At 55.9% G+C, this 57671-nt stretch carries 46 protein-coding genes (1 of these 46 only partly in view); 19 read left to right on the top strand and 27 right to left on the bottom strand.

Annotated features, from left to right (window positions below):
• From VQ830_RS06255 to VQ830_RS06230, 6 genes are all read right to left on the bottom strand, one after another.
• Nucleotides 1-166, bottom strand: partial view of an MFS transporter gene (locus tag VQ830_RS06255; protein ID WP_337267224.1) — the start only. 1058 nt of this gene lie to the left of the window's left edge; the window shows 166 of its 1224 coding nt (coding positions 1-166); its start codon is at nucleotides 164-166; its stop codon lies beyond the left edge, outside the window.
• 62 nt (nucleotides 167-228) lie between these two features.
• A complete protein-coding gene (locus tag VQ830_RS06250; protein WP_337267223.1) occupies nucleotides 229-1665 on the bottom strand; it encodes a M81 family metallopeptidase in 1437 nt (478 codons plus the stop codon).
• Nucleotides 1666-1674: 9 nt separating this feature from the next.
• The gene (locus VQ830_RS06245; RefSeq protein WP_337267222.1) at nucleotides 1675-3594 is read right to left on the bottom strand and encodes a beta-N-acetylhexosaminidase; all 1920 of its coding nucleotides are present in this window, start codon (nucleotides 3592-3594) and stop codon (nucleotides 1675-1677) included.
• Between the two features lie 18 nt (nucleotides 3595-3612).
• Nucleotides 3613-4389 (bottom strand): SDR family oxidoreductase, encoded by a 777-nt coding sequence (locus VQ830_RS06240; protein WP_337267221.1) that lies wholly within the window; start codon nucleotides 4387-4389, stop codon nucleotides 3613-3615.
• A 22-nt stretch (nucleotides 4390-4411) separates the two neighbouring features.
• A complete protein-coding gene (locus tag VQ830_RS06235) occupies nucleotides 4412-5275 on the bottom strand; it encodes a MurR/RpiR family transcriptional regulator (RefSeq protein ID WP_337267220.1) in 864 nt (287 codons plus the stop codon).
• A 16-nt stretch (nucleotides 5276-5291) separates the two neighbouring features.
• On the bottom strand, nucleotides 5292-5681 hold the full coding sequence (locus VQ830_RS06230; RefSeq protein WP_337267219.1) for a RidA family protein: 390 nt from the start codon (nucleotides 5679-5681) through the stop codon (nucleotides 5292-5294).
• A 115-nt stretch (nucleotides 5682-5796) separates the two neighbouring features.
• Here VQ830_RS06230 and VQ830_RS06225 point away from each other — a divergent pair, with 115 nt between their 5' ends.
• Genes VQ830_RS06225 through VQ830_RS06215 form a run of 3 tightly spaced genes read left to right on the top strand, consistent with a single transcriptional unit; the run spans nucleotide 5797 to nucleotide 8875 of the window.
• Entirely contained in the window at nucleotides 5797-6285 is a 489-nt protein-coding gene (locus VQ830_RS06225; RefSeq protein WP_337267218.1) for a hypothetical protein, read from the top strand.
• A gap of 12 nt (nucleotides 6286-6297) precedes the next feature.
• The gene (locus VQ830_RS06220) at nucleotides 6298-7773 is read left to right on the top strand and encodes a M81 family metallopeptidase (RefSeq protein ID WP_337267217.1); all 1476 of its coding nucleotides are present in this window, start codon (nucleotides 6298-6300) and stop codon (nucleotides 7771-7773) included.
• Nucleotides 7766-8875: a D-TA family PLP-dependent enzyme gene (locus VQ830_RS06215; protein WP_337267216.1), complete on the top strand. Its 1110-nt coding sequence runs from the start codon at nucleotides 7766-7768 to the stop codon at nucleotides 8873-8875. The genes VQ830_RS06220 and VQ830_RS06215 overlap by 8 nt, the downstream gene beginning before the upstream one ends.
• Before the next feature lie 132 nt (nucleotides 8876-9007).
• Here VQ830_RS06215 and VQ830_RS06210 read toward each other — a convergent pair whose 3' ends face one another.
• The 7 genes from VQ830_RS06210 to glgX all read right to left on the bottom strand — a co-directional run bounded on the left by VQ830_RS06210 (nucleotide 9008) and on the right by glgX (nucleotide 17815).
• Nucleotides 9008-10141 carry an ABC transporter ATP-binding protein gene (locus VQ830_RS06210; RefSeq protein ID WP_337267215.1) on the bottom strand — a complete coding sequence of 378 codons (1134 nt, stop codon included), beginning with the start codon at nucleotides 10139-10141 and terminating at the stop codon, nucleotides 9008-9010.
• Nucleotides 10142-10203: 62 nt separating this feature from the next.
• On the bottom strand, nucleotides 10204-11433 hold the full coding sequence (locus tag VQ830_RS06205) for an ABC transporter substrate-binding protein (RefSeq protein WP_337267214.1): 1230 nt from the start codon (nucleotides 11431-11433) through the stop codon (nucleotides 10204-10206).
• Nucleotides 11434-11475: 42 nt separating this feature from the next.
• Entirely contained in the window at nucleotides 11476-12333 is an 858-nt protein-coding gene (locus VQ830_RS06200) for a carbohydrate ABC transporter permease (RefSeq protein ID WP_337267213.1), read from the bottom strand.
• Nucleotides 12330-13214, bottom strand: coding sequence for a carbohydrate ABC transporter permease (locus VQ830_RS06195; RefSeq protein ID WP_337267212.1), 885 nt, complete (start codon nucleotides 13212-13214; stop codon nucleotides 12330-12332). The genes VQ830_RS06200 and VQ830_RS06195 overlap by 4 nt, the downstream gene beginning before the upstream one ends.
• 12 nt (nucleotides 13215-13226) lie before the next feature.
• Nucleotides 13227-14384: a Gfo/Idh/MocA family protein gene (locus VQ830_RS06190; RefSeq protein WP_337267211.1), complete on the bottom strand. Its 1158-nt coding sequence runs from the start codon at nucleotides 14382-14384 to the stop codon at nucleotides 13227-13229.
• Nucleotides 14385-14609: 225 nt separating this feature from the next.
• Entirely contained in the window at nucleotides 14610-15641 is a 1032-nt protein-coding gene (locus VQ830_RS06185; RefSeq protein WP_337267400.1) for a DNA topoisomerase IB, read from the bottom strand.
• Between the two features lie 17 nt (nucleotides 15642-15658).
• A complete protein-coding gene (glgX, locus tag VQ830_RS06180) occupies nucleotides 15659-17815 on the bottom strand; it encodes a glycogen debranching protein GlgX (protein ID WP_337267210.1) in 2157 nt (718 codons plus the stop codon).
• Between the two features lie 532 nt (nucleotides 17816-18347).
• Between glgX and VQ830_RS06175 the strand changes: the two genes are divergently transcribed.
• The 7 genes from VQ830_RS06175 (at nucleotide 18348) to VQ830_RS06145 (ending at nucleotide 25237) form a co-directional block, all read left to right on the top strand.
• A complete protein-coding gene (locus VQ830_RS06175) occupies nucleotides 18348-19958 on the top strand; it encodes an ABC transporter substrate-binding protein (protein WP_337267209.1) in 1611 nt (536 codons plus the stop codon).
• Nucleotides 19959-19997: 39 nt separating this feature from the next.
• A complete protein-coding gene (locus VQ830_RS06170; protein WP_337267208.1) occupies nucleotides 19998-20987 on the top strand; it encodes an ABC transporter permease in 990 nt (329 codons plus the stop codon).
• Nucleotides 20984-21814 (top strand): ABC transporter permease, encoded by an 831-nt coding sequence (locus VQ830_RS06165; RefSeq protein ID WP_337267207.1) that lies wholly within the window; start codon nucleotides 20984-20986, stop codon nucleotides 21812-21814. The genes VQ830_RS06170 and VQ830_RS06165 overlap by 4 nt, the downstream gene beginning before the upstream one ends.
• The gene (locus VQ830_RS06160; protein ID WP_337267206.1) at nucleotides 21811-22602 is read left to right on the top strand and encodes an ATP-binding cassette domain-containing protein; all 792 of its coding nucleotides are present in this window, start codon (nucleotides 21811-21813) and stop codon (nucleotides 22600-22602) included. Before VQ830_RS06165 ends, VQ830_RS06160 begins: the two co-directional genes overlap by 4 nt.
• Nucleotides 22602-23399 carry an ABC transporter ATP-binding protein gene (locus VQ830_RS06155; RefSeq protein WP_337267205.1) on the top strand — a complete coding sequence of 266 codons (798 nt, stop codon included), beginning with the start codon at nucleotides 22602-22604 and terminating at the stop codon, nucleotides 23397-23399. Before VQ830_RS06160 ends, VQ830_RS06155 begins: the two co-directional genes overlap by 1 nt.
• The gene (locus VQ830_RS06150) at nucleotides 23396-24496 is read left to right on the top strand and encodes a pyridoxal-phosphate-dependent aminotransferase family protein (protein ID WP_337267204.1); all 1101 of its coding nucleotides are present in this window, start codon (nucleotides 23396-23398) and stop codon (nucleotides 24494-24496) included. Before VQ830_RS06155 ends, VQ830_RS06150 begins: the two co-directional genes overlap by 4 nt.
• Nucleotides 24497-24634: 138 nt before the next feature.
• Nucleotides 24635-25237, top strand: coding sequence for a HupE/UreJ family protein (locus VQ830_RS06145; protein ID WP_337267203.1), 603 nt, complete (start codon nucleotides 24635-24637; stop codon nucleotides 25235-25237).
• A gap of 227 nt (nucleotides 25238-25464) precedes the next feature.
• Here the strand turns inward: VQ830_RS06145 and VQ830_RS06140 are convergent, their stop codons facing one another.
• Complete coding sequence (locus VQ830_RS06140) at nucleotides 25465-26247, bottom strand: SDR family NAD(P)-dependent oxidoreductase (protein WP_337267202.1); 783 nt, start codon at nucleotides 26245-26247, stop codon at nucleotides 25465-25467.
• A 128-nt stretch (nucleotides 26248-26375) separates the two neighbouring features.
• On the opposite strand from VQ830_RS06140, the gene uxuA reads away from it, so the two are divergent.
• Nucleotides 26376-27563 carry a mannonate dehydratase gene (uxuA, locus tag VQ830_RS06135; protein ID WP_337267201.1) on the top strand — a complete coding sequence of 396 codons (1188 nt, stop codon included), beginning with the start codon at nucleotides 26376-26378 and terminating at the stop codon, nucleotides 27561-27563.
• A 46-nt stretch (nucleotides 27564-27609) separates the two neighbouring features.
• Here uxuA and cobM read toward each other — a convergent pair whose 3' ends face one another.
• A complete protein-coding gene (cobM, locus tag VQ830_RS06130; RefSeq protein ID WP_337267200.1) occupies nucleotides 27610-28368 on the bottom strand; it encodes a precorrin-4 C(11)-methyltransferase in 759 nt (252 codons plus the stop codon).
• Entirely contained in the window at nucleotides 28365-29606 is a 1242-nt protein-coding gene (gene cbiE / locus VQ830_RS06125; protein ID WP_337267199.1) for a precorrin-6y C5,15-methyltransferase (decarboxylating) subunit CbiE, read from the bottom strand. The genes cobM and cbiE overlap by 4 nt, the downstream gene beginning before the upstream one ends.
• Here cbiE and VQ830_RS06120 point away from each other — a divergent pair.
• Entirely contained in the window at nucleotides 29605-30411 is an 807-nt protein-coding gene (locus VQ830_RS06120) for a cobalt-precorrin-6A reductase (protein WP_337267198.1), read from the top strand. The two genes, cbiE and VQ830_RS06120, sit on opposite strands and share 2 nt — an antisense overlap.
• Here the strand turns inward: VQ830_RS06120 and VQ830_RS06115 are convergent.
• From VQ830_RS06115 to cobG, 4 genes are read right to left on the bottom strand one after another with little or no spacing between them, the layout of a single operon-like run.
• Nucleotides 30372-31139, bottom strand: coding sequence for a precorrin-3B C(17)-methyltransferase (locus tag VQ830_RS06115; RefSeq protein WP_337267197.1), 768 nt, complete (start codon nucleotides 31137-31139; stop codon nucleotides 30372-30374). The two genes, VQ830_RS06120 and VQ830_RS06115, sit on opposite strands and share 40 nt — an antisense overlap.
• Nucleotides 31136-31861: a precorrin-2 C(20)-methyltransferase gene (locus VQ830_RS06110; protein ID WP_337267196.1), complete on the bottom strand. Its 726-nt coding sequence runs from the start codon at nucleotides 31859-31861 to the stop codon at nucleotides 31136-31138. The genes VQ830_RS06115 and VQ830_RS06110 overlap by 4 nt, the downstream gene beginning before the upstream one ends.
• Nucleotides 31858-32490 carry a precorrin-8X methylmutase gene (locus VQ830_RS06105; RefSeq protein WP_337267195.1) on the bottom strand — a complete coding sequence of 211 codons (633 nt, stop codon included), beginning with the start codon at nucleotides 32488-32490 and terminating at the stop codon, nucleotides 31858-31860. Before VQ830_RS06105 ends, VQ830_RS06110 begins: the two co-directional genes overlap by 4 nt.
• A 2-nt stretch (nucleotides 32491-32492) precedes the next feature.
• On the bottom strand, nucleotides 32493-33830 hold the full coding sequence (gene cobG / locus VQ830_RS06100; protein WP_337267194.1) for a precorrin-3B synthase: 1338 nt from the start codon (nucleotides 33828-33830) through the stop codon (nucleotides 32493-32495).
• A gap of 180 nt (nucleotides 33831-34010) precedes the next feature.
• Between cobG and VQ830_RS06095 the strand changes: the two genes are divergently transcribed.
• The 5 genes from VQ830_RS06095 to VQ830_RS06075 all read left to right on the top strand — a co-directional run bounded on the left by VQ830_RS06095 (nucleotide 34011) and on the right by VQ830_RS06075 (nucleotide 39048).
• Nucleotides 34011-36515, top strand: a complete 2505-nt coding sequence (locus tag VQ830_RS06095) for a heavy metal translocating P-type ATPase (protein ID WP_337267193.1) — start codon at nucleotides 34011-34013, stop codon at nucleotides 36513-36515.
• Nucleotides 36516-36543: 28 nt separating this feature from the next.
• Nucleotides 36544-36936, top strand: coding sequence for a Cu(I)-responsive transcriptional regulator (gene cueR / locus VQ830_RS06090; RefSeq protein ID WP_337267192.1), 393 nt, complete (start codon nucleotides 36544-36546; stop codon nucleotides 36934-36936).
• Nucleotides 36937-37017: 81 nt separating this feature from the next.
• Nucleotides 37018-37557 (top strand): sigma-70 family RNA polymerase sigma factor, encoded by a 540-nt coding sequence (locus VQ830_RS06085; protein WP_337267191.1) that lies wholly within the window; start codon nucleotides 37018-37020, stop codon nucleotides 37555-37557.
• Nucleotides 37544-38311, top strand: a complete 768-nt coding sequence (locus tag VQ830_RS06080; protein WP_337267190.1) for an anti-sigma factor family protein — start codon at nucleotides 37544-37546, stop codon at nucleotides 38309-38311. The genes VQ830_RS06085 and VQ830_RS06080 overlap by 14 nt, the downstream gene beginning before the upstream one ends.
• 20 nt (nucleotides 38312-38331) lie before the next feature.
• Entirely contained in the window at nucleotides 38332-39048 is a 717-nt protein-coding gene (locus tag VQ830_RS06075; protein WP_337267189.1) for a Bax inhibitor-1/YccA family protein, read from the top strand.
• Between the two features lie 175 nt (nucleotides 39049-39223).
• Here the strand turns inward: VQ830_RS06075 and VQ830_RS06070 are convergent, their stop codons facing one another.
• Nucleotides 39224-40342 carry an RHE_PE00001 family protein gene (locus VQ830_RS06070; RefSeq protein ID WP_337267188.1) on the bottom strand — a complete coding sequence of 373 codons (1119 nt, stop codon included), beginning with the start codon at nucleotides 40340-40342 and terminating at the stop codon, nucleotides 39224-39226.
• Nucleotides 40343-40606: 264 nt separating this feature from the next.
• Here VQ830_RS06070 and cobF point away from each other — a divergent pair, with 264 nt between their 5' ends.
• Nucleotides 40607-41368, top strand: coding sequence for a precorrin-6A synthase (deacetylating) (gene cobF / locus VQ830_RS06065; protein ID WP_337267187.1), 762 nt, complete (start codon nucleotides 40607-40609; stop codon nucleotides 41366-41368).
• 129 nt (nucleotides 41369-41497) lie between these two features.
• On the opposite strand, the gene treY is transcribed toward cobF, so the two are convergent.
• The 3 genes from treY to VQ830_RS06050 all read right to left on the bottom strand — a co-directional run bounded on the left by treY (nucleotide 41498) and on the right by VQ830_RS06050 (nucleotide 51744).
• Nucleotides 41498-44002, bottom strand: a complete 2505-nt coding sequence (gene treY, locus VQ830_RS06060) for a malto-oligosyltrehalose synthase (protein WP_337267186.1) — start codon at nucleotides 44000-44002, stop codon at nucleotides 41498-41500.
• A 174-nt stretch (nucleotides 44003-44176) separates the two neighbouring features.
• Complete coding sequence (gene pbpC / locus VQ830_RS06055) at nucleotides 44177-46258, bottom strand: penicillin-binding protein 1C (RefSeq protein WP_438617347.1); 2082 nt, start codon at nucleotides 46256-46258, stop codon at nucleotides 44177-44179.
• Nucleotides 46255-51744: an MG2 domain-containing protein gene (locus tag VQ830_RS06050; protein ID WP_337267185.1), complete on the bottom strand. Its 5490-nt coding sequence runs from the start codon at nucleotides 51742-51744 to the stop codon at nucleotides 46255-46257. Before VQ830_RS06050 ends, pbpC begins: the two co-directional genes overlap by 4 nt.
• 342 nt (nucleotides 51745-52086) lie before the next feature.
• Between VQ830_RS06050 and VQ830_RS06045 the strand changes: the two genes are divergently transcribed.
• Entirely contained in the window at nucleotides 52087-52527 is a 441-nt protein-coding gene (locus tag VQ830_RS06045; RefSeq protein WP_337267184.1) for a response regulator, read from the top strand.
• Nucleotides 52528-52536: 9 nt separating this feature from the next.
• Here the strand turns inward: VQ830_RS06045 and VQ830_RS06040 are convergent, their stop codons facing one another.
• The 3 genes from VQ830_RS06040 to VQ830_RS06030 form a co-directional block, all read right to left on the bottom strand.
• Nucleotides 52537-53820, bottom strand: coding sequence for a glycerate kinase type-2 family protein (locus VQ830_RS06040; protein ID WP_337267183.1), 1284 nt, complete (start codon nucleotides 53818-53820; stop codon nucleotides 52537-52539).
• Between the two features lie 79 nt (nucleotides 53821-53899).
• Nucleotides 53900-55792: an ABC transporter ATP-binding protein gene (locus tag VQ830_RS06035; RefSeq protein WP_337267182.1), complete on the bottom strand. Its 1893-nt coding sequence runs from the start codon at nucleotides 55790-55792 to the stop codon at nucleotides 53900-53902.
• Nucleotides 55793-55850: 58 nt separating this feature from the next.
• Entirely contained in the window at nucleotides 55851-57668 is a 1818-nt protein-coding gene (locus VQ830_RS06030; RefSeq protein WP_337267398.1) for an ABC transporter ATP-binding protein, read from the bottom strand.
• Between the last annotated feature and the right edge of the window lie 3 nt (nucleotides 57669-57671).

Genomic DNA, 57671 nt, shown 5'->3' with positions numbered 1-57671 from the left:
AGAATATCAAAGTCGAATAAAGGACATTGCTGAGGCCAATCTCCTTGATCCCGATGATCGAGGCATAAGGTCCCGTCGAAGCGCCGGCAAAGCCGAAAATCAAGATCGCAACCATGCTCACGCGGATGGTCGGATTGGAGAAAACGTCAGGTATGAAGCGGCGCATCTGAAGTCTATCTTAGGAGGAAGGGCAAGACAGGCCGCACGAAGGTCCCGATGAGCGCGCGGTTATTCTTTCCAACGCGCCGAATAGTGGACATGCGGACGGAAGTCAAAGTTCCTGTCGAATGGGAACATCGGACGTTGCCTACGATTGCAGTCGAGCCCGGCGATATGTTGATTGACTACCCCTTCTGTCAGGGCCATCAAGTTCGGATTTGCGATCGGGGCAAGTTCTGGCGAAAGATATCCTGACTTGACGACCAGCAAGCGAACAGCCTTCGGATCGAGCCCGAGGCGCGTAAAGTCAGCTATATTGTGGTAGGGCCGGCGTTTGGCAGCCAGAACCACGGTGACGCCAGAAATGCTAACCACAGCCTGTCGATCGGATGAAGGACCGGGATCGTCAAGCCGTTGAACCAGCGCCTCTACCGAAACCGGCGTGCTTGACGGATCGAGGCTGCCGCCGATGGTTAATGCAACATGGCATCCTTCGCCGGCGGCAAAACATGCCTCGACTGAAGGCCGATCTGTGATACCTGCGATGAGAGCGTCCGTGAAGCCTCTCTTTAAGAGAGCGCGCAAGACGTCGGCGCGATCGCCTACCCCGCCACCGGTCGGATTGTCCGCGGAGTCCGCCAAAATAATAGGAGCGGTCGTGGTTTTCTCGGCAAGATCGAGCATCTCTGCCAATGGGCCTGTTACCGGTCCAAACTCGAAGTCTTCACGTGCATTCCAATAGGCAAGCGCCAGTTCCTCTGCCACATGGTACGCTGCATCACGGTTCGTGGCTGTAACGACAGCGCATGCTGTAGCGCGGGGCTCATCTGCCCATACGTAGCCGACCATCATGTTGGCGTCGAGAACGCCTTCTCGTTTGTCGATGTCAGGGAGCTTCAGGTAAATTGACTTGGCAGGCTCATCTTCGGTGGATGTGCATTCGCCTGGAAGAAGAACGGGAATGGGTGCCCACGCTATCCCCGGGGTGAGCCCGGATCTTATAGCATCCACAAGCATCGACCAGGCGCGGATCATTGTTTCGCGTGTGTCGATATGCGGCGCCGTGCGGTATCCCGCAAAGATGTCGAGCGCATCGATAATGGGTTGGCTGACATTGCCATGCAGGTCATAGCTCGCAGCAACGGGGCAGTCGGCCCCAACGACGTCTCGCGCTGCGGCGATCCAGTCACCTTCGGCGTCATCCATGCCATCAACATTCATCGCGCCATGCATGGCGAGATAAAGACCATCGATTGGCAGCGCCGCACGCAATCGGTCTAGAAACTCCGATTTGAAACCTTCATAGGCTTCGCGCGAAACTGGACCGCCAGGCACAGCCCGCGCGTGAAGCAGCGGAACATGCTCAAGGTCGGCTCCGTTCAGGAAGCTGAAGTAGTCGGAAGTAAGCAATTCGTCGCCACGCAGGACGCGGAAGTCCTCCCGCGTCATCAGAACGGGGGAGTAGGTGCTGCATTCCGTATGGATACCGCCAACTGCGATGCGCATGCGCAAACCTCAAAGTCTCGGATTAAGTGGCTCGATTGCCGCAAAGCGAAGCCAGTTTTTATTGCCTTTTGGCGTCCACGCCGCTTCGGCGATCGCACCCAGCCTTGGGAAAACCAGCCGGTTGAAGTAGCCGCGCGAAAGGAAGTGCTCTGACCAGATGCAGGCTTGGATGCCCTTCATCTTGCTTTTCAGCTCCTCCGGAAATTCGCCTTCTGCCTCATACTGATAGGTATGTTCCGGCGGAACTGTTCCAGCCCAGCTTGCACCCGGCTCCTGAAACGCTTCTGCCTGCACCATGTCGAGATAATAGGCCTGACCGGGGGTCATGACCACGTCATAACCTTCGCGAGCAAGTTCGATACCGACCTCCGGCTTTTCCCATGCCATCAACAAGGTTGAGCTAGGTTCGACGCCGCCGCCATGCGCGACCTCGTTCCAGCCTGCGAGCTTCTTGCCTCGCTCCGTCAGCATGGATTTGATCTTCTTCATGAAATAGGACTGCAGACCAAACGTGCCTGAAATGCCTTCCTTCTTCATCAGTTCCTTTGCGAGAGGTGAAGCGAGCCAAGAGCCGTCGGCAACTTCATCGCCACCGATGTGGATGTAGGATGAAGGAAAGAGGTCCACCATTTCATCGAACACCTTGCCAAGGAAATCGTAGGTTAGCTCGATAGCGGGGTTCAGTGCGTTGTTTGGGAACCCCTGGACAGAGCGATAGCTTTCCGGCGCCTCTTGTCCATCGACAAGAGTAGGGAGAGCAGCCAAAGCTGCTGTCGAATGTCCCGGAATATCGACTTCCGGCACGACCTCAATGTGAAGATGGTCCGCATGCGCGATAAGCATCTTTACATCTATTTGCGTATAGAAACCGCCAACCGGCTCTGCACTGTTGCCGAGTTGAGGCAGCAAGGGCTCATCCGGCCCGCGCAGCACGCCTGTCGTCGTCAATTCGGGATAGGCTTTGATTTCGAGACGCCAAGCCTCATCATCCGTCAAGTGCCAATGAAAGATATTGAGCTTCAACCACGCCATGATGTCCAGGAGCCTTGCAACATCCGGGACGGGGTAAAACTGTCGGGAAACGTCGAGGTGGCAACCGCGCCAGCCATATCGCGGCCGATCGGCGATATGGCCCGATACTGGGAAACGGAACTGCTCGGGACGCCGACGTGCGCCGTTGAGCAATTGCGCAAGAGAAACAAGCGCATAGAACCGACCGGCCGGATCGCCATAGGTCAGCTTGATTTCTTCTTGAGTGAAATCCAGTCGGTATGACTCTTTTCCCAAGCCGCTATCGGCCGCAAAGACAATCGGCCGGCCCTGCGGAGAGGGCATCAGCGAGAAGGGAACATGATCGGCCTCAAAGAGCCGGCGAAAGAGAGAAAGGACGGTAGAAACGGCCTTGAGATCGTCTTGCGAGGAAGAGGCCTGGGGAAACAGAACAACCGGGAAGTGCGCGCTGGCCGTCAAGGCGAGATCGGCGGGCCAAGGTTGCAGAGCAAAGGGTTGGTCCACCTTGCCTTCCGGCATCAGACGCGGCGGCGGTTCGCTGGTGGCCCCTTCCAGCAGCAAATCTGAAACAGAAACCGCGTGATGCTTCCCGTCGGATGTCGTGATGTAAGCCGATTTTGCCCCATCGGTGCAGTGACGTGCCGTGCGGTGAAGGCCCGACACCGTAAACGTCCAGCTCCCGCCAGGCGCGATCGCAAGGTTCTGGGGCGGTGCGAATTCGTGAAAATTAGCGTTACGCCGTAAAAAGACGGCGTTTTCCACTGCCTCTTGATCGATGACGCGTGTCAGCGAGGTGTAGATCAATCGGAAGCCAGAGAGCTGTTCTTCCCCGAGATTGAAAAGCGTAAAGCTGAAGCTGCCGTTTTGGCCGCCTTGCGGTTGCCAGCTGCTTTCGAGGCGATAGTTGGGCGCGTTCATGTTGATCTTCCCTTCGCTTCAATAATGCTCGGATTGTGAGAACGTCCGCGCCAACTCCGCCTGTCCGGCCGTCAAGCCGCAATCAACCGGGAGACAAACACCCGTTATCCCGTTTGCAAGAGAACTCGCCAGAAAGCCGACCGCTTCTGCAACATCCTCGGGTTTAACGACGCGCTGAAGCGGATACCAGCGTCTGGCTTCCTCGAACACATTTGGGTTAGCTGCCGCGCGTGCTTCCCAGGCCTGGGTGCGGACAGTTCCTGGTGCGACCGCATTGGAGCGTATTCCGTATTTTCCATACTCAACGGCAATCAACCTCGTCAGATGGAGAAGCCCGGCTTTTGCGGCGCTATAAGCTGGGTGGCCGAAAACCTGCATGCCGTTCACAGAGGCAATGTTGATGACGGAGCCGCTTGTCTTCTTGAGCATATCTTCAACAGCGCGAAAACACAGAAAGGCTGCCTCGAGATTAAGTGCATTGTCCTGCCGCCAGATCTCGGGTGTCGTGTCCTGCAAGCTTACCGCACGGGCAGCGCCCGCATTGTTGACCAGCGTACGGACATTTCCCAAACGTGAAGTCTGAGCTGCCATCTCAGCGACTTCAGCTTCTTTGGTGACATCGCAGGCAACGGCCACAAATCTGTCCGCATCCTCAAACGTCTTCGCAGCCTTCTCGGCTGCTGCCGGATCAATGTCGACCAGAAGGACAGTGTCATGATCACTGGCAAGCCGGCGAACGATTGCCCGACCGATATCGCCCGCTGCACCCGTCACGATTGCGATGTTTTTGCTCATGCCTCTACCCTCACTATCTGCTTCAATCACCGAGCAGTTGACGGTCGTCGCCATCGCGATGGGCGACCAACTGTTTTTTGATTTGTCTCAACGTTACGGTTGCCTGCGGCTGGATTGCGTAGGCAACGAGCGCTGCCAATATATCGAGCGCCGTGATGTAAGCGACACGGGTCGGTGTCGGCCGGAAGATGTTGCTTCCTTCCGGTATATCGATGCCGATGACGATATCGGCTGCCTGCGCCACCGGACTTCCGTTCTGGGTAAGGGCAATCGTCTTGATATTCTCTTCGCGCGCCAGAGAGAAGCTCTTTGCCAATTCCATGTTCCGGCCGGAAAAGGAGGATCCGATGATGACGTCACCTTGTTTGGCGGCGGCTGTCAGCATCAATTGCATGCCGTGATCATTGCTTGCAGTTACTCTCAACCCGAGACGGAACAAGCGATTTTGAATTTCGTTCGCGATCATCGATGAGTTGCCGCCCGATCCGAAGGCGTAAATCATGTCCGCTTTGGCGAGAGCGGCAGCTGCCTGCTCCACTGCCTCCAGGTTGAGAGAGCGATGGAGCCTGAACAGTGCCTCTTGCGCAGTGCTGACAATATCTTGCGCCACATCGCTGGCATTCGTACTTTTTGGCTCCGGTTTGAGATAGCGCAAGCCGACATAGGCAGTTCTTGCTAGCTTTATCTTGAAATCAGAAAAACTGTCGCAGTTCAGGCGGCGGCAAAAACGTGTCACGGTGGGCGGTGAAACTTCCGCGCGATCTGCAAGCTCCGTGATCGACGCATTCACGGCAAATTCGAAATCATTGACGATAAGATCAGCGATGCGGGCCTCCGACTGGGAAAGCCGCTCTTTTTCTTCTTGCAGCGCCGAGAAGAGATCCATCGCCCGAATACGCTCCTTAGCGATCTTTCGGCTTATAGGCCACGCAATCAATTTCCACCTTGCAGTCGACCATCATCGAGGCCTGGACACAGGCGCGTGCCGGCGGATGTTCGCCGAAGTAGCTCTGATAAATGCCGTTGAAGGTCCAGAAGTCGCGCGGATCATCGAGCCAGACGCCACAGCGCACAACATGCTCCAGACCGTAGCCGGCCTCCTGCAAGATTGCGATGACGTTCTGGATCGTCTTGTGCGTTTGCGGGATAATTCCGCCTTCTATGATCTCGCCATTTTCCATGGCCACCTGTCCCGAGACATAAAGCCAACCGTCGGCCTCGACAGCCCGTGCAAAGGGGAGCGGCTTTCCGCCGGCGCCGGTTTGGACTGTTCCGTAACGGGTAATGGACATGGATGCCTCTGCAAATTATTTTCGTGATACGTTGACAGGTGACCATATCCGGCGGATTTTGGCTAGTCGAAATCCACGTTTATGAAAAGAATTTCAATAGAGGGCGCCAATCTGCATGAGAGACCCATTTCTTAATCCGTTTCCTAGCTCGGACGCGGCGCGACATTCCATTTGGGAAATGCTGGTTGAACGCGACATCAGCGCGTTCTTGGCTGCGGATTGGAGCTTGGTCGCCGACGATTTCGTTGAAGAAGCCTTTATTGGCATCGATGGACGCAAGGAAACCAGCCCGGACAAATGGCGCCTGACCTTCCCGACACTTGCCGCTTACCGGGACGAATGGCTGCGACAGGCGCATGAGTTCGCAGGCGAGCAATTTGCGGAAGATCCGCGAGCAGCGATCTTCAAAACAACGACACTCGAAGATATCGAGATCAACGGCGACACCGCCCTGGCCCGCAAGAAGTTCGATGGCAGTCTCACGAAGGCTGATGGCAGTGTCGATCGCCTGAAGTGGCAGACACTCTATTATTGTCGACTGCACCAGGGACGCTGGAAGATCAGTGGCTTCACCGGCTATTTGCCGAATCCCATGGGCGATTGAAAGGGACGAGCCTTGCGCGTTTTTACCGCTGTCCTGGCGACAGAAACCAATACATTTTCGCCGATCTGCATCGACCGTCGTGGCTTTGAGGCGTCACTTTACGCGCCGCCGGGGCAACATCCGGAAACGCCGACGCTTTGCTCCGCACCGCTCACGGTCGGGCGACGCATCTGCGCCCAAAAGGGATGGGAGTTGATAGAAGGCACTGCGGCCTGGGCAGATCCTGCCGGTCTCGTAAGCCGTGCCGCCTATGAGGGCCTTCGCGACGAGATCCTCGATCAGTTGAACTCGGCTCTTCCAGTTGACGCCGTCGTCCTCGGGTTGCACGGAGCAATGGTTGCTTCAGGTTACGAGGATCCCGAGGGCGATATTCTTTCGCGGGTCCGCGAGATCGTGGGCCCCGATATTCTCGTTTGTGCAGAACTCGATCCGCATAGCCATTTGACGAAAAGACGTGCCGCCGCCACCGATTTTTTTGTTTATTTCAAGGAATTTCCGCATACCGATTTTGTTGATCGAGCCGAAGATCTCTGGCAAATCGCGGTCGCAAGACTGGAAGGCAAAGCAAAGCCTGTGATGTCGATCTTTGATTGCCAGATGATCGACGTCTTTCCGACCTCCCGCGAGCCCATGCGCAGCTTCGTCGACAAGATCATGCAGATAGAGAAGAGTGATCCTGACGTTCTTTCGATTTCGGTCGTTCACGGTTTTATGGCCGGCGATGTACCCGAAATGGGCACCAAAGTGGTTGTTGTCACCAACGACAAGGCCTCCAAGGGTGACGAGTTGGCGCGCAGTCTGGGCCTAGAGCTTTATGCAAAACGCGGCACGTTCATGGTTCCGCAGATTGACGAAAGGCAAGCCATCAAAGAGGCGCTGGCAGAGGAAAAAGGACCCGTCGTTATCGCCGACGTTTGGGATAATCCAGGCGGCGGCACGGCTGGTGATAGCACCGTGCTGCTTCAGGAAATCATGCGCCAACAGATCACCAATGTGGCCTTCGGCACTATCTGGGATCCGATCGCGGTTCAGATCTGTATGGCAGCAGGCGAGGGCGCCACTATTCCATTGCGCTTTGGCGCGAAGTCTGCGCCGGGAACAGGCACTCCAGTCGATGCCACAGTGACCGTTGTGAAGCTCGTGAGAGACGCGCAAATGCGGTTCGGCGAGAGTTTCGCACCCTTTGGCGATGCCGCCTATGTTCGCTTTAATGGGATCGATGTGATCCTCAATTCAACTCGGGCGCAGAGTTTCGACCCAAGTCTCTTTTCGGTCATGGGGATCGATCCGCAATCCAAGCGGGTGCTTGTCATTAAGTCCACGAACCATTTCTTCGCATCCTTTTCCAAGATCGCGACGAAAATCATTTACTGTTCTGCTGGAACGCCCTACCCAAATAACCCGGCTGTGACGCCGTACAAGCGCGCTTCCAAGACAATTTGGCCAATGGTCGTCGATCCCCTCGGAACAGGACACAACAATGCCTGATACAACAGAAAATCCTTTTTTCGTAATTGTTCGCGCGGGTGACAGACTGGAAGACCTTTCAACACCTCGCCCGGTCATCGATGAGGATCGGCTCGCTTCAAACATAAGGCGTGTCCAATCCTATATGGATCAGCATGGCTTGAGCTTTCGCCCTCACATTAAGACCCATAAGATACCGGCCGTGGCTGCGCAGCAGCGGGATGCGGGCGCTAAGGGGATCAATTGCCAGAAGATCACCGAGGCAGAGGTCTTCGCCGCTGCCGGGTTTGATGACATACTGATTACGTTTAATATCTTAGGCCATGAGAAACTCGAACGTCTTTCCGCGCTGAATGACCAGATCACTTCTCTGAAAGTGGTCGCTGATAATAGCGTGACGGTCGACGGTCTGTCTGCTTGGTTCGCTGACCGCAAGCCTCTCAATGTGCTGGTCGAATGTGATACCGGAGCCGGCCGCTGCGGCGTGCAGACGCCTGCTGCAGCAGTGGAATTAGCCGTCGCGATCAGCAAGGCTCCTGGCCTGACTTTTGGAGGCTTGCTCACCTATCCAAAGCCTCACGCGGCAGAGCAAGTTCAGAGCTTCCTTACCGAAGCGCTTGAGGGGCTTGAAGAGCGCTCGATCGCCTGTCCCATTGTCAGCAACGGCGGCACGCCAAGTCTTTTTGATGCGCATCTCGTGACTGCAGCGACCGAGCATCGCGCCGGTACTTATGTCTATAACGATCGATCGATGGTTCGCGCCGGACATTGTACTGACGAGGACTGCGCAATGTATATCCTGGCAACGGTGGTCTCGCGGCCAACTGCCGATCGTGCCGTTGTCGATGCAGGCTCAAAGGCGCTGACATCCGACCTTCTCGGTTTCTCCGATTATGGCCAGGTGATCGATTATCCCGGCGCTTCGATCACGGGCCTCTCAGAGGAGCACGGTGTAATCGATCTATCGAACTGCAGTGAGCGAAGGCCGCAGATCGGAGAGAAAATCCGGATCGTCCCAAATCATACCTGCGTCGTATCCAACCTCTTCGATACGATGGTCTTTCATCGCGGTGGCATCGTCACGCGCGTGGAAGCAGTCGCGGCGCGGGGGCTTGTCTGGTAACCAGCATGCTGTTCTTCTGCGTGAAAACGCAAAGACCACGCAAGCTTTCTTGATGAAACATCAGCTTGAAAATCGACATCGCTTTTCAAGCTGATGTCGTTCAAGGCAACGCCTTTTCTCGTGGAGCGGAAATCAGGCCGCCGTCGCACCGATCGGCGGCGCGCCCATATTGGCGAGGTCTATTTGCCGTTCAAGCGCCGTGCCGTCAGTGTCGAACAGATGGCAATCTATCGCCTGTATGCCGGCTTCTACGAGTTGATCGACCTTGATGCGTGCATCCCCGGGAAGCAGCGCGCAGAAGTTTTCCGTTTCACCGTCGATCTGCGCATAAGCCACGGTTTGAGCGCCCAGACGTTCGATCACGGTCGGCTTGATCGGAATGGTGAGTTCACCGCGGCCGAACTGGATATGCTCCGGCCTAATACCAAGCGTCAGCTTGCTGCCCGCTTCGATGTTCCTGGGTTCCACAGGCACGGTGATGTGCGTGCCCTTATAATCTACCTCGACGCCTGCACTGCTCGCCTCTACGACCGTGACGGGCAGAAAATTCATTTTCGGATTGCCGATGAAGCCAGCCACAAAGATGTTGGCTGGTTTGTGGTAAAGTTCGAGCGGCTGGCCCGTTTGAGAAATGTGGCCGCCGTTCAAGACAACGATGCGATCTGCCATGGTCATGGCTTCAACCTGATCGTGTGTTACGTAAATCATCGTTGCTTTCAACTGCCGATGCAGTTTGGCAAGCTCAATGCGCATATCGGCGCGCAACGCAGCGTCAAGATTTGAAAGCGGTTCGTCGAACAAGAAGATCTTTGGCTCACGCACGATCGCGCGGCCAATGGCAACACGCTGACGCTGGCCGCCTGAGAGCATACCGGGCTTTTGTTGCAATCGCTGATCGAGATGAAGGATCCTCGCAGCGTTCTCGACCTTCGCTTTAAGCTTCGCCTCTTCCATCCGTTCCACGCGCAGTGGAAATGCGATATTCTCGAATACACTCATATGCGGGTAGAGCGCATAGGATTGGAACACCATCGCAATGCCGCGCTTAACGGGCGGAAGGTCATTCACTCTGATGCCGTCAATAACGATGTCGCCACCTGATGTCGCATCCAAACCGGCGATCATTCGCAAAAGGGTCGATTTCCCGCAGCCGGAGGGGCCGACGAAGACGACGAACTCTCCGTCTTTGACATCAAGCTGCACGCTCTTGATGACTTCGAAGTCCCCATAGAACTTCTGAACCTTGTTGAGATAAAGTTGTCCCAAAGCGTCTCTCCGGCACCCGACTGATAGGAGGGACTGCGGCCTTGCCGCAGCCCCAGCTTGTTTTACTTATACTGCTCGATATCAGCCGAAGCCTTTTTCAGAGCTGCTTCCGGCTCAGCTTTGCCAGTAACGACGGACTGAACCATTTCGATCATAGCGTTCTGGAAGCCCTTGTAATCCTTGAACAATGGTTCCGGACCACCGAAGGAGATGCCATCGATGAAAGGTTTCCAGTAAGGCTTGTCCTTTACCAGTTGATCGACTTTTGCCGAAGGACGAAGAGGCGTCAGACCGGAATCGGTCGTCAGCTCATACTCTTCCTGCGGGCCAGGAGAGGTGATGAACTTTGCAAATTCGATCGCCTTGTCCTCGACGCCCGAGCCCTTGAAGATGGCAAGGCTGTCGGTGATCAACAGCGTGCCAGGACCCTTGGCAGAAGGTCCGAGCGGAAGCGTCGTGACGCCCCAGTTGATTTTTGTATTCTGCAGACGGTAAGCAGCGCCCGTGCTGTTCTGGATCATGCCGACCTTGCCGTCCAAGAAGATCGCGCGGATTTCGTTCTGCTCATAGGCGGTAGCGCCTTCGACCGAATAAGGCGTGATGTCCTTATAGGCCTTCAATGCAGCGAGAACTTCAGGGCTATCCATGACAACTTTGTCGCCATCAATGACCTTGCCATTGTTGGTGTAGACCCAATGCATGAACTGATGCATCGTATTATCGAAAGTTTTCGCCGGAAGGCCGTAGCCAGCGATACCGGTCTTTTCCTTGATCTGTTTCGCGAATGCGATCTCTTCTTCCCAAGTCTTCGGCGGCTTTTCGGGATCAAGACCTGCCTGCTTGAAGAGGTCCTTGTTCCAGTAAAGAGCCTTCGTGGAGAAAGCGATCGGAACGCCCCACTGCTGGTCGTCAACCGTGACCGTGTCGACGATGTGCGGATAGTAGGCCTTCTTCTCGTCATCCGTCATCGGAACGGGAACGATCAGGTCGTTCTCGGCAAACTCCTTGAGTGTGCGCGAACCGACATAAGCCATCGCAGCGGGCGATCCCGAGGCAGCAAGCGTGGTTGCCTTGTCCTGGCACTGTTCCCAACCGACGACTTCCGGTGCTACCTTCCAGCCAGCATTCTTGCTTTCCCATTCCTTGATGTACTTTTCATGGACGGGATCGATCTTGTCGCCGCAGTAGATCCAAGAAATCTGTTTGTCGGCTGCCTGGGCAAAGCCCGCGCCGAGCGCGGTCGCACCGAGCAACACCGCGGCGGCGAGCTTGGTCTTGAAGCTGATTGTCACTTCGTGTCTCCCATGTTCCTGGTTAGCTGTTCACTTGTTTTTTTACTGTTTCACCGCGCCGGCGGTAAGCCCGCCGACGAGATAGCGCTGAAGGAAGAAGATGACGATGACCGCAGGGGCGATGCCCACGAAGCTTGCCGCCATGAGTTCGTTCCAGATGACTTCCTGCTTGCCGAAATAGCCGAAGAGACCGACCGGCAAGGGCATGTATTCGGTCTTCGAGTTGAAGGTCAGCGCGAAGATGAATTGTTGAGCATAGGCTCCAATGAAAGTGGTGATCGCGACCACCGTAATACCGGGCATTGCGATCGGCAAAATAACGCGTCGCAGAGTGTAGAACTGGCTGGCGCCGTCCATGTAGGCGGCTTCGTTCAGTTCCTGCGGGATGCGCATCATATAGGTTCGCAGTAGCCAGATTGCCGATGGGATCAGGAAAGCGACGCTTGGAACGATCATCGCAAAATAGGTATTGAGCAACCCAAGGGTGCGCATCAGTCGGAAAAGAGGGATCAGCAAGACCGCCCCAGAGAACATATTCACGGCGAGAAACGCGCCGAGCAAGGGTCCCATTCCACGAAAATCAAAACGTGCAAACGAGTATGACGCGGGAACGGCAAGGATCAAGACGATCACCGTCACGATGCTTGAAATAAACAGAGAGTTAAAAATGTACCATCCAAAGCCAGGAATTCTAACCCACATCGTCCTATAGGCTTCGAACGAACCATTTTCCGGCCAAAACCGATATGGCGAGGAGAACAACTGGCTGAGGGGCTTCAATGATACCAAGAAGCCTTCGACGAAAGGCGATAGAATGAATGTCAGGAAGACAGCTATCCCGAGATAGATGAGGATAGTTTCCCACCAGCTGTAGCGGTCGATCATCGCCTGGTTCTTCATGCGCGCTTCTCCGGATTGAGGCGGCGGGTCACGCGGAAATAGGCCAAGCAGAAGATGGAAAGGAAGATGCAGATCAGCACGGCGCGCGCTGCACCCTCGCCATATTTGTTGGAGCCGATTGCCGTCTTGTAGGTGTCGATGATCATCGTCGTAGTCTCGCCGCTAGGACCGCCACGCGTGAGGATCCAGATGATGTCAAAGGAGTTGAAAGTCGCGATCAGCGACAACATCGACATCGTGATAATCGCCGGAACCATCAGCGGCAAAGTAATGCGGCGGAAGCGGTAGAAGCGGCTTGCGCCGTCGGTCCAGGCAGCTTCATAAAGGTCCTTCGGAATCGACTGGATTGCAGCAAGGAAGTAGATCGTCACCATCGGCACCCCGATCCAAACGTCGGTGATGATTGTCGCCCAGAAGGCCGTGTTGCCGTAAGCAAGGAAGGCAACCGGTCCATCAACGATCCCAAACCGTTGAAGCATGCCGGAAATCATGCCGAATTCGCCGTTATACATCCATCCCCACATGAAGATGCCAATGGCCATAGGGACAATCCAAGGCGGCATCGTAAGAATGCGGAACAGTGCGCGACCCGGCACAGCGGCATTCAAGAGAACTGCCCCAAAGGTTCCAATCACCATCTTCAGGAAGACAGAGAAAAAGGTCCAAACAAAAGTGCGGGTTATGACCTGGAAGAATGTCTCGTTGAAGATCTTCCCGTAATTGGTCCACCCGACCCAGTCGGTCGTGCGTCGCAGCGACGCATTGGTGAACGACAGGATCACCGTATCGACCAGGGGGTAGGCGACAATGGCCGCCACATAAATGATTGCCGGAAGAAGCAGCAGCCAGGCGAAGATCAATGCACCGCGTTGAGAGGTCATATGGCAGCCTCGTCAGGCGGCTTTAGCATAGAGCGCTTCATCGAAGCGGTCCCATGTCGGTTTCAGATCCACAACTGTCTTGCGATTGCGCGCTTCGTCCATCGCGAGCGCGAGAATGCCTGCTTCCAAAGCGTTCAGCGTGGATACCGGAAGCTCGATACCGTTCTTGACATGGGCAATGATATCCGCAGCCATTTGCTCATCGGCGCCGTAATGCTGCGACAGCTCTGTCGCTTCATACTTGGTCGAGACGACTTTATTGTTTGAAAGCACTTCCGTCACATCCATGTAACCGCGAACGAAGTCGCCTTCTGCGGTTCCACGCGAACCCATGATCGCAAAACGCCTGAATTGATCCGGCACGTTTAGGTTCGTGTGAAAGGTCATCCCGACACCATTGGCATATTCGACGATCGCCACCTGATAGTCGATGATATCCGCGTCGGAGTCGAACACTTTGTCTGTTCCCATCCAGCCGGAAGGCTTTGAATGGAACATCGTCATGTCGTTCACGCCCTGTAATCGAGGGTCGTTTGAGGGGATGAAAGTGCGCCGACCGCCAAAGCTCGCAACGCGCTCAGGGCGAACACCGACGACACCGTTGTAGAGATCCAGGTCATGGCAGCATTTTTCCAGCATGAAGCTGCCCGAATATTTTTCATAGCGACGCCAATCGCGCATGAAAAATGCACCATGATAGGGATAGATGTGTTCGGCCGCTTCAATCGACACGATGTTGCCGAGCGTGCCTTTTGCCTGTGTCGCCAAAAGATCCTTGTAGAGCGGCGAATAGCGCAGCACCAACCCCACCATCAATCGCTCGGGACCGTGTTTCGCCATCAATTTTGCAAGTTCAATGCTGTCTTCAATGGTCGTGACGATAGGTTTTTCGCAGAAGACCTTGAGGCCGGCTTCAAGTCCGATCCTGATATGCTCCAAATGGAGATGGTTTGGCGAGCCGATCATCAGCAGATCGAGCTTTTCCTTTGAAACTAGCTCAGCCGGCGTTTCGTAAGACGTGCCAACGGAGATGTTTTTTTCCTGAAGCCCCGGTAATCCCGCTGGAGCCGGATCTACGTAACCGACTACTTCAAAAGATGGATCCATAGCTTTGAAAACATAGGTCAAATAACCTAAGCGAAAGCCGAGGCCGATGATGCCAACCTTCATAGAATGTCGTTCCCGCACGTAATTTATTTTCGTCAGGTTGGGATAAAAAACGGCCATCGTCAATATGGAGCGACAGCAAACTTCATTGGATGAAATAAATTTTCATGGTTAACCGGGGTTATTTCGCGCGAGTGTACCCGATTTTGCGCGCACAAGCTGTCCGCGAGCAGGATTTGATCGCCATCGATCGGCGGTCGTCCCTAAACGCGAAGATCTCGCATAGGGCTATTTTGAAACCACGTCCGAGGCTTCTCTCATCAGAAAATCGAGCAGCCGGTTTTCCTCTGCGCGCAATCCCCGTAAGGGCTGATCATGCAGTTCAAAGTCCTCAGGTTTGGGATTTCGCTCCTTGTCGGCAAGGGCGATGATGGCTGGATGAATGTAGCTTGACCGCGAGATCGCCGGGGTGTTGTGAAGCACCTCGGCCGAAGCTTCTGCCATTTGCTTTACCGTCAACCGTTCGCCTGATTGGACAACAGAGCGGGCTTGTGAATAGGCTGCCACGGATCCTGCCCAAGTGCGGAATGTTTTTGCCGAGATCGGAAGCCCCGAAATTTCTGTAAGATAGGCATTCAAACGCCCGGAATCGACCGGCTTCAGTGCGCCTGTTTCATCCTTCCAGACGAACAACTGGCGTCCCGGAAGATCTGCAATTTCTTCAAGAATTTTCTGCAGACGGGGATGTTTCAGGCTTCGTTGAACCCGCTTTCCGCCTTTAGCGCGAAACTTCAACTCGATACGGCCCTCGTCCAATTTGATATGACGTTTGAGGAGCGTGGTTGCCCCATAAGTTCCGTTTTCCTTGACATAGGCTTGATTCCCAACCCTCAAATGGGCCTCGTCAAGAAGCGTGGTTAAGGCAGCCAAGACGCCGTGAACGTCTTCCGTGCCGCTGTCGAGATCGCGCAAAACTGTCCGGCGAATTTTCGGCAATGCTTGTCCGAAGGGAACCAGTTGATCAAACTTTCGCTCGCTTCTGAACGATTGCCAGTCTTTGTGGTAACGATACTGCTTGCGTCCGCGTGCATCAAAGCCGGTGGCCTGCAGGTGCCCGTTGGCATCCATACAGATCCACACATTTTCATAGGCCGGTGGCAAGCCCAATGTTGCTATGCGGCGTCGTTCCTTTTCGTCGCTGACCGTCTGCCCATTTGGCAGACGGTAAGAAAAGCCTTTCCCTTTCTTTAACCGGCGAATGCCGGGCTCCATATCGCTGACATAGACGAGGCCAAGCGAAACGATGATCTCATCTGTCATGTCGTGCTTTATGAAGTTCATTTGCTCCAGCGTCCAAAATTGAACCAGCGCCAGCGCTCTGCCTTCGTCGCCTCTTTCGGCGGTTCCGTTTCACCCTTCGGGGCGAAACAGCAGATGCTTTCGCGGTAGACCATTGTTGAGGCGTCTACGTCCCGGTGTTCGAAGGGGTCGGCTTCGTTGCCGGTATCCAGAACGCGCGTCCATTCTTTGACGCCGTTGATTTCCGGAAGGACAAGATTGCAGTCTCCGCCCGCGTTGAACACCATGAACAATCCACCCACCATGTCGGTGTCTGGCCCGAAAGCACTCTTCGACATGTAGACGCCTAACACCTGCAAATGCGGATCGTTCCAGGCCGCATCGTCCATAAAATTCGCATCCGGCTTATACCAAGCAATTTCGATGCGGCCGTCCTCGCTTGTTTCGCCCGTCAGAAACCGTTCCTGGCGCAATTCTGGATGCGCACGGCGAAAGGCGATCGCGTCGGAGCAAAATTTTAAAAATGGATCCGATAGGCCTTCCCACTTCGTCCAACCAACTTCATTGTCTTGGCAATAGGCATTGTTATTGCCATTTTGGCTATTGCCCAATTCATCCCCGCCGAGGATCATCGGAACGCCTTGGCTAAGCATGAGCGTTGCCATCATGTTTCGTCTGCGTCGTGCGCGATTGGCGTTGATATGTGCATCATCGGTGGCGCCTTCTGCGCCCATATTATCCGAATGATTATCCGAGTGGCCGTCTCGATTATCCTCGCCGTTCGCCTCGTTATGTTTGTCGTTGAAGGAAACCGTATCCATCAACGTGAAGCCGTCATGGGCAGACAGGAGGTTGATCGAAGACGTGGCGCCGCGATCAGAGTGGTTGAACTGTACGGCGGACCCTGTGATGCGCTGGGCAAGTTCTCCAACCATGCTGGCATCGCCCTTCCAGAACGATCTGACATCGTCACGGAACTTGTCGTTCCATTCGCGGAACGGGTGTGGGAAACCGCCCACCTGGTAGCCGCCGGCGCCAACATCCCATGGTTCTGCAATGAGCTTCACGCCAGCAAGGATCGGATCCTGGCGGATCGCTCCAAAAAACAGCCCCTGTCGGTCGAACTCCAGTTCCTGGCGCCCGAGCGTGCTGGCAAGATCGAAGCGGAAGCCGTCGATATGCATAACGCCGACCCAGTAGCGCAAACTATCGAGCACCATACGCATGACCATCGGATTGGCGACGTTCAGCGCATTGCCGGTGCCGGTCGTGTCAAAGGTATGCCGCGGATCGTCGGGTGACAGCATGTAATAGCTGGCATTGTCGAGACCGCGGAAGGAAAGGGTCGGTCCTCGCTCATTTCCTTCCGCCGTGTGGTTGTATACCACGTCCATTATGACTTCGATGCCGGCAGCGTGGAAGCGTCGCACCATGGTCTTGATTTCAGTGATGCGATCCGTCGACATGTAGCGTGGCTGAGGGGCGAAAAAGCCAAGGGTCTGATATCCCCAATAATTGGACAGATTTTTTTCTTCCAAATATCGGTCGTTGGGAAAGAAGTGGATGGGTAGAAGCTCGACCGCAGAAATTCCAAGCTTCGTCAGGTGGTCGATGATCGGGTCGGAGCACATACCGAGAAAGGTGCCTCGAAGGCGTTCCGGCACTTTCGGATGCAGCATGGTCATGCCGCGCACGTGGGTTTCGTAAATAATCGTGTCCGGCCAAGGCCTGCGGATAGCCTGATCGCCGTCCCAGTCGAAGTCCGGATCCTGCACCACCCCTTTCACCATGTAGGGCGCGCTGTCTCGATCATCGAATGAGAGATCGTCCTCGCCAATCCGGTAACCGTAGAGGGCGTCATGCCATTTGATTTCGCCTATTACTTGTTTTGCGTAGGGATCCAGGAGCAGCTTGTTCGGGTTGAAGCGATGTCCGGCCTTTGGATCATAGGGACCATGGGCGCGATAGCCGTAGACTGTACCTGGCCCGACGCCTTCAATATAGCCAGACCAGATGTCTCCCTCGCGCTTCGGCAGCGCCATGCGCGCTATCTCGTGCTTTCCATCTTGCGAAAAAAGGCAAAGATCGACCTGCTCTGCATGCGCGGAAAAGACGGCGAAATGCGTGCCCTGTCCCGTGTATTCGGCGCCGAGTTCAGGTTTCATAAAATCGAGTTCTGAAAAGGAATAGCTCATGTCGTCACCCTCTTGGCATGAAGTTCAAGGAAAAGAGATGGGGCGCATCGATAGGGAAGGTGGGTAGGATGGATAGCCTTGCCCGATAAGGTCTGGAAGTGACGATACCGGCTCGCCTTTGCACAACAACAAAGCAACAAAACATTGCCGCGGTGAGCCCATACATTCTTCCATTTCGGCTGTTTTACGCGCTTAGATATACACCCACGTGCCTAACTGAACGCATCAGCGGTTTTTTGGTTCCGCGGCAGGGCCCGGCGCTTCAAAGAGTGGCGGTAGCTTGCTCTCTTCGAGGAAGCTTTTACGCAGGAAAAAGTTCAAACACCTGGTTCGCGATAGAATATCGTTCCTGTCACAATTTGATGGTGGAGTGGAAGATCGATGGCGTAATAGGGTTTCGGACTGGCATGATGCTTTCGGTTGCGAAAGCGAAACGCAGATCGAACGATGCATCCTTTTATGATCGCGCTTTCAGTTTGCCTGAGGGCGTTGTTTCAAAGGCTCTGTCGGACAAGCTATTTTAGGAGAGGGTATGTTCAGGTCACCAGTCTCGCGTCGCGTCTTGCTGAAAACGTCAACGGCACTTCTTGCCTCAAGCGCGCTCACGCGCTCGGTCCGTGCCGACGATAGCCCATCTGGTGGACGGCTTGTCGTTGCTGCAGATTCAGAGCCAAAGAACCTCAACCCCGGTATTGTTGCGTCGAACGGCGTCTTCTTCGTTGCGAGTAAGGTGGTCGAGCCGTTGGCGGAAACCTCTTTTGATGGCCCAGATGGTTTGGAGCCCCGGTTGGCAACATCTTGGGAAGGATCACCGGACGGATTATCGGCGACGTTTCATTTGCGCCAAAATGTTCAATGGCACGATGGCAAACCCTTCACATCAGCCGACGTTGCCTTTTCCGCCATGAATATATGGAAACCTCTTCAAAACCTTGGGCGGACCGTTTTCGCGAACCTGGCAGCAGTCGATACGCCTGACTCTTACACGGTGATATTTCGCTTTTCCAAGCCGACGCCATTTCAGTTGGTGCGCAATGCTCTTCCGGTCGTGACCAGCGTGCTGCCGAAGCATCTTTATGAAGGTAATGACATCTCGACAAACCCAGCAAATCTTAAGCTCGTGGGCACCGGACCTTTCAAGTTTGGCGACTACAAGCCGGGCGAATATTATCTCCTGTCAAAAAATGCCAACTACTGGGCGAAGGGCGAGCCAAAGCTTGACGAGATTGTCTTTCGCGTGCTTCCCGATCGAGATAGCGCCGGCGCTGCGCTTGAGGCTGAGGAAATCGATCTGGCAGCTTTTTCTGCCGTGCCCCTCGCTGATCTTGACCGCCTGTCTAAAGTCGACGGTATTAAGGTTATTTCTAAAGGCTATGAGGCGCTGACCTATCAACTTGTTGTCGAGATAAACCATCGTCGCGCCGAGTTGGCAAATCTGAGGGTCAGGCAGGCAATTGCCCATGCCATCGACAAAAAATTCGTCGTTGATACCATCTTCCTCGGTTATGCGAAGGCGGCGACCGGCCCAGTACCTGCAAATGCTCCGCAGTTCTACACCAGCGATGTCACGCGCTACGACTTCGACGTTGCCAAGGCGAATGCCTTGTTGGATGAGGCAGGATTTGCGAAAGGCGGTGACGGCAAACGGTTTTCGCTGAAGCTTCGACCGGCACCTTACTTCAACGAAACCAAACAGTTTGGCGATTATCTTCGTCAGGCGCTTGCGGCTATCGGTATCGATGCCGTTCTTATCAACGCAGACTCGGCCGCGCATTTGAAAGCTGTCTATACGGACCACGACTTTGACTTGGCGGTCGGTCCTCCGGTCTTTCGAGGCGACCCCGCCATCTCTACAACGATCCTGGTCCAATCAGGAATCGCATCGGGCGTGCCATTCTCTAACCAGGGCGGCTACTCAAATTCGGAATTGGACCACCTTATATCGAAGGCATCCGAAACCATAGACGAGGCGGAGCGGACCGAGCTTTATAAGCAGTTCCAGCAGATCGTTACCAAGGATATTCCGCTCATCAACGTCGCGGAATGGGGATTTATCACGGTTGCTCGCGATAAGGTGCTGAACGTCTCGGACAATCCACGCTGGGCGGTGTCGAACTGGGGTACCACGGCGTTGCGCGCATGACCGTGGCCATTCTTTCGAGGATCATGATTCGGTGAACCGGTGATCGGAGCAATTAGACTTGTACGTCGGCGCCTCCTGACAAGCATCCCGGTGTTGCTCATCGTGATCCTGTTCGGCTTTCTTCTGCTTGAGGGTAGTACTGGCGATGCGGTGGACGCCTATCTCGGCTCGATTGGCGGCGGTGACGCCGGTCTCAGGCAGGCTTTGCGGGCAAGCTACGGTCTTGATCAGTCGCTATTTGCAAGGCTCTTACTCTATCTAGGCTCGCTGGCGCGGCTTGATCTCGGCTGGTCTGTCGCCTTCAATCGTCCCGTCGCGGATTTGATTGCAGAGCGGCTGCCCAATACGCTTCTTTTGATGGGAAGCGCTCTTTGCGTGTCTTTTGGCATGGGGACTATTCTTGGTATCTTGGCCGGAATTAAGCCTGATGACCTGCGCGGGAAGGTCTTGGCGATTGGGTCCTTGATTATCTATGCGATCCCTAGTTTCTGGCTTGCGCTGGTTCTCAGTTTGATCTTTGCCGTGCGACTGCGCTGGTTTCCAATTTCAGGAATTGAGACGATCGCTTCCGGCAAGACCGGGTTTGAGCGCGCCGCAGATGTCGCTCTACACCTCGTGCTGCCGGTCGCGACTCTGTCTTTGATCTATATGGCGCTCTTCTTGAGAGTCATGCGATCCAGCATGATGGATGTCGCCAAGCTTGACTTCGTTGTTTCTGCCCGCGCCAAAGGCCTCTCGCGCAGCCGCATTCTGTTTCGGTATATTCTGCGCAACTCGCTCCTGCCAGTCGTGACCTTGTTTGGTTTGCAAGCGGCGACGATGCTCGGTGGCAGCGTCGTCGTTGAAAGTATATTCGCTATTCCTGGTTTCGGGCGGCTGGCTCAGGAAGCCGTTAATGGCAGGGATTCTCCCTTGCTGGTCGGTATTATCCTGACAAGTGCCGTTGTCGTGATCATCGTCAATCTTCTGGTCGATCTCGCCTACGCCGTCCTCGATCCGCGCATTCGGGTGACGGAGCGCCGATCATGAAGCTCGTTGCTCGTGTGCTGAGACATCCAGAAGGGGTAACGGGTCTTGCTATAATCCTGCTCCTCGTTGTTGCGGCGCTTTTCGCTCCGCTCGTTGCGCCTGGCGATCCCTTGCAGATTGTTGGGCGACCGCTTCTGACGCCGTTCGACGCTATGCATCATCTCCTCGGGACAGACCGTCTCGGAAGGGATGTCCTCGTAGGTCTTCTTTATGGCGCACGTACATCTTTGGCGGTTGGCCTGGTGGCCGCGCTGGCAGCCGTCGTCTGGGGACTGATCATTGGCTTGGTGGCAGGATTTGCGGGAGGACTGATCGACGACATTTTGATGCGGATCACAGATGCCTTTCAAATCGTGCCGGCTTTCCTCCTGGCGCTTGCTTTCGTCAGCACCCTCGGCACCTCGCTTCCTGTCATCATTTTTGCGATTGCTTTGGGTTCGTGGGCGGACCCTGCGCGGTTGGCACGAGCGCAGGTTTTGTCCATCCGGGAAAGCGATTATGTGGCAGCTGCGCGAGTGATCGGCATGCATCCCATCGAAATCGCGCTACGGCAGATTTTGCCGGGCGCTGTGTCGCCTGTTCTTTCACTGTCAGCAGTCGTCGTCGCCAGCGCCATTCTGACAGAATCCGCACTTTCTTTTCTAGGGCTTGGTAATCCAAATCTCGCCACCTGGGGCACGATGATCGCGGAAGGACGAAGCGTTTTGCGATCCGCGCCTTTCCTTTCGATTCTGCCGGGAATGGCGCTCGTCATCACTGTCGTCGGCGTTCATCTGCTGAGTGAGGGATTGGCGAAAGCACTGGGCTTTGAGAGGCGCTTTCGATGACGGAAAGCCTCGTTTCCATTCGTGACCTCTCCATCACATACCGGGCTGCCGACAAGCCAGTGCCGGCTTTGGCCTCCATCAACCTGGATATCATACGCAATGAGCGTCTTGCGGTAATCGGCGAGAGCGGCTCGGGCAAGAGCACATTTGCCCATGCAATCGCCGACCTTTTGCCTGAACATGCCGAGCGATCTGGAGACATTCTTTGGGCCTGCCGCGAAACAACCCCGGTGCCCGGCAGGGATATCGGCTTCGTCTTTCAGGACCCAGGTGGAGTTCTCAATCCTGTCTTGAGGATTGCAGAACAAGTGGCCGACGTCATGTGGACCCATTTGGGTATCACAAGGAAACAGGCCTATCGGCAGGCCGCAGATCTATTTGCAAGGCTTGGGCTGCCGGAGCCCGATACGATCGGCCGAGCGTTTCCGCATCAGCTGTCGGGCGGCCAGAAGCAACGTGTGGCAATTGCTGCCGCGATAGCGGCGCGTCCCAAGCTTTTGATTGCCGATGAAGCTACCAGCGCGCTCGACGTTGTCGTACAGGCCCAGATTACCTCTCTGATCGATCGGCTGGTAAAGGAAGAAGAGCTTACCCTTGTTTTCGTGACCCATGACATTGCGCTGGCTGCCAGCCTTGCAGATCGCATTTGCGTTCTCAAGAACGGCAAAATGATCGAGCTACAAGACGCGAGCGACCTCATCACGAAGCCTAGCGACGTGTACACTGAGAAACTGGTAAAGGCGCACCGCAATCTTGAAGCGGCACCCATCATCAGGGGGCGGCGCTAATGGCCGAGCTGCTCCGCATCGACAATCTCAGCAAATCTTTTTTTGGCGGCAGCCGGAGCGTGAAAGCGGTGGATCGGGTGAGCCTTGCGCTTTCTGCCGGAGAGACAGTGGGTATCGTCGGCGCTTCAGGCAGTGGAAAATCGACGTTATCGAGACTTCTGCTGAGGCTTGTCGAGCCCGACGAGGGCAGCATTCTTTTCAGGGGGGAGGATTGGCTGTCGCTGCGCGGAAGAGAGCTTCGTCAAAAACGCGCCGGGATGCAGATGGTTTTTCAAGACCCGCTTAGTGCTTTTCATCCTTCAGCAACAGCTGCGCAGGCTATCATAGAACCCCTGCGTATCCACGATCGCGTGCCCCGCGAAGAACGCTTGAGGAAGGCCACCGAGCTTCTCCAGCGCGTGGGTCTGTCCCCGGATGATGCAATTCGGTCTGTCCGTTCTTTGTCAGGGGGGCAAAGGCAGCGCGTTGCAATTGCGCGCGCCCTTGCCAGCGAGCCAGCGCTCCTTGTTCTGGATGAGGCAGTTTCGGCCTTGGACCCGACGATCAGAGAAACTATCCTGGAGCTTCTTGTATCTCTTCAGGAGGAAACGGGTCTCGCCTACCTGTTCATTTCGCATGATTTAGCAGTCACCAGGGCTGTTTCTCATCGTATCGCTGTCATGGACGGTGGCCGGATTGTCGAGATCGGCGACGCCGACGATGTGGTGTTTCGTCCAAGGTCAGAAGCAGCGCGGAAACTCGTTGCCGCCGTGCCACGGCTTCAACCTCGCATGAAGACGGAAGGAAGCCCTTCATGACAACCTCCTCCTATTTGCCCCTTCTTAACGTGCCCATTTTTCCATCAGACCGATACCGTCGGCTTCCCGAGCGGATCGGAGCCATTCTTCGAACAGCCAATCCCGTACTTCTCATCCAAGCGGAAGCGATCGTCGCGTTGGAAGCTGTCGCGACCAGTCTGGCCCACGAGGGGCTGGTGGCGCTCAACATCGTTACAAGCCCTTATGGTCTTTGGTTTGGCGAGTGGCTGGCGCGGGCTGGTGCTGAGGTTATCAACCTTACGGCTAAAGGAGGCCAACCTATTACAGCAAAAGCTGTTTCGGCGGCGCTGAAACACGACCCTCGTATTCGGCTTCTGTCCATGGTGCATGCAGAATCTGCCAGCGGTATTTCGAACCCACTGCGCGAGATCATTGCGCTAGCCCGATCGAGAGATATTGTCACCGTGGTCGATGCCGTAGCGTCGGTCGGCGGCCATCCTTTAACCGTGGATGAGATGGGGATCGATGTTGCCGTGATTGGGCCGCAAAAGGCCTTGGGTGGTCCCGCCGGTGTATCGGCGCTTTCGGTCAGTCCCGCGGCACGTGCGATGGCGGAAGAAGCGGGCGGGCCGCGCGACTCGGTATTGTCTCTGCGCGATCAACTCGATTGGTACGACAAGGGCCGAGGCATGCTTCCTGGCACACCGGCGCCGCTGGAGTTCTTCGCTTTGGAAGCAGCCCTTGACCGTATTGAAGAAGAGAGCCTGGAAGGCTTGATCAACCGGCACGTCACTGCGGGCATTGCTGCAAGGGCGGGCGTGTCCGCTCTCGGCCTGTTGCCTTTCGTCGATGCGCAGAACGCTTCAAACCTTGTGACTGCGGCGCCCGTTCCTACCGGTCTTTCTCCTGTCGATGTCATTGAAGCGTCGCGGCCCCTCGGAATCGAGTTAAGCGCCGGCGTCGGAAACGTCGCAAACAAAATTGTTCGGATCAACCATACCGGACCACGCGCAGTCTTCGAGACGGTTCTGGCAACTGTGGTCGGCTACGGTGCAGCCTTACGAAAACTTGGATGGCATACCGATCTTGGGGCAGCGACCGAAGCTGTTACGAAGGCGTATCTTCCGCCGCATTAGAAAAGGAAAGTCCGGTTCGGAGAGACTGATACTCAAGATGGCATACGTCAAATGACGGGGGTCGTGGATATTTTCCTTTCATCAGCCGCTGCCTCGTGTCAATTTCGAAGAAATGCGATCATCGTTTCAGAGGCCCCCATGCTTTCAAACAAAATCAAGTTTCCGATTCTGCTCATCGCCGCTGCTCTCTCTCCCTCTCTCGCCTTTGCGCATACGGGTGTAGGGATCACGAGCGGGTTCGCGCATGGATTTATGCACCCATTGAGTGGCTTGGATCACATGCTGGCCATGGTTATGGTCGGCATGTTTGCATTCCAACTCGGGGGCCGTGCTGTATGGCTCTTGCCGACCACTTTCGTGCTGCTGATGGCAGCCGGTGGCGCACTGGGTATAACGGGCGTATCGATGCCATTTGTTGAAGTGGGCATCGCCCTCTCGGTTTTGGTGCTTGGAGCTGTCGTCGCTCTGAATGTTCGCGCGCCTCTTGCAGTTGCGTTGGGTATGGTTGGCCTCTTCGCAATCTTCCATGGCCACGCGCACGGATCGGAAATGCCGGAGAACGCAGGTGGCTTAAACTATGCCGTGGGCTTCATGGTGGCAACGATGCTGCTCCATGCGGCAGGCATTCTCGCCGGCTTCCTCTCAGACCGGTCGAGCCAACGCTTTGGTCCCATGGCTGTTCGCTCTGCCGGCGCGTTCGCTGTCGTTGCTGGCGTCGGACTTCTGACGGGCGTTATTTGAGCCTCTGCGCAGCCAGGGTGATTGGCGGGCTACCCATCCATTCGATGTGATAGCCCGCAGCATTCTTAAATGGTCGAGTGCAGTTTTGCGAAGTCTCCGGCGTGTTAAGACAGAGACTGGAATAGCAAGCACCCCGACGGACCTCCGGCATATCCTGGCGGGTCGCTTTACAAAACAGCTGGCTGGAGAGCTGCACCGTAATATTGCAGTTCCTCGGCGCGCTTTCCTTAGCGTACCCCGATCCCTGCCAGCAGTCCTCCATCGATTCGATGGTCGGAGCCCGTGATGAAGCCGGCACGCGAGGATGCCAGGAAGGCAGCAAGGGCTGCCACTTCCTCTGGCTCACCGATTCGGCCAAGGGGATGGGCCTCTCCAAATCGCCGGAAAATCGCCTCCACATCAGCGTCGTCGCCTTCGAACGTCCGTGCGGCCAGTTCGAGGATCGGTGTGCGAACCGATCCAGGGCTGATTGATACTACCCTGATGTTATCAGCTGCAAAATCGAGCGCCATGGCGCGCGTCAGCGCATGAATGGCGCCTTTCGATGCGACATAGGCAGAGACATTCTTTTGGCAGGCGGAACCTTGGACGCTGGAGATATTGACAATCGCCCCGCCGTGCCTTTTGCGCATCTCTGGGACAGCATATTGCGCCGTTAGATGTATGGAGCCGACGTTGACGGCCATGCAGCGCATGAAGACATCGAAATCTGTGTTCGTCGCGTCGCCGTAGGGATGGATTGCAGCCGAATTTACGACGATATCGACACCGCCGAATGATGCGACAACTTCGGAAACTGCGGCCTCAACCTCGCCGGGCTTCGAGACATCGGTCCTGATGACATTTAGTCTCAAGCCCTCGGTAGCAGCAAGATCACGAAGCGCTGCATTGGCCTCCTCATCGATCCCCAAGGCCGCGACGGATGCGCCATTTCTCGCAAACTCCAGCGCACAAGCCTTGCCTATCCCAGTCGTGCCAGTGGTAATGACGACTTTTCCCGCGAATTCCATGAAGCCCTCCTCTAAATTCAACAGAAGATTCCGTCATTCGTCTGCAAAGGCAAGCCGATATGAGGCTCCGAAAGACTTGCCCTCGATTAAGAGCATGTTACATCTCGGGCAGCTAGGGAGGATGATCTATGTTGGAAAGCTGGCGTTGGTTCGGGCCACAGGATCCTGTAACGCTTTCACATGCCCGTCAGGCTGGAGCGACCGGCGTTGTAACGGCGCTGCATCACATTTATGACGGCCGGGTATGGACGCCTGAAGACGTAGCCGAGCGGATGGCGATTATCCGCCAGGCGGGCATGGTTTGGGCGGTTTGCGAATCAATTCCCGTGAATTCGGCAATCAAGCTTCGAAATAAAGACTGGCGGCGCTACGTCGATGCCTGGAAGGAGAGCCTTGCCAATCTTGGAAAGGGTGGCGTTCCGGTCGTCTGTTACAACTTCATGCCTGTCGTGGATTGGACGCGAACCAATCTGCTCTATCCAATGGAGGCCGGTGGACTCGCCTTGCGGTTCGATATGGCCGAATTCGTTGCCTATGACGTGTTCGTGCTGAAACGCAAAGGCGCTGAAGGCCAGTATGGTCAAGAGATTCTGGCGGCGGCCAAACGTCGTCTGGAAGCGATGACCGAAGAGCAAATTCTGCGGCTGGAAGTCAATATCATCGCTGGTCTGCCCGGCGGCGAGGATAGTCATACTCGAGAAGGAATTCGCCGGGAGATTGGTCTCTATGACGATCTTTCAGATGGTGACATGCGCGCCAATCTGGTCGAGTTCTTGCGTGAGGTCGTTCCCGTTGCGGCCGAAAATGGCGTTCGCCTCGCTATTCATCCGGATGATCCGCCTTTTTCGCTCTTCGGGCTGCCGCGTGTCGTCTCGAAAACTGAGGATATTGAAACCATCCTGGCCTCGGTCGACCACGAAGCAAATGGCATTACCCTTTGCGCCGGCTCCTATGGCTCGCGCCATGGCAATGATGTCGTCTCCATGGCACGTCGCTTTGCGGATCGTATCCAGTTTGCTCATTTAAGGAATGTGACAAAGGAGGCTGACTGGTCGTTCACGGAGTCCGATCATCTGGGTGGCGATGTCGATATGGTTGCGCTGATATCCTTTCTCAGACGGGAAGAGCGCCGCCGGGCTGCCGCCGGTCGTAGTGATCAGGTCATTCCGATGCGTCCGGATCATGGCCATCTTCTGATCGACGACCAATCCAAGAAGGTCAATCCAGGCTATTCATGTATTGGCAGATTGAAAGGACTGGCTGAACTCAGAGGCGTAATCGCCGCCGTCGATAAGTTCGAGACTGGTCTGCAGTAAGCTGTTCAGGCTGAAACGATGCGCCCAACGCTGAGGGCGCATCCGCTTATTCGCGGCCGCGAAAACGTCTCTGGTAGGCCGCGTCATAAAGAGCGCTTTCGCGAAAATCTTCCGTTTCCAGGGACAGGCCAACGAATATTAGCGCGGTGCGCTCGATCGGTTCAGCAGCCACCTTCGCCTCAATGGTGGAGAGCGTGCCTCGAAGCACTCTTTCATCCGGCCAGCTTGCCTTCACAACGATGGCAACAGGGCAGTCTCCACCGTAAAGCGGCGTTAGCTCGGCCACCACTTGCGGGAGTGCATGGATCGCAAGATGAATGGCGAGTGTCGCACCTGTTGCCCCGAAAGCGGTCAGGGTTTCATTGTTTGGCATTGGCGACGCCCTGCCTGACACTCTTGTCAGCACGAGGCTTTGTGCTGCAGCGGGAATGGTGAGTTCGCGGCCAAGGACAGATGCGGCAGCGGCAAAAGCCGGAACACCTGGCGTCATGGTGTACTCGATATCAAGCCGCTTTAGTCGGCGAACTTGTTCGGCCACAGCACTCCAGACGGACAGGTCGCCTGAATGAAGTCGAGCGATGTCCTTGCCCTCCGTCCTGGCGCGAAGGAATTCTGCTTCCAATTCATCGAGTGACATCGGTGCCGTGTCGATGATGCGAGCATTCGGAGGGCAGTAAGCGAGCAAGTCTGGGGAAACCAGAGATCCAGCGTAGAGGCAGACTTCACAACGTGCGATCAGGTCCCGGCCACGGACTGTGATGAGATCTGCTGCGCCAGGGCCTGCTCCGATGAAATGAACGGTCAAAACCCCGTCTCCTTCTTCACCCAATGCCACTGCGTTACAGGCATGGCAGGTCGCCACGCCATCATGCTCCCGACCGGAGCTGCACGAGCAATTGAAATTCTTGTCAGCTTACCGCCGTGCGCTTCGTATGCACGCAAAAGCAATGCCTCCATTTCAAGCGTGACGGCATTGGCCACGATGCGCCCGTTCGGCTTCAGCGCTGCCATCGCTACCTCCAAAACACCACTGTCACTGCCGCCGCCTCCGATGAAAATGGCGTCGGGTGGCGGCAGGTCGGAAAGAGCTTCCGGCGCGTGACCTTCAATCAGCATCAGTCCAGGTGTTCCAAGCGCCGCTGCGTTACGGCTTATCCGCTCGGCGCGCTCGTGTGATTGTTCAATCGCGATGGCCCGCATCGATGGATGCGACAGCATCCACTCGATGGATATTGAGCCTGAGCCGGCACCAATGTCCCAGAGAAGCTCGCCATATTTCGGCGCCAGCGCCGAGATCGTCATAGCCCTGACGTCGCGCTTGGTAATTTGCCCATCATGCTCGAAAAGGTCGTCCTCAAGGCCGGGGGCAAAGGCAATCGGCCGCGCATGGGGGGCGGCGATCAGATCGACGGCACAAAGGTTTAGATCTTGGATGTCGTCAAAGTCACAATCTTCAATCATGCAGGAACGGACGCGTTCCTGTTCACCTCCCAGGGCTTCGAGGATCGTGATCTTCGAGCCACCAAATCCTGCATTGTCGAGGCGTGCCGCAATCTCGCGAGGCGCCTTTCCATCCGATGTCAGCACAAGAAGGCGCCGGCCATTGTGCAAATAGGGCATGATCAACGAAAGCGGTCGGCCATGCAGTGAAAGCGTGGTTACATCCTGAAGAGGCCATCCGAGTCGGGAGGCTGCAAGGCTAAACGATGAGGGTGCGGGAATGGAGCGAATTTCGCTGGCGGCAATATGATGACACAGCGTCGCGCCGACACCAAAAAGGAACGGGTCGCCGGACGCCAGAACAACGACCGGCGTCCCGCGCCGAGCAATAATATCGTTGATCGAGTCTGCGAAGGGACTTTTCCATGCCAGCCGCTCAGCCTTCGTCAGATCCGCCGTCAGGCTGTGGTGGCGTTCGCCGCCATAGATAACGGAGGCCTTTGCGATGATCCGCTTAGCCTCCTCTCCAAGTCCCGCTGGACCGTCCTCGCCGATGCCGATAATTGTCAGCCATGGGCCTTTTGCGTGAGGAGTATCAACCATGGCAGCAACCCGTGTTCTCGTTCTTGGCGGAACGATGGAAGCACGCCTGCTCGTCGACGCTCTTGCGCGTTACCATCGCCTCGACGTTCTGCTGTCCCTTGCAGGGCGGACGGAGACGCCGATCTCGCATGCCGTCCCTGTTCGCATCGGCGGCTTTGGCGGCGGGGAGGGGCTGGCCGAATTCATCCGCACCGGCGGATATCAACTTCTCATCGATGCAACGCATCCCTTTGCAGCCCGGATCTCCGCCAATGCCGCCGAGGCGGTAGAAAAGACAGGAATTTCCGCGTTCCGTCTGTCGCGTCCAGGTTGGCTGGAGAGTAAAGGCGAGTATTGGACCCATGCAGGAAGCGTTCCAGACGCTCTCGCTCATCTCGGGCCACACCCACGCCGTATCTTTCTCGCCATCGGTCGTCAGGAGGCGCATTACGCTTTGAGCGCGCCGCACCATTTTTACCTTTTGCGCAGCGTCGATCCGATTGAGCCGCCGCTTGTTCTGGAACAGGTGCATTGCATCTTGTCTCGGGGCCCGTTCGTCCTCGAAGACGAAATTTCGTTGTTGCGCGAACACCGGATTGACATTGTGATCACGAAGAACAGCGGCGGCGATGCGACCTTTGCGAAGATCGAAGCAGCACGTTTGCTCGGGATCGATATCATCATGGTGGCAAGACCTGCTGCGAGCGGCTTGCCGGAGGTTGAGACCATCGAGGCTGCCTTGCGCCGAGTTGAGGAATTGACCGCCGCTCCGATGACAATCAGTGATCACGCCTTTGGCTCCGAACGCAAAAAGCGCGGTGTGTAGACAAGGGGCGGCAGGTTCTCGCGGTGAACTATGCGCGTTTCAGCCGAACCGACAATAATGCATGTCGCCATGTCTGCGTGCGTTTCATTGGCGTTTTGCAATGCGTGAATGGCAATGTTCTGATCAGGCCTGCCGACCGCTCGCGCAAAAATCACCGCGGTTTGCCCAGGAAGATTGGCCCTCAATATCTCAAAGGCGCGTCCCAGCTGCCAGGGCCGGGCTTTGCTGATCGGATTATAGAAGGCCATTGCAAAGCCCGCTTTCGCCGCCAGCTCAAGCCTCGTCTCAATCACGGTCCAGGGCTTCAGGTTATCCGAAAGCGAAATCGCGCAAAAATCATGTCCCAGAGGGGCGCCGACCGCTGCCGCTGCTGCCAGCATGGCCGTAATTCCGGGAACCACGGTCACCTCGAGCCTACGCCATTCCGGCTCGCCAGATTCGATTGCCTCGCAGATGGCTGCCGCCATGGCGAACACGCCCGGATCTCCTCCTGAAACAACCGAGACTGTTCTGCCGCTCGACGCAAGTCTCAGAGCGGCGCGCGCTCGATCAAGTTCTTCGCGATTGTCGGATGCATGGGCTGTCTGTTCCGGGCGGAGGTTAAGTCTGTCGAGATAGGGCTTGTATCCAAAGAAATCGGCACTCTGACGCACGGCGTGATCCGCCTCCGGCGTCATCTGAAGCGGATTACCTGGCCCGGTGCCGATGATGAACAGACGTCCGCTCAACGACTGGCCTCCCAACCGGGGACGAGGACCAGCGAGAAATAGGGCGCATCATCGTTCAGCCGTTCGGCAAGCCGTATCATCGCTGCATTGATCATTGTGCCGCGTTCGACATAAACAGCTTCAGAAAGACGGCCCGCCGCAGCAAGACTGCGCCGGATCTTCGGCAAATTGCGGCCGACCTTCATGATGACCGCGGCATGGGTATCGGCAAGCCGACGTGTTAGTTCAGCCTCGTCCATCGTTCCGGGAAGCACGGAAAGAACATCGTCGCCCTGTACGATCGGCATTCCCGCCAGCGACCAGCAGCCGGACATGGCGCTGATCCCAGGGATGACTTCAGTTGGATAACGATGTGCCAGGCGAACATGTAAATGCATATAGGAACCGTAGAACAACGGATCCCCTTCGCTCAGCACAGCAACAATCTGACCGGCATCCAGCCGGGCTGCAATCATGGCCGCAGACTCGTCATAGAACGCAGTAATCGCCGTCTTGTAGCGGCTGTCCTCTTTGTCAATCTCCGTCGTGACTGGATAATAAAGTGGGATCAGCGGCATGTCGTCACGCATCAATCCGGCAACGATCCCGCGACCGTTGCCGCTGCGCCCGCTCTTGGCAAAGAAAGCGACTGCATCTGCAGCCTCAAGCGCCTTGACGGCTTTCACCGTCATGAGGTCTGGATCGCCAGGCCCGGTACCGACGCCAATCAGACGTCCCGTCATAAGCCCGGCCTCGCAAGCGCGTTGACCGCAGCTGCCGTCATTGCACTGCCGCCCAGCCGGCCACGAATGATGGCAAAGGGAACGCCGTAAGACTGTTCTGCCAAGGCATCCTTGGATTCAGCCGCTCCAACAAAACCAACAGGCATGCCAAGAATGGCGGCCGGTTGCGGAGCGCCGTCGCGCAGCATCTCAAGAAGACGGAACAAAGCGGTTGGGGCATTGCCGATCGCCACAACGCTCCCCTGCAGACGATCGACCCAGAAATCGAGAGCGGCCGCAGACCTTGTATTGCCGATCTGCCTGGCGTGCTCCGCAGTTTGGGGATCGTGCAGCGTGCAGATGACCTGATTTCCGGCTGGCAGCCTTGCCCTGGTGATGCCATGGGCTACCATTTCCGCATCGCAAAAGATCGGTGCGCCCGCAGACAGCGCCGCACGGGCTGCTTCCACAAAGTCTTGTGAAAAGACGAAGTGCTGCGAAGCTTCCACCAAGCCGGCGGCATGGATCATGCGCACGGCAACATCGGCCTCTGCCTCGCTGAAACGCGACAGATCAGTCTCTGCCCTGATGATGGCAAAAGAACGCCGGTAAATATCGTCCCCGGTGCGAATATAGTCGTAGTCTGGCATGCCTATCCTTGCAGGAGCGCGGCGACAGCGCGCTTTCCGCCGAGCCGTGTAAGACAAGCGGCTGTCGATTCGCCAGCGCGCCGTTCCTTGCCAAGGTGTCGGGAAAGTCTCTCTAACGCGAAACGAGTGTCTTCGCCAGATATCATGGCATCTGGCTGATCCTGTGCTTTGCCGTCGATTAAAAGAGCCATACCCTCTGGAACGCCAACAAGTGCGAAGGCCGGGGCCGGATGGGCGCATCCTTTGGAACATCCAGAGAGATGAAGATGAAGAGACCCATCGAGCAGCTCAGGCGAGGATCGGAGAATCGCGTCTGCGAGCCCTTTTGTGTCGTAAAAAGCGCTCGCGCAATTTCCAACGCCGGGGCAGGTCGACACGAAATGCTCGGGATCGTCCAGAGATACGGAAAAACCAAAATTTCTTGCTTGAGTAGAAATGGCTTTTGCCCCTGCCTTCGAAAGCCGTGTCAGCATTAAGTGTCGGTCTGGTGCAAGCCGCAGATCAGAGGCGCCGGCCTCTGCCGCTCGATCAAGGAAGGTTTTCAAAGTGTCGCTTTGCATTTGGCCAAAGCGTGGGCGAAGTCCCAGAGCCCAATTGCCGGGTCCAAGGTCATGAAGTCCCGTATAGGATTGAAACGACACGAATTGCGGGGCCGCTTGCATCGTGCGCGGGCTCCCTGGGAAAAGCTTGCCTAAATTCAGTTCGCGCGCTCTTACATGAACGCCCTGATCGATCAGTGACTGCAGAATCTGCCCAACGACAGGCACGACTTCCGCAGATGTAAAATCACCAATGCCACAGCTGCTTTTTTCATCACCCGCAAGTGACACCGCCCATCGCTGATGGGAAATCGCCTTGATCTTGATATCCGCAGAAAGGCTGCCAATGGAGAAGCGTCCACCGGCGTCAACTGTCATGGCAAGTTTTGGCGCGATCGCGTCGTGGCTGAGCAGAGGTCCAAGTCTTGATCGCAGTTCGGTGGCCAGCGCTTTTGCGTCGCCAAGTTCGGTTGGATCGAGCCCGTGCAGTGGCGAGATTTCGATGGCTGGGCCTGAAGATGCCAAAATAGCTGAGTTTTCGACGGCTTCGGCAAAGAGCGTAGCGGTCTCTTGACGCAAGCCACGAATTTGCAGGCTGCCTCGCGCCGTGATCTCAATGAGGCCGTTGCCGAATTCGTTCGCCGCTTCCGCGACGCCAAAGAGTTGACCAAGCGAAAGAAGACCGTCGTTGGGTCGGAGCCTTACGAGAAGGCCGTCGCCCGTTTGCATGGGAGCTGACAGACTAGGGCAGGCGCCGCGTCGAATTGGCTTTGTGCTCTTTTGTCGATGTGCTGTCGGCATGGAAAACCCTTTCGCCACATTCCTTATCATGACAGGTGCTGCACTGGCAAAGTGACGCGATGAGGAGCTATCAAAATCGCTTTTGAAGAGAGGAAAGAAAGCCCCATATTCGGCTTGACCTTCCACTTGCTGGAAGGTTCACAACGGCTTCCACTGCCTCTGGCGCAAGGGAATTGGACAATGAGCAAAGATCATCGGCACGCAAATGGCTGCAACCATCACCACCACGCCGTGGCCGAAGGCACAAGCGCCGAAATCACGCGCGATCCTGTGTGCGGCATGCTCGTCGATCCGGATGCCGGCAAGCCCAGCCTAATTTATGAAGGACGGACCTACCATTTTTGTTGCAATGGTTGCCGCAGCAAATTCGAAGCAAATCCGGTGGACTACCTCACTGCCATTGATCCGGTTTGCGGCATGTCCGTTGCTCGTGCCAGCGCGAAGCATTTTCTGAAACACGAGGGGATCAAGTTCTACTTCTGCTCCAGCCGGTGTCAGGAGATATTTGCCGCAGACCCACAAGCCTATGCGAAGGGCGAGAAGCCAACGAGAAAGGCTATGCCGGAAGGCACCGTCTACACATGCCCTATGCATCCCGAGGTCGTTGCCGATCATCCAGGAGATTGCCCGAAATGCGGCATGGCGCTAGAGCCAATGGGCATTCCTCCGATCGATGAAGGGCCAAACCCGGAGTTGGTCGATTTTACGCGCCGGATGTGGATTAGCATTGCCCTTTCGGTCCCGCTCTTAATACTCAGTATGGGGCCGATGGTTGGATTGCCCGTCAGGCAGCTCATTGGCGAACCTGGTGGGACCTGGGCCGAACTGGCGCTTGCGACGCCAGTCGTTCTGTGGGCTGCATTGCCGTTTTTCAAGCGTGCCCTTGCCTCGTTGAAGTTTCACAGTCCGAATATGTGGACGCTGATCGGCATTGGTGTTGCCACGTCGTATGGCTACAGCCTGATCGTTACGTTATTGCCTAGAGTTCTCCCGCACACGTTCAACGATCATGATGGCCCTCCTGTTTACTTCGAGGCATCCGCTGTGATCGTGGCGCTGGTCTTTCTGGGGCAGGTCATGGAGCTCAAAGCTCGGCAAAAGACAGGTTCGGCGATCCGCGCTTTGCTTGACCTCGCGCCAAAAACTGCCCGTAAGATTTTCCATGACGGCAGTGAGAGGGATATTTCACTCGACGAAGTGAGCAAGGGTGATCGGCTAAGAGTTCGCCCTGGGGAGCGAATCCCCGTGGATGGCCGCGTCCTTGAAGGCCATTCCAGCGTTGATGAATCGATGATCACCGGGGAGGCGCTGCCGGTTGAAAAAGAACCGGGCGCAGTCGTGACAGGAGCAACGGTCAATGGCACCGGCTCTCTTGTTATGGAAGCGGAAAAGGTGGGCTCGGAGACGACGCTCTCCAGAATTGTTGATATGGTTGCTGCTGCACAACGTTCGCGCGCGCCTATCCAGGCCGTTGCCGACAAAGTCTCAGCCTTCTTTGTTCCGGCTGTAGTGATAACCGCTCTCGCTGCCTTTTCTTGCTGGATGATCTTTGGACCGGAGCCAAGATTGGCACACGCAATCCTTGCGCTGGTCGCCGTCCTCATCATCGCTTGCCCGTGTGCGCTGGGCCTTGCAACGCCCATGTCGGTCATGATTGCAACCGGAAGAGGCGCGCAAGCGGGCGTTCTCATCCGAGATGCGGCGGCCCTGGAGCGCCTTGCAGCCGTTGACACGCTTGTGATCGACAAAACCGGCACCCTGACACTGGGAAAACCAAAGATTACGGATATCGTTTGTGTTGATGGAGGGCGCGAGGATCGTCTTTTAGCGCTTGCGGCTGGGCTGGAAAAGGGGTCGGAACATCCACTTGCTGCGGCAGTGCTTGCTGGTGCGGAGGCTCGCGGGCTTAAGCCTGAAACGATTTCCGGCTTCAGTGCCGTAACGGGGCAGGGTGTTACGGGCGCCGTGCTCAGCGGCGATACCGTTGCATTCGGGAACGAAGCCTTAATGGCAGCATGTGGCATCGATCTGACGGACCTGAAGGTCAAGGCAGAGGACCTGCGCAATGATGGCAAAACCGTCATGTTCTTGAGTGAGAACAAGAAAGCGCTTGGTCTTCTCGCTGTCGCCGATCAAATCAAGGAAAACGCGTTATCGGCTCTGGAAGAGCTGCGCCAGCATGGGATCAAGATCGTCATGGCGACCGGCGATAGCGCCAGCACCGCCAATGCGGTCGCAAAGGCGCTTCGTATCGATGATGTTAACGCCGGCTTGTTGCCAGACGGAAAGAAGGATCTGGTGGCATCGCTCAAGGCGAAGGGCGCGATTGTTGCCATGGCGGGTGACGGCATCAATGATGCTCCTGCGCTGGCCGCCGCCGATGTCGCCGTTGCGATGGGTACTGGTTCCGACATTGCGATAGAAAGCGCCGGGATCATGCTTATGAAAGGAGATCTCGAAGCCATATTGCGGGCTCGTATTCTCGCCGAGGCAACGATCCGCAATATTCGCCAAAACCTTGGCTTCGCTTTTGGGTACAATGTGCTCGGTGTTCCCGTGGCGGCTGGCGTGCTCTATCCTGTCTTTGGTATTGTGTTATCGCCAATGCTCGCTGCTGCGGCCATGAGCTTGTCTTCGGTGTCGGTGATCGCCAATGCGCTGCGATTGAGACTGGCGAAGCTTTAGGTTTGGAGCTGTGGTCGGGAGATAAAGAATGAATATCGGTGAGACTTCCAGGCGTTCGGGTCTACCTGCAAAGACCATCCGTTATTATGAGACGATTGGCCTTATCCAGTCTGATCGTCGTGACAACAATTATCGCGACTATAGCGACGACCAAATCCACAAGTTGCGGTTTGTGCACAGGTCACGCGATCTTGGCTTCACGATTGAGGAATGTCGTCAGCTTCTCGCGCTTTATGAGGACAAAAGTCGCGCAAGCGCCGATGTACGAGACCTCGCCACCGCCCGTCTGTCGGACATCGACGCTAAAATACGTTCTCTTACTGAACTACGCAAAACCTTGGAAAAGCTCGTCCATGCTTGCCATGGAAATGCCAGACCTGATTGTCCCATTCTTGAGGAACTCGCTGAGGAGAAATCCTGACACAGCGCCACTACGGACGACGGTTCTAAAAAATTTGAATCTCTCTGGAATAAGTTTGCGGTTCATTGCGTATATCAAAGTATGAAACGAACCGAACGATCCTTTGACGTCTTAGCACAGCTCGCCGCGTTGCGGCGATATGCGCGCGCTCTGGCACGCAATTCCGATGACGCTGAAGACCTTGTTCACGATGCGCTCGTGCGGGCTTACGAGAAAAAACGTAGCTTCCGGCCCGGCGCGAACTTGAGAACTTGGCTGTTTTCGATCTTGCACAATGCGCATATCGACCGCATCAGGCAGAAAAGATCATTGACTAAGCGGCACGACGAAGCGTCGCTCGCTGCAGAACGGACGTTGCCAGCCGGCCAGGAGCATGCCGTTCGCTTGCAGCAGGTTCGAGAGGCGTTTTTTCAACTTCCCGAAGAGCAGCGCGAAGCGCTTCATCTCGTTGCCATCGAAGATCTTTCATACCAGGAAGCCGCCGACGCTTTGGGTATCCCGATCGGTACGCTGATGTCTCGAATATCGCGAGCTCGCGCCAACTTGCGAGAGTTTGAGGAAAAGGGCGCTGGAGTTCCCAAGCTGAGAATTATCGGAGGAAGTGATCATGAGAGCAGTTGAAGCGATCGCTGACGCTGATCTGCATGCCTATGTCGATGGCGAACTGGAAGTCACGCGCCGTGTCGAGGTGGAGTCCTATTTATCGCAGCATCCGGAGATCGCCGCTAAAGTGATGGCTGATCTCAGTATGAAAGGCGAGCTGCGTTTGGCACTTGCCGACGAGAACGCATTTGGTAAGGCATCTACGCGCGATGCCGCACGCCGGCTTGAGCGGGGACTGTCATTCGGCCGGGTTCTTTTTCAACTGCAGCGCGCTGCGGCCGTTGCCTTGTTCGTGGGCGCTGGCTGGGTTGCGCATAATTCGTTCGGTGCGTTTACGGCCGGCGAAGTTGTCGCCTCCGTTCCTGCGCCGCCTTATGTTGACGCTGCCGTGAAGGCGTATCGAACTTCTCTGGTGAGAAGCGAGATATCGTCGCCGTCCACGAGCGTCTACAGACCCGATGAGATTCGCGCTGCGACAGCCATCGTGCTTCCCACACTCCCAGCGGATTGGAAAGTCTCGGACGTGCAGATTTTCCCATCCGACTATGGGCCAAGTGTCGAAACAACCATCAATGTCAATGATGGGAAAAAGCTTTCGCTGTTTGCCGTAAGACCCGGCAGCTTTGCCGTCAGCGATGTTCGTCACATCGTCTTGGACGGTGCGGAAGCAGCCTATTGGCAAATCGGCGATGTCGCCTATGCCCTGGTTTCGGGTGGTCAAAACCTCGATCTGGACCGGGATGCTGAAAAGCTCGCCCGTTCGCTTTACTAGTTCAACTCAGGAGATTCACAATGAATCCAGTAAACCCACGCTTTGGTTACGGTTCTCAAGCCGGTTCCCAGGCCCTGATCGATGAGGGCCTGCGCCAGCACATGCTGCGCGTTTACAATTACATGGGGCTCGGACTTGTCATCACCGGTATCGTCGCCCTCGTTGTCGGCTCTACACCGGCGCTTTACGTGCCGATTTTCCAGTCGCCGTTGAAGTGGGTGGTGATGCTGGCTCCGCTGGCCTTTGTATTCTTTTTCTCGTTCCGTCTTCAGTCGATGTCCGCCTCAGCTGCGCAGATGACCTTTTGGGCCTTCTGTGCTGTCATGGGCCTTTCACTCGCCTCCGTGTTCCTCGTGTTCACGGGAACGAGTATCGCACGGACATTCTTCATTGCCGCGACCATGTTCGGTGCGACAAGCCTTTATGGCTACGTGACGAAGCGTGATCTCTCCCGATTTGGCTCGTTCCTGATGATGGGCTTGATCGGTGTTGTGATCGCGAGCGTCGTGAACATCTTCCTCGCTTCGAGCGCGCTGCAATTTGCGGTCTCCGTCATCGGTATTCTCGTCTTCGTCGGCCTGACCGCTTACGACACGCAGAACATCAAGGAGCAGTACTCGGAAAATTACGATCAGGAGTCCAATCAGAAGCTTGCCGTGTTCGGCGCTCTGTCGCTCTACCTGAACTTCGTCAATATCTTCCAGCTTCTGCTCAACTTCACCGGCGAGCGCGAGTAAGGATCAGCGAAAACCGCGCTTCTGGGGGCAATAGAAGCGTCGGCGAGCCTGGGCTGCATTTTGTGACAGGGATGCAGATCAGGCACTGAAGGAACGGCCGGGCAGCGACGCCCCGGCCGTTTCGCTTTTTAGAAAAGTCGATCTTCACGAAAGGCTTTAGCCCGCCCGTCGCTCCTTACAAGATTCCCCATGCGCGATAGCGCCCGCGACCCGTCAATTCGCGAATGCCGGTTTCTTTCAATAAATTCAGCGCGCCGCGGTTGGTGATCCCCAATTCATGAGCCACCATTCCACTCGATACCAGAGGTCGAGACAGGACGAATTCGGCAAGTTTTGGAAGGCTGCTGTTGGACCGACGATCGCGGAAGCGCGTTTCCAACTGCGTGCGGGCAATAGTCAGGCGATCAATCTCTTTTAATCCCGTCTGCGCCGTTTCGGTCATCGCTTCGAGATAAGCGCCAAGCCGCGTCAATCGGTCACGAGATCGCCGGCGTTCATAGCGGATCGATTTTAGCCCGACGTGGAAGGCAAAAAGATGCGAACTCACCTTGCCGGAACGCCGCAGGTAAGCTTCTGCCAGCAGACCCCCCAGCCAGTTCTGGCGTCGTAGTGGCTCTATCTTCTGCCAAAGCTCAAATAGCATTGCTGCGCCAAGGACGGGCGGAAGGCTGTCGGCGGCATCCACAGCTGCCCGCCATTGCCCAAGGCGCTTTGCCTCATCCCAGTCTTCATTGGCGAAGAGCCCCAGCGGATCGTTATCTTTGACTATGGAAGGGGCGACCAATTCCTCTCCTGGAGGGGGAGAAAAATGGGAATTAATCAACTTCTGCGAGCGGGCCAGAACGGCATCAATTTCAGCAAGTTGAGAAGAAAACCCATCCTCGACATCATCTCGGTTGTCTTCGTAGGATGAGGAGGTGGCCACGGGTAGGCGTTCAGCCGAGCTATCTTCGCCGCCTGAAAGAGCCGATAGGCCGCCCGGTGTAAATGGCCAGTTCTTTTCAGCTGCCCATAGCCGTCGGCGCGTACGCAAGATCGCGGCCGCGATCGTCAACTCATGGCTCGGAGCTTGGCTGTCCATATGCACATCATGGAGTACCAGATCCTCGACATGTACCAGTTCACCTGCAACCCAAAGCGCAGAGACGGAATCAAAATAATGCGCGCGTTCGCTGAAACCTTTACCAACCGGGGAATGCGAAACCCGCTCGTCCAATCGCGCAAGCGCGTCTTCTGCCGCAATGATCGCCGGTAGAAGAGCCTTTAAAAGTGCGGTTTCTATCTCGTAACCCATCAAACTCTCATAGCGGAAGCAAAGACGCGATTCGCTTCCGTGACCATGCCACGGTTGCAGGTCTCGCTCCAACCCCCATCGTGCCTATGCCCTCTGAAACCTTGCATCTGACAGGCAGCATGGGCGTCGCAGCTGTTAGAGCCACGCATTCACGGGTATGGAATCCATCCTGGATTCCTGCAGACGCTGCCGGCTATCAACTGTTTTGACTTGCGATAGCGCGGTTTCTCCGGCAACAAGTGCCAAAATGATTGGAAGGAAGACGTGAGACAAATACATATCATTGGCATCGGCACTGGAAATCCTGAACATTTGACGATCCAGGCGATCAACGTGATGAACCGCGCAGACGTCATCTTCATCCCTCTCAAAGGTGAGGGAAAAGAGGATCTTGCGGTCATCAGGCGAGATATTTGTGCGCGTTATCTATCCCATGGCAAGACAAGAATTGTCGAATTTGATCTGCCGGTTCGTGATGCGGAAACGAAATCTTACAAGGATGGTGTCGAGGCCTGGCATGAAGCTATTGCCACGATCTATTGCCGTCTTATCGACGGCCTTGGTGAGCACGAGGCCGGGGCTTTCCTCGTCTGGGGGGACCCGTCACTCTATGACAGCACACTTCGGATTCTAGAACGGGCGCGTGGTCAAAGCAAAGAATTTTCTGTCCGTGTCGTTCCCGGGATCAGCAGCCTTCACGCCCTCACCGCCAGCCATGCCATACCGCTTAATCCCATTGGTGAACCCGTCCAGGTGACCACGGGGCGTCGGCTGGCCGATGAGGGTATCAAGGCCGGGACGACTGTGGTCATGCTCGACGGCCAACAGGCCTTTGCAACGGTTGCAGACGACAACGCGGATATCTTCTGGGGTGCTTATCTCGGGACTGATCGAGAGATCAAGATCAGCGGCTCCCTTTCAGAGGTTTCTGAAGATATCCTAAGGGCAAGAGCGGAAGCGCGAGAAAGACATGGCTGGATCATGGATACTTATCTGATCCGGAAGCGCCTAGTTGGCGAGGAGTAGGCGAGCCGGACAAGTGCATCGGAAACGCGGCCGGCCTGATCGCCGTTGTCAGCGCGACCGCTCTTTTATTCGATTTATTTGAAATCATCGCGCTCAACGGCAATCATTCGAGCGCGACCCTGCCTGCCATCAGGAAGAAACGAGCAGGCAGACCGGTTGGCGACCTAAAAGATCCGCAACCGCCAGTTCTCCGCTCTTCTCATGCACCCGGCCCGTAAACGCGTCTTTACTTGCTCTACTCAGATCCGGGGAAAGCAACAGCTTTGTGTTGCCCCAGAATGCATCTGTCGCGACAAGACTTGATGCGTCGAGCTTTCCGAACATCAAACGGGGAACAACCGTGATTGCGAATATCTCTTCATCTTGCCGCGCATAAGCAACAACATGATCTGCGCGCTCACCTTCGACCGTCAGGGGGACATAGGACCCTTCTGCAAACAAGGAGGCATGTTGCTGTCGAGCTTGCAGAGTTGCGGCTATGATCCTCTGCTTGAGGTCCTGGACCGGAAGGGCGTCGAGCGGAGCGGGTTGCGACAGCGCGCGGCGCAGGCGATCGAAATCGATGTCGCGCCTATTATCCGGATCGACGAGGCTGAAGTCGAGCCCCTCAGCGCCCTGATAGATGTCCGGAATGCCGGGTGCTGTCAGCTTGATAAGCGTCTGAGCAAGCGAGTTTAGGTATCCCGTCTGAATAAAGGGGCGCAACGTCGTCCCAAAATCTTCCTGGAAACCCATGTTACTAGGAGACAGCAGAGCCTCCGCATAATCACTGACAGCTTTTTCGTAAGCAGCGTTCTCGGCCGCCCAATCCGTACGAAGTTTGGCCTCACGCAAAGCTTTCTCAACATATGCAAGGAAGCGTTCAGTAAGGGCTTGATGATCAACCGACTGAAGGTCTTCCGGCCAGATGCCTGCAAGCGCTTGATACAGCATCCACTCGACATTTTGTTCCGGTGCGGCTCCGTCATCAAGATTGATCAGGCGAGGTTTATTCATCTCGCGCCACCGCTCGAACCCTGCCTGCCAGATGTCGGCGCCTTCGGAGAGAGCGTAAAGTCGGGCACGGGCATCTTCCCCACGCTTCGTATCGTGGGTCGAGGATGCGGAAAGACCATGTGGCTGATTGAGCCTGCGGCTTTGCATGTTGTGATGGAAGTGCGAGATCCCGCCGGGCTGCTCCTGCGGTTCTCCACCAACTTCGTTGGTCGCAATGAGACGATTGTATCGATAGAAGAATGTATCTTCCATCGCCTTCGCCATCACCGGACCGCTTAGCTGTTGGAACCGAGCTCGAAACTCAAGTTTTTCGCCGCTGTCAGCCGACTCGGAGAGCAGCCCCACAATAAAATCGAGGGTAGAGGGAGACGATAGGGACTGACGGGCGTGCGCCGCGACCCGGTCAAGAACGGCCCTATCCTGACCGCCTAAGGCATCTTTCACGCCGTAGGTCCGATAAACGGGAAAAGCAACGAGAAGTGCGCGAATTGCCTTGGCAAGATCCTCGCGCGAATGGCTGCTATCGATTTTTTGCGCGATACGCGTGAGCCGTGAGACTTCTCCGGCAAAATTGACCGAAGACATGCTCGTTTTCGCTTGTGACAAGCCTGCCTGGAAATCGGCTGTTTCGCCAGCCAGCCCGCGGTATGCTGCGTCGAGCTGATCAAGGCCATCGGCATCGACGAAGAGGTCAGGCATGGCGGCAATAAATTCGTAGCCTGTCGTTCCTGATATCGGCCAATCGCTTGGAAGCACTTCACCGGCACCGAGGATTTTTTCGACCACGATGAATGTTTCGGGTCCAGCCGCAGCGCGAAGTTGTTTCAGGTAGCCGCCGGGATCGGCAAGACCGTCGACGTGATCGACGCGCAATCCTTGAACAATGCCTTCGCGAACTAGATCGAGGATTAAGCGGTGGCTGTCTGCAAAGACCTGTTCGTCTTCGACCCTTAGTCCGACAAGGCCGGTGACCTCGAAGAAACGCCGGTAGCTGAGATGCTTGCTGGCTTCCTTCCAATATAAAAGCTGCCAATGCTGGCGTTCGTGAAGTGCCTGCATACGGGCACTATCTTTGGAAAGCGCCTCCAAGGCTTCTGGCCGATCCGAAGTTTCGGCAAGAATATCAATCGAACTTTCTTCGGAAAGGGGAAAACGGTTATCGAAATAGGCAAGATCCAGCCTGCCATTTTGGCCATGAATTATCTTCAATTCTCCGTCCGCAACGGCTTGGTCGAAAGGTTTGCCGAGAACCGGAAGTGTGAGCCGCTCGTTCCAATCAATATCGAAATAATGGGCGTAACGGCTCTTCCGACCGTGTTCGATTACGTCGCGCCACCAGCCGTTTTCCAGAGAGGCAGCCATATGATTGGGCACGATGTCGATGATGAGCCCAAGCCCTTCTTCCCGCAGCCGCTGCGCCAGTATGTCGAAACCTGACCTTCCACCGATCTGAGGATCGATTTCGTTCGCATCGGTTATGTCGTAGCCGTGCGTTGATCCTTCTGTCGCGGTAAAGATCGGCGAGGCATAAAAATGGCTGATGCCGAGAGACTTGAGATAGGGGACGAGTGCGGCAGCGCGCTCGAATGTCATCCCGTTGCGAAATTGCAGGCGATAGGTGGAGGAGGGTATCGTCATATGGTTCCGCTGTCAGACGGCATCTCGGCCTGAAGGGCAATGCCGCAACGGACGAAGGATGCGATTAAAGGCTGGACTTCGAACGGCGATTCCGTTCGGCGCAATCTAAACGGAACATGGGGCTCTTTGTTCCTGCAACGCGATGGTTTGAAAGGCACGCCAACTAGGTCTTGCTCAGTCGACGAAGAAGCCGACGCTTGCAGCCTGTCCAGTAGAATCGATTACCGTGAGGCGGGAGTAACCACGACCATCGGGCGACCACTGGTTGGTTCGAGTGCGCGCCACATCGGGCAGGGCCTGTCCATTCGCTAGCCATCGAAATGGTGCACGTCCCCCTTGCAGCTTTAAGGTCAAAGGCATGGGGTTGCCTTGACGAAGACCAAGGTCGATATGCGCGCCTTCCGGTGGATAGACGATTTCCGGCGGTTTTTCCCGGCCATAAGAGATGATCAGACCGCTCGGGCTGATTGAAAACCGTCTGAGGCCAATCGGCAGATCGGCCTGTAAAGTGCGTCGCGCTCCAAGCGGCGGGCGAGGCAATGGGGTGATGGAGACGCCCGCTCTGGAAAAGGCTTCGAAGAGAAGGGGGGCAGCTGTTCCATAACCCGTCAGGCCGGGCACTGAGGCATTATCGGGCCGACCAACCCAGACACCGAGAACATGTCGGCCGTCGTAACCGACCGACCAAGCGTCTCGGTAACCGTAGCTTGTTCCGGTCTTATAAGCGATGCCGATTCTACGGGCGCCCACCGGCGGGGTCAGGCCGGAAAGAATATCGGCGACATTCCACACTGACGTCTCATCAAGGATCGGAGCATCGTCAATGTGGCCCGGTTGGCTGAGGATCCCATCGCCGAGTCTGACCGGCATACCCCGATTTGCAAGCGCAGTATAAAGCTGCACCAGGTCCCGCAATGTCACGCCAACGCCGCCAAGCCCTATTGCCAGGCCAGGGACATTGCCCGGCGGCAAAACCGGCTGAACGCCTGCCCGCCGGAGGCGACCCATCAACCGTGCAGGGTCAACCGCGTTCAAAAGTTTTATGGCCGGCACATTCAAAGAAAGCTGCAGCGCCTCGCGGATCGTCACGTCGCCTTGATAGCTCATATCGAAATTCTTCGGGCGATAGCCGAAGAAATCCGATGGGCGATCTTCGATGATGGTTTGTTGTGCCACCATCCCCTGTTCGAAGGCCAGACCGTAAATGAAAGGCTTCAGCGTCGAGCCAGGCGAGCGCGCTGCGGCGGTCATATCGATCCAGCCGGACCGCGCGCTGTCAAAATAGCCGGCCGACCCAACTTCGGCGATGATGTCGCCGGTCCTTGCGTCTGCCATGATCATCGCCAAGGAAAGCTTCGGGCTTAGCCGCAAGGACGCTTCCTGCGCGACGGTTTCCAGATTTTGCTGCACATGTTTATCGATGGTCGTGCGGTAAATCTCGCGCCCTGGGGCCCTGCGCAGTGCCTCTGCCGAAAGGTGAGCCGCTAATGCTGGCAGCGGAAGACGTGATCTGGGAACAGGTATGCTCTCTGCACGATCCGCCTCGCCATCCCCGACAACCTCAGCAACGGCAGTCCTCTCCAGCACGCGGCGTCTTGCCTGCTCGGCGATATTGGCGAACCGGTCCGGTCGCCGACGCTCGGGAATTTGCGGCAATGCGACCAGAAGAGCTGCCTCCGCAACGCTCAGCTTTTTCGGTTCCTTGCCGAAATATGCAAGACTGGCCGCCCGGACGCCTTCAAGATTGCCTCCGTAGGGCGCATGGGTGAGATAAAGATTGAGGATCTCTTCCTTTGAGAGGCGTCGCTCGATCTGCACTGCTCGCGCCATCTGGAGAAGCTTGCTCGAGAAGGACCGGGTTTCTCTCGGCTCTATCAGACGAGCGACCTGCATAGACAGCGTCGAAGCACCAGAAACGATCCTGCCATTTGTCATCAGTTGAATGGCTGCGCGGCCAATTGCGACCGCGTCGATCCCATGGTGAACAAAAAACCGACGATCCTCGTAGGCGACCAACATCTGTACGAATTGTGGATCGACGTCCTTTACGTTCGTTCGAAGTCGCCATCGACCGTCCGGAGCTGCAAAGGCCCTCAGGAGCTGACCGTCAGCATCCAGAACTTCAGCTGAAACCACATCAGCTTTGTCAAGGGGCGGCGGGAACTCCCTGTCGGCAACGACAAGGCCAGCTGACATGATGACTGTCAGCAGGAAGCAGCCGCCAAGGGCAAATGCGAGCTTTTGCCTGCGCCTCATGGCTTTGCGGAGAGCACCTCCATCTTGCTCATTGCCGTGCGGGCCGAAAATTGCGGCCGATACATATCCTCTACAGTCGCTGCCGGATGATCATAGACACCGGGTGTCACAGCTCTAACCACATAGGCAACCGTCAGCGTGTCAGAATCGTCAGAAACACTGCTGTCATCGTCACTGCTGTCGTCACTGGTGCTCGTCGTCGCGCCGCCGAATGCGGCAACGAAACGATCGCTGCGGAATTCAGTGTGGGCCGGCTTTACCGCGCCCAGCCAGTCAAAATTCGCAAGCTTCGCACTATCCACTAGAGAGGGATTGTCGATTTCGAGACCAGCCGGCAGCAGATCAGTTACGACGATCCGCTGTTCCCATTGGTTCTTCTTCGTGACCCGCAGAACCACAACGTAGCGTTCGTTCTGCCTTGCTTGAGAAATTTCCGTCTCTTGACCATCAAGCGTATAATAATGACGCTCGATGGCAAAGCCATTCTCGCTCGCTGGCAGTGGCACGGCCGGCGCAGCGACGCTGGTCACGACGGCAGCGATGTTGTCCATGCCGCGGTTGGTCACTGTGATAGCTTTGTTCAGCAACGCATCTCCGTCTACGGTCGCACGATAGCCACCTTGATGAGCGGCGCCATTGACCTCAAGCGACAGGTCCGCATCGCTTCCTTGCAGCGACCTCGCAGCAATGAGCATCCACGCCTCTTCTTGTGTGCTAAAATATCTTTCTTTTGCCCATGACGCCGCCAACGCCTTTTCCAGCTGCGGAATGATCGGTGGAACGGGGCGGCTTTCCGCCGCCAGCGCCAGAATTGCGGCAGCGTCGCGGATAGGCGTCCCATAATCGTCGCGGGAGAAGTTCACCGGGGTGATCATAGAGGTGGACGACATCTGAAGCGCGCTGGCAAATATCGTTTTCGAACGAACAGCATCCCCGTAAAGCGAGAGCGCAGCAGCAATATGAGCCTTTGACAAAGGGGTCGGGAACGAGTCGATCTTTGTATCAGCGTAATAGCGCAAATCGCTGATCGAGGCCTTCCTGTTCCTCGCCAGCACATAGAGCGCATATGCGATGTCTTCGCCCTGATCTTCGATATTGACATCGTAGGACAAGGAATTTTCGAGATTGCGCAAGGCCTGTGCCAGCGCCTCTTCAGGCACGGCGAAGTTCTTCTCCCGCGCACGCGTCAGGAAGTCCGTGACATATGAATCGAGCCACAAGTCACCCGAGCTTGGTCCCCAGAGGCCAAAGCTGCCGCTTGAAGACTGGTAGGATAGAACGCGATAAATTGCGTCCTGCACACGCTTCTTGATATCCTCCTGTTTATCCATCCCATACTGTTCGATGAGATCCGAGACATAAAGCAGAGGCAACGCCTTGCTGGTCGTCTGCTCGGCGCAACCGAAAGGATACCGGTCCAGCGACATCACCAGTGCGGGAATATCGAACGCTGCCGAGCGCGTTACGTTTACGCTAATAGAGGCGCCCGGCAGGATGCTGTCGGCAAGGAGAGCTTTATCAATCGTAAGAGATTTTCCAGGTGCGAGCGAGACGAGCCTGCGATTGGTCAAAGGCATGGCCGGCGAGCGGACAGGAACGTTTAAGGTTTGATCGAGCGTTAGATCGTTTCCGCTCAGGCGAATTGCAACGGCGCCATCCCCCGGCGTCAGCCCGGTAACCGGGAAGACGACGGTGGCTCTACCGCCGGCGTCGAGCTTCAGGGCTTGCGAACGGGCACGCACGCCAACCGCCTGATTGCCAAGAACTTGAAGCTGATAAGTGCCCGCCGGCCCGTCAGTATTGGCGGCTTCTATCCGCAGCTCCGCCTGATCGCCGGGGGCCAGAAACTTGGGCAGGCTGGCGGTAACGACGATTGGGTCGCGGATGATGACATCGCGTGTCGCGTGGCCCACGCCGGTTTTTGTCCAGGCAACGGCCATCAGGCGTGCGGTGCCATTAAACTGTGGAAGGTCAAACGTCACCTTGGCATGACCCGTCGCATCGAGCTTGACCGGCCCCGAGAAGAACGCCAGCAGCTTTTCTTTTGGCGGGCTCGCCTGGAGCGAGACTTCGCCACCGTCACCGCCCGTCCGCAAACGACCGGTCGAGCCGAGCGAACCGTCGATCAGTCGTCCATAGATATCGCGGATTTCAAGACCCAGCATTTTCTGGCCGAAGTACCATTCCTCGGGATTCGGCGGCTCGTAGCGCGTCAGGTTCAGAATGCCGACATCGACGGCAGCAAGCGTAACATAGGCTTCTTCATTCACGTTCGCACCGGAAACGCTGATATCGATATCGAGCGGTCCCCGCGGCTGCGTCTTATCGGGCGCATTTACATTGATTTCCAATGCGCGCTGTTCAGGATCCACCTTGAGCCATTTGATGCCGATTGAGCGCATCGGCATATGGTTATCTTGAGCATCGCCCGGACGGAAAAGAGTGGCGGTGACATAGGTGCCTGCGCCCCAGTCCGCGGTCACGGGAAGGTCCATTTCCCCGCCATTGGCGGCTATTTCAGCATTTTTGACGTCAATCAGCTTTTCATGACCGATGGTGACCATCAGCTGGCCGGCGTAACGCGAAGCAACCTTCAGATGGGCCGTTTCCCCGACTTTGTAGCTCGCTTTATCGAGCGCTATTTCAAGGCCATCCGGGGTTTCCGTCGACGTCGCTGCAACAAACCAGCCAGCGTCAAATTCTACGCTCGAGGCCGGCCCCTCGGCTTCGGCACTCTCCACTTCCAAGCGGTATCTTCCCCATCCCACAGGAGCGGAGATGCGCGCACCGTCGGCGCCTGTATCGACAGTGCCATTCGCCACTTGTTTGGTTGTGTAGACTGATTCGTATCGCCACGATGTTCCTTCACGGTACCATTGGTAGTTTCGCTCAAGAGAGAGCAGCTTCCAACGAAGGCCTTTAAGATTTGCTTTGGCACCATCGGTTCCAACGCCAATCACCGTGAAATTCGCCAATGAATTCTCCGGAAGGTCGCCAGAAAATTCAGGCTTGATGCCAATGAAGGGATGGCCGCTCTTTACAGGCAACGTCAGACTGCGCTCAATGGCGCGTCCACCAACCTCTTGCATCCTGATGTAGACGGTCGCCTCAAGGGGGCGCGTTGATGAAGGGGGTGTTCCAACGTTCAGATCCGTCGAGGCCTCGCCGCTTTCATCGAGAGTTGGAAGGCCCTCGATCGGCTGGCGGCCGTCGCCGGACGCTTCTTCATCTGCCAGGCCGAAAGAATAATTCGGGAATGCCGCCAGTGTCCGGGTCGTCCGAAGAACAACATCGCCATCAAGGGTTAACCCGGCTGCGGGTGCACCGTAGAGATATTTCCCTTGGATTTTGATAGTTGCGGGAGAATCGACGCCAATCTCTTTTGCGTCGGTCGTCAGCGTCATGTCTGTTCGATCGGGAACAAAATCGTCGATCAGGAAGGTATTTACGGAGAGCGGTGATCCTTTTGGGTCGGCATAGATCATCATCGACCAGCTGCCCCGCATCGCGCTTTCAGGCGTAGGCAGGTCCACCACATAGCCGCCAAGACTGCTTTGCGTGAGGATCATTCTGCGATCTTCGACACCGTCCGGGCGCTTGAATACAAATGTCAGCGGTAGCTTTTCGACCGCTTTGCCCTCGAGGTCTCTTGCCAAAGCTGCCGCGTGCACAGTCTCCCCGGCGCGATAAATCCCGCGCTCGGTCCAGGAAAGAAGATCGATCGCGCCCGGCGAACTGCGTCCTGTTACCCCTCGGTCCGAAAGATCGAAGCCAGCGCGTGTCATGTCGAGGAACACGTAATCGCCGCCGGCGTTCTTGGCGGCAATGACAGCGGGCGTCAGAGCTGCCGTCCCTCGGATTAGGCCCGCAGCAAACGTGGCACGACCGCTGGCATCGGTTTTCGCGGTGCCAAGCACTTCGTTGTTCTTGGCAAGCAGTTGAAGCTCAACACCCTCCATCGCCTTTGCCGATTGAAGCGAGCGCGTGAAAACATTCAGCCCGTCCGAGCCCGCATAAGTTGTTATGCCGATATCCGAAACAAGGAACCACTGCGTCGCCTGGTCGTCCCACTCGTCACTTTTTTTCTCAGGAGAGGACGCAGTCAGAACATAGATGCCGGGTTTTCGTTGGGGCAAAGCCTCATCGATGGGAAAGCTGGTGACGGTGTCTTTATTCAGTTCGCCGCCAATATCGATAGAGCCATTCCAAACCAGCTCTCCGCTTTCCTCCTCAATCCTGCTCGCGCCATAAGATGAAAGTTGCGTCAGGAAATTCGAACTGGTCAGCAAAGGTGCAATACCACGCTCGCCTATGCGGTAGAGCGCCAACTTTGCCGAAGTCATATTGACGGAAACGAGCGGGATACCACGCCTTACCGTTGAAGGAAGCACAAATCCGTCACCGCTAAAATGAACAGATGGCGTTCGATCCTTGACATAAATATCAAGGTTGACCGGCGCTTCCAGGTTTTCGCCGACGGACGATGGTAGTTCGGCGCGGAAGACAATCTGATAATGTTCGCCGTGCGTGAGGCCTTCTACGCAAATTTGCCGATCTTTCGCGGCCACAGACTTTGGCGCTGATCCGTTGACGGTGACAAAAGGCGTATAATCGACCGTCTTGACAATAGGATCTGAAAAAGTGGCACAAACGCGCGGTACGACGGCGTCATTATCAACCGAGTGGTCGGTAATCCGAAAGCCATGATCGGCCTTCAGCTTGAGATACGCGGCTTGTGTTTCCTTCGATGATACGAGCGCCAGGCTTTCTTTATAGGCATTTATTGCTGAGCGATAGTTCTCCTGCAATGCCAGGGCTTTCGCCAGGATATCGAGTGCGCCGGCGCGCGCTTGTGCCGTCCGCGTCAGGTTATAGGCGTTGACAGCAAACAGCACCCCCTCACCATAGACGTTGTTGGTTCTGGCCGTTGTCGCGACATTTGCGGCCTCCGACCACAGATCGGGATTGTCGGGCTGCAAGGCCAAAAGGCTTTTGTAGGTCTTAAGCGAAGCCACAACATCGCTTAACGCCTCATAACGTGCTTGGGCATAGAGCGCGTCGGCGCTTTTGTTCTGCTCATCGGCCGCAACCGCAAGTTTGGCTTTTTGCTCCCTTGCTTGCCGCTCAACATCGTCAGGCAAGAAGGAAAGCTTGGGCGCGGCGCCCAGTTCAGTCTCAGCGGTTCTACCGGGTTCGATAATCTTTCCGGCTATTGCACCGACGAGAGGCTTCATCGTCTTGAAGTCTGACTTCAGAAAGCACCAAGATCTTTTCGTACTATAGGTGAAAGCCTTGCAGGATTGGTCGGCGATACAGGACGTTTTGCACTGATCGAGGCTAAGATTCTTTTCTGTTCTCAGATCGAATCCGAAGAAATCCGCATCCTGGACCAGCTCAGCGCTTCGTTGCGTGTCGGCAGAGATCGCAGGCTGAGAGAAACAGAAGCTTACCAGAGAAACCAGCACGAACAACGCGCGATACATCATGATCCCCTCCACGCTAAACAAAGCGTATTTCCACACTCTTAGGTTACAGATAGCCAATGTCAACGCGATGAATGCGAGCAAAAGACGAATTGCGCGCCATCTCAGGCAATGCGCTATCTTCGATTCCCAGCGAATCGTCGATTTCGAAAGATTGGAGGGTTTGCAACACAAAAGATGCAGTTAAATAATCAAGTCCACAGATAAAAATTTCAGCATTAACAACCAGTTAATCTCAAAAAATAACGGTCCTAGCGCGGAACAAATCACCGGTAGTACCGTTCTGTTGTTTCTAGCGGAAGATGGTTGCCCAAATTCCGGTCGTGCAAAGGCAGGAATGATCTTATGGCCACGAATATAGTACGCAGTTGGCTCCAGGACAGCATAATGAATCAGCGAGTGCTTATTGTCGAAGACGAGTTCTTGATTGCGCTCGACCTGGAAGCAACCGTGCAAAATATGGGTTTGGAGGTTGCCGGTCTCGCGTCGAACATGCCGCAGGCGCTCGATCTTGCTCCCATTGCGGATGTTGCGCTGGTTGACGTGAACCTTTCTGATGGCGCAACGGGACCTGAGATCGGCCGGAAACTTGCCGAGACTTACGGTGTGACGGTCGTCTTCATGACTGGCAATCCTGAGGTTATCGTTGATGGCGTCGAGGGCGCGATCGGTGTTGTCAGCAAGCCTGTTATGCCTTCAGTCGTGGAGCAATCGTTACGTTACGCAATGGCCCGCCGCAACGGTGAGCTTGCCACTGTTCCAAAGCAGATGACGGTTTTCGCCTGAAAACGAGAGCTAGATAATAAGAATTGCTCTGAAATCGTTGACGTTTGTTCCTGTTGGCCCCGTCATGAACAGGCTGTTGACAGAGGAAAATGCCCGGTGGCTATCGTGGCCAGCAAGCATTTCCTGCGGATCATATCCGAGCGCACGCAACTCGCGTACGACATTTCCATCGAAATATGCGCCCGCATTATCTTCCGATCCATCTATGCCATCCGTATCTGCCGCTAGGCCTACGACGGTCAAACCTTGTAGCGCAAGTGCGGCCGACAGGGCGAACTCGCTGTTACGTCCGCCTTTCCCCCCGCAGCCGTGCTTGATGGTTACAGTTGTCTCTCCACCTGACAACAGCACGACTGGTTTGGCGAACGGACGGTTTTTTTCGGCGATCTCCCGCGCGATGGCTGCATGCACCAATGCTACATCGCGTGATTCTCCTTCTATGGAATCGGACAGAATAACGGGCGCAATACCCCGACCTCTGGCCACATCAGAGGCTGCTTCAAGCGAGCGTGCCGAAGATGCGATGATGAAATGCTGATGCTGCTGATAGAGTGGATCATCAGGACGCGGCGCGTCAGCGGCGGATGATTGAAGATGACGGACTGCGGCCTCCGGGAGATTGAGCCGATATTGCCTCACGACATCAAGAGCATCATGGCGCGTTGAAGCATCAGGGACTGTCGGGCCGGAGGCGACATAGGCAGGATTATCGCCAGGGATATCGGAGACGATTAAGCTCACGACACGGGCGCGGGTTGCCGCAGCAAGGCGACCTCCTTTTATGCGAGAAAGATGCTTTCGCACGATATTCATCGCTGATATCGGCGCACCTGAAGAGAGTAGCACCCGATTGACGGAGATTTCGTCTTCCAGGCTCATTGATGCTGGAGGTGCAGGCAGAAGCGCAGATCCGCCGCCACAGATTAGGGCGATCACCAAATCTTCAGGCCCGAGATCCGTGATCGCCTCGAACAGGCGCTGCGAGGCGGTAAGACCAGCGGCATCGGGGACAGGATGAGCTGCCTCAATGATGTCGACATATTGCGTTGCGCAGCCATAACCATAACGCGTAACAACGACGCCGCTCAGAGGTCCATCCCATACAGACTCAAGGGCTCGCGCCATCTGCGCTGCGCCTTTTCCCGCACCGATCACGACCGTGCGACCCTTTGGCTTGGCTGGCAAGTGAGCCTTGATGCCGGCGAGCGGATCGGCGGCTTTGACGGCCGCCTCAAAAAGCTCCCTCAGAAAAAGACGCGCGTCGCCAAATCCTTCGTTGCCCCATGCTGTCATCTCGACCTCCCTTGATCATCGACTTTTGACATAGGTCCACGCGACAAAGAAGAGCTTGAGCGAGGATCATCTCGCTGACTCAGGTCGAGGATGATGTAGCCTCCTCGACAACGTCTTCCGGGATATCGTCGAAGGAGGCATAGTTGAGGTTATAGAGACGTGCATAGAGCTTGTTGTTTCTCATCAGCTCGTCGTGATTGCCAGTCTCCACCAACTCACCATTTTGTAGGACGATGATGCGGTCTGCCTCTCTGATGGTCGCGAGGCGATGTGCGATCACCAAGCCGGTGCGATTTTCCAGAAGTTTCACAAGCGCCTTCTGGATCAACATTTCCGTATAGCTGTCGATGTTTGCGGTTGCCTCGTCTAGAACGAGGATCTTCGCATCGGCAACGAGCGCGCGGGCAAAACTCAGAAGTTGGCGCTGTCCGAGCGAAAGGTTGCCGCCGCGTTCGCCAAGTACGGTCTCGTAACCCTTATCCATCTTCATAATGAAATCATGCGCGCCCACGGCTTTCGCCGCTTCGATCACTTGGTCTTTCGTCGCATCGCCTTTGTTATAACGAATGTTTTCGAATATGGTGCCGGTGAAGAGGAACGGCTCCTGGAGAACCATGGCAATCTGTCGTCCGAGCGATTCTTGCGTGAGGCTCCTGACATCGTACCCGCCGACGAGGACCGCGCCACCCTGTACCTCGTAGAAGCGATGGATGAGCGACATGCAGCTCGATTTGCCGGAGCCGGTTGGCCCCACCAGAGCGACCGTTTCGCCTGGATTGACCTTGAAGTTCACGTTCTTCAGGACGGGATGTTTGGGATTGTACCCGAACACGACATCCCGAAATTCCACTGAGCCATCCATGGTTGGTGGCAAAACCTTGGCGTCCGGTGCGTCGCGAATCTCGAGTGGAACGTCGAGGACTTCCGTCAGCCGCTGGCCCGACGCCATTGCGCGCTGCATGACCGAATATTGCAGGGTCAGCGACCGAATAGGGTCGAAAAAACGCTGGATGTAAAACAAAAAGGCAACAAGAACGCCGACATCGAGCGCTTGATTGAGAACGCGCGCGCCGCCGACGACAACGACGAGCGCCATCGCAACGCCAGTGAGAGAATCGACGATAGGCACCATGACCTGCGCATATCGTGCAGCGCGCAGATGGGCGAAGAGATTGGCTTTTGCCTTGTCATCATAAAGAACGAAATTCACGCTCTGGCGGTCCATGCTTTGGACAGCGCGGACGCCATGGATGACCTCGGCAAGGGCGCCCGCGGCGACCGAGTTGGTTTCATGGGCGGCCATAAAGGATTTTCTTGCAAGAGGCAGCCAGAAGAGTCGCACCACGAAAAGGACAGGCAAGACACAGAGTGTCAAAAGACCCAGCTTAAAGTCCATAGAGAGCATCACGGCAACGATACCGAACAACAAGGCGATGTCTCCTACCGACAAGACGGATGTCTCGAGAAACTCCTGCATGGAATTGACGTCGCCCTGTAGTCGCGACATCAACCGACCGACCTCGGTCTTATCCATAAAGGACAAGGCAACATGCTGCAGATGGAAGAACATTGCCTTTCGAATGTCGAAAAGGACATGTTCGGCGACGCCGCCAACGAGGATTTCCTGTTTGTAGCTTGCCCAGTAATTCACAAGGATAGCTGCAAGAAATGCAACGACCGACCAGATCAGGGCCGAGGAGCTTCCCCCGGGCGCCATCCCCTTATCGATGGCATGGCGGATGATAAGGGGAATAATCAGCTGCATGGCGGTGAAGGTGAGCACCGCGGCAACTGAAAGATAGACTTGTCTCTTGTAGGGTTGGACGAAGGTCCATATGCGTCGGACGATTTTCCCGTCGAAAACCTTACCGAACATCTCCTCCTCGATGCGGTGTGAACCAACGACAGCGCGGGGAGGGCGACGCGCATAATCCTGCGGGTCGTGTCTTTCGACTTCACTCTCTTCTCCCATCGTCCTCTCCTGCGCATCGATATTCGTTGTATCGGCTATCCGGGTGTAGCCGTTTCTGTTACGCGATTTTAACGTCGTCGCCTGGCCGGATCTGCAAATCGTACAGCGCCCGATAGCGCGCGCCTTTTTCAAGCAGCTCCTCATGTGAGCCGATCTCAACGATTTCACCGTCTTCCAGGAAAAGGATGCGATCTGCATGCATGAGGGAGCTCAGGCGGTGAGCCACGATGATGGTGACGCGGTCTGCTGCGTATTTGCGCATGGCGGTCCGGATCCTGCTTTCGGTCGCGGCATCAATCGCGGCGGTCGAATCGTCAAAAATCATGACTGCAGGCTTCAGCATCAGGGCGCGAGCGATAGACAAGCGTTGACGCTGACCGCCGGAAAGTGAAACGCCGCGCTCACCGACGACAGTGCCATAACCGCTCGGGAGGCCGAGAACGTAGTTATGCAACTGCGCGCTCTCGCTGGCCCGCTCGATACGTGTTTCCTTTGCCCACGGGTCGCCATAGGCAATATTGTTTTCGATGCTCGTGGTGAAGAGGAAGGAATCTTGCTGCACCACAACGACACTCCGCCGGAGAGACTTCAGCGTGACATCCCTGATATCTTGTCCGTCTATGGTGATACGGCCGCCCGTTGCATCGTAGAAGCGTGGGATGAGGTGAGCGAGGGTCGATTTACCGCTACCGGGCGGCCCAACGATCGCTATGGTCTCCCCGCGTTTTGCCTCGAAGGACACATTCTTGAGAGCATTGCGGTCGGGCGCGTTTGGATAAGCGAAGCTGACATTTTCAAAACGCAGCACACCATCCGAAAGCTCAAGGTCCTTCGCATCCGGTTTGTCATCGATCGTAACGTCAAGATCAAGGAGAGCAAACAGCCGCGTTCCGCATGTCGAGGCACGCGCAAAAGCGTTGACCATCAGGCCGAGCTGACGCACGGGCATTTGCAAAATGGTCATAAAGGTGAGGAATGAGGCGAGCGTACCGACTGTCATCGTGCCTGCCTGTACCTTCATCCCGCCGAAGAGGAGAACCAGCCCCATCGACAAGAAAAAGGAAAAGGTCATTGCGCTGGTATTGCGCACGCGAATACCGACACGCTCATGAGCGAGCTCCAAAGCGTTTACCGAGGCCTTTTCGAACTTGGCCATTTCGTAACTCTGGCCGGCAAACGCGCGAACAACCCGGATCCCGCCAAGATTTTCCTCCATGACGCGTGTGAGAACGGCGAGGCGTTCCTGAAGCTCAAGCCATGTGGCACGCAGTTTCAACTGCGTCAGCGATGATACGATCCCGACGAAGGGAACAAAGCTGAGTGCCAGCAGCCCGAGCACGACATCCGTCGATATCACGAGGTAGGCACCGATGCCGATCAGCATGGTCAGGAGGAAGACCCTGACGAGGGCGGTCGAGAAATACATGCGCACGCCTTCAAGATCGAGGAGGCCAATTGTGATCAGGTCGCCGGAATGCGAGCTGTCATGAAAGCTGAAGGGCAGTCTCTGGATCTTCTCGTAGCAGGCGAGCCGGAGCTCGTAGCCCATATGATGGCCGACAGCCTCGCTGTAATAGTTCTGAACCATCGTAAAAATGCCGCGAAGGACACTGCTGCCAAGCAGCAGAAGCGCCGTCGTCAAGAGGGCATCCTGAGCCGCCTGGCCAGCGTTGCCTCCAAGAAGAGCGCTTTGCGTTTCGTCGACAGCTCGACCGAGCAAGCGTGGGATCGTCAGCTGAAAGCTTGAGGCAATCAACGTGGCAATAATCGCTGTGCCAGCCTGCCAAGGATGCCTGAAGGCCATGACCGTGATGCGAAGGAGCGTGAAGAGGCCCTTGCCCCATCCCGCGGCCTCGGCCAATGCCAAGGAAGCCATAGG

Source organism: Oryzifoliimicrobium ureilyticum, from assembly GCF_037199735.1.
GTDB classification, from domain to species: Bacteria; Pseudomonadota; Alphaproteobacteria; order Rhizobiales; family Rhizobiaceae; genus Rhizobium; species Rhizobium ureilyticus.
The sequence above is the reverse complement of the archived record's forward strand: the minus strand, read 5'-3'. Positions and strand labels throughout refer to the sequence as shown.

Coding starts and splice junctions, on each gene's coding strand:
- VQ830_RS06250 (WP_337267223.1), bottom strand. CDS start 1,665: ATGCGCATCGCAGTTGGCGGTATCCATACGGAATGCAGCACCTACTCC.
- VQ830_RS06245 (WP_337267222.1), bottom strand. CDS start 3,594: ATGAACGCGCCCAACTATCGCCTCGAAAGCAGCTGGCAACCGCAAGGC.
- VQ830_RS06240 (WP_337267221.1), bottom strand. CDS start 4,389: ATGAGCAAAAACATCGCAATCGTGACGGGTGCAGCGGGCGATATCGGT.
- VQ830_RS06235 (WP_337267220.1), bottom strand. CDS start 5,275: ATGGATCTCTTCTCGGCGCTGCAAGAAGAAAAAGAGCGGCTTTCCCAG.
- VQ830_RS06230 (WP_337267219.1), bottom strand. CDS start 5,681: ATGTCCATTACCCGTTACGGAACAGTCCAAACCGGCGCCGGCGGAAAG.
- VQ830_RS06225 (WP_337267218.1), top strand. CDS start 5,797: ATGAGAGACCCATTTCTTAATCCGTTTCCTAGCTCGGACGCGGCGCGA.
- VQ830_RS06215 (WP_337267216.1), top strand. CDS start 7,766: ATGCCTGATACAACAGAAAATCCTTTTTTCGTAATTGTTCGCGCGGGT.
- VQ830_RS06200 (WP_337267213.1), bottom strand. CDS start 12,333: ATGAAGAACCAGGCGATGATCGACCGCTACAGCTGGTGGGAAACTATC.
- VQ830_RS06195 (WP_337267212.1), bottom strand. CDS start 13,214: ATGACCTCTCAACGCGGTGCATTGATCTTCGCCTGGCTGCTGCTTCTT.
- VQ830_RS06190 (WP_337267211.1), bottom strand. CDS start 14,384: ATGAAGGTTGGCATCATCGGCCTCGGCTTTCGCTTAGGTTATTTGACC.
- VQ830_RS06185 (WP_337267400.1), bottom strand. CDS start 15,641: ATGACAGATGAGATCATCGTTTCGCTTGGCCTCGTCTATGTCAGCGAT.
- glgX (WP_337267210.1), bottom strand. CDS start 17,815: ATGAGCTATTCCTTTTCAGAACTCGATTTTATGAAACCTGAACTCGGC.
- VQ830_RS06175 (WP_337267209.1), top strand. CDS start 18,348: ATGTTCAGGTCACCAGTCTCGCGTCGCGTCTTGCTGAAAACGTCAACG.
- VQ830_RS06165 (WP_337267207.1), top strand. CDS start 20,984: ATGAAGCTCGTTGCTCGTGTGCTGAGACATCCAGAAGGGGTAACGGGT.
- VQ830_RS06160 (WP_337267206.1), top strand. CDS start 21,811: ATGACGGAAAGCCTCGTTTCCATTCGTGACCTCTCCATCACATACCGG.
- VQ830_RS06155 (WP_337267205.1), top strand. CDS start 22,602: ATGGCCGAGCTGCTCCGCATCGACAATCTCAGCAAATCTTTTTTTGGC.
- VQ830_RS06150 (WP_337267204.1), top strand. CDS start 23,396: ATGACAACCTCCTCCTATTTGCCCCTTCTTAACGTGCCCATTTTTCCA.
- VQ830_RS06145 (WP_337267203.1), top strand. CDS start 24,635: ATGCTTTCAAACAAAATCAAGTTTCCGATTCTGCTCATCGCCGCTGCT.
- VQ830_RS06140 (WP_337267202.1), bottom strand. CDS start 26,247: ATGGAATTCGCGGGAAAAGTCGTCATTACCACTGGCACGACTGGGATA.
- uxuA (WP_337267201.1), top strand. CDS start 26,376: ATGTTGGAAAGCTGGCGTTGGTTCGGGCCACAGGATCCTGTAACGCTT.
- VQ830_RS06120 (WP_337267198.1), top strand. CDS start 29,605: ATGGCAGCAACCCGTGTTCTCGTTCTTGGCGGAACGATGGAAGCACGC.
- cbiE (WP_337267199.1), bottom strand. CDS start 29,606: ATGGTTGATACTCCTCACGCAAAAGGCCCATGGCTGACAATTATCGGC.
- VQ830_RS06110 (WP_337267196.1), bottom strand. CDS start 31,861: ATGACGGGACGTCTGATTGGCGTCGGTACCGGGCCTGGCGATCCAGAC.
- VQ830_RS06105 (WP_337267195.1), bottom strand. CDS start 32,490: ATGCCAGACTACGACTATATTCGCACCGGGGACGATATTTACCGGCGT.
- cobG (WP_337267194.1), bottom strand. CDS start 33,830: ATGCCGACAGCACATCGACAAAAGAGCACAAAGCCAATTCGACGCGGC.
- VQ830_RS06095 (WP_337267193.1), top strand. CDS start 34,011: ATGAGCAAAGATCATCGGCACGCAAATGGCTGCAACCATCACCACCAC.
- cueR (WP_337267192.1), top strand. CDS start 36,544: ATGAATATCGGTGAGACTTCCAGGCGTTCGGGTCTACCTGCAAAGACC.
- VQ830_RS06085 (WP_337267191.1), top strand. CDS start 37,018: ATGAAACGAACCGAACGATCCTTTGACGTCTTAGCACAGCTCGCCGCG.
- VQ830_RS06080 (WP_337267190.1), top strand. CDS start 37,544: ATGAGAGCAGTTGAAGCGATCGCTGACGCTGATCTGCATGCCTATGTC.
- VQ830_RS06075 (WP_337267189.1), top strand. CDS start 38,332: ATGAATCCAGTAAACCCACGCTTTGGTTACGGTTCTCAAGCCGGTTCC.
- VQ830_RS06070 (WP_337267188.1), bottom strand. CDS start 40,342: ATGGGTTACGAGATAGAAACCGCACTTTTAAAGGCTCTTCTACCGGCG.
- treY (WP_337267186.1), bottom strand. CDS start 44,002: ATGACGATACCCTCCTCCACCTATCGCCTGCAATTTCGCAACGGGATG.
- pbpC (WP_438617347.1), bottom strand. CDS start 46,258: ATGAGGCGCAGGCAAAAGCTCGCATTTGCCCTTGGCGGCTGCTTCCTG.
- VQ830_RS06050 (WP_337267185.1), bottom strand. CDS start 51,744: ATGATGTATCGCGCGTTGTTCGTGCTGGTTTCTCTGGTAAGCTTCTGT.
- VQ830_RS06045 (WP_337267184.1), top strand. CDS start 52,087: ATGGCCACGAATATAGTACGCAGTTGGCTCCAGGACAGCATAATGAAT.
- VQ830_RS06040 (WP_337267183.1), bottom strand. CDS start 53,820: ATGACAGCATGGGGCAACGAAGGATTTGGCGACGCGCGTCTTTTTCTG.
- VQ830_RS06035 (WP_337267182.1), bottom strand. CDS start 55,792: ATGGGAGAAGAGAGTGAAGTCGAAAGACACGACCCGCAGGATTATGCG.
- VQ830_RS06030 (WP_337267398.1), bottom strand. CDS start 57,668: ATGGCTTCCTTGGCATTGGCCGAGGCCGCGGGATGGGGCAAGGGCCTC.